The following is a 56688-nucleotide window of genomic DNA, read 5'->3' as shown; positions in this document are numbered from 1 at the left end:
CTGCGCCAATGATTGGTGGGATGATCACGGCTCCGCTGCTGTCCCTGTTCATTATTCCTGCCGCCTACAAATTAATCTGGCTGCGCAGACATAAAAAAAGCGTGTCATAACCCTGAAAGGGCGCCCCCAGTGGGCGTCCTTCTGCACTGATTCACCCTGACGTCAGGGTTTATATCGATAATATACAGAGGTGAGTATGAAAAAAGTGGTTCTAATGGCCCTGGCTCTCGGCCTGTCACTGCCTGCAATGGCGAGTGAAAAAGTCATTGATATGTACAAATCTGAAAACTGTGGCTGTTGTTCCCTGTGGGGCAAAGCGATGGAAAAAGACGGGTTCGAAGTGCGAACTCACGTCATGAATGATCAGGCGCTGTCAGCCCTGAAAGAAAAGCATGCTGTTCCTGCTGGACTACGAAGTTGTCATACCGCGGTTGTAGGTAATTTGATCATTGAAGGCCATGTGCCTGCGGCAACGATACATAAGGCCATGCAGTCTGGTTCGGGTATATACGGTCTCGCCACCCCCGGTATGCCAGCAGGAAGTCCGGGAATGGAGATGGGGGCCCGAAAAGAGGCTTACGATGTTATCGCATTCTCACCGGAGGGCAGTAAAAAAGTCTTCCAGCGAATCGAATAGTCAGCGGAACGGCTGATAACGGGACGCCGGCAGCAGGCACTCTTATGCCGGCGGCATTCGTGGTAATCGCATCCATGACATATCCTGAAGACAGAAAATGCTTCAGATATGCATAAGGAGAGTTACTGTGAAAAATGACAATGCAGTGGAACATAACAACCAGACTGCTTCTGAGCAGACATCATCCCCGGACGAGAGTCACGCATTGCATAAGGTGAGAGATCCCGTGTGCGGGATGGTCATCCTGCCTGACAAGGCGCACAGCAGCATTCGATACCAGGACCATCAGCTTTATTTCTGCTCCGCCAGCTGTGAGAGCAAATTTAAAGCCCATCCCGATCATTATTTTACCGAAGATGCCAGTGAACATCACCATCACCACGACCACCATGAAGTCAGCCCTGATAAGATAAAACAGTCTCACCGCCAGGCGGAGAAAGAGATTTCTGAAGGTGTGTGGACATGTCCGATGCATCCGGAGATACGCCGTAGTGGTCCCGGAAGCTGTCCTGTCTGTGGAATGGCACTGGAGCCGCTCGTAGCTACGGCATCCACGGGGACGAGTGATGAACTTCGCGACATGACAAGACGCTTCTGGCTGGGGTTGTTGCTGGCGTTTCCGGTTCTGATACTCGAAATGGGTTCTCATCTGTTTCCCGCTTTGAGGAATACAGTACCGCCACAGTACAACACATGGCTGCAGTTACTTCTGGCCTCTCCTGTCGTTTTGTGGTGTGGCTGGCCATTCTTCGCCCGGGCCGGAATGTCGTTACGTAACCGCTCCCTGAATATGTTTACCCTTGTTGCAATGGGGACCGGCGTAGCCTGGGTTTACAGCGTCATTGCAACCGTCTTCCCCTCCTGGTTTCCTGCATCGTTCAGAAACATGGATGGCCTGGTGGCCATTTATTTTGAAGCCGCAGCTGTTATTACGGTGCTTGTTCTGCTGGGACAGGTCCTTGAATTGCGGGCAAGGGAACAAACCTCAGGTGCCATTACTGCGCTTCTTAACCTTGCCCCCAAAACCGCCAGGCGGCTGGATCAAGACGGTCATGAAACGGATATTAATGCGGAAGATGTCCTGCCTGGCGATAAGCTCCGCATCAGACCTGGAGAGAGTATTCCGGTCGACGGTATCGTGGTCGAAGGCAAAACAACCGTTGATGAATCGATGGTGACCGGGGAATCTATGCCTGTTACCAAAACGGAGGGTGACCCTGTCATCGGGGGGACCATTAATCAGACAGGTAGTCTTATCATCCGTGCAGAGAAAGTCGGTGATGAAACGATGCTCTCACGAATTGTTCAGATGGTCGCTGATGCACAGCGTTCGCGGGCCCCCATCCAGAGAATGGCTGACAGCGTTTCAGGCTGGTTTGTTCCTCTGGTGATACTTATCGCGGTTGTTGCTTTCATGATCTGGTCTGTCTGGGGGCCCGAGCCCAGGATGGCGCACGGTCTCATTGCGGCTGTGTCGGTCCTGATTATTGCCTGTCCCTGCGCGCTGGGGCTGGCCACGCCGATGTCGATAATGGTGGGGGTGGGCAAAGGAGCCCAGGCCGGGGTGTTAATCAAGAATGCCGAAGCCCTTGAGCGTCTTGAAAAAGTGGACACGCTGGTTGTCGACAAAACAGGCACGCTCACGGAAGGTTCGCCGACGGTGACAGGGATTATCAGTCTCAATCCGGGTGGGGAAACATCTCTTTTGCGTGTAACGGCCGCAGTGGAAAAAGGCTCGCAGCATCCGCTGGGTATGGCAGTAGTTAAAGCAGCACAGGAAAAGGGGATCGCAATACCCGCAGTCACTCATTTCAATGCGCCGTCGGGTAAAGGTGTCTCAGGCGATGTCGAAGGTCAACGGGTTGTTATTGGTAATGAACTGGCTATGCAGGAAAACAGTATCGTTATTGATAATCAAAAGGCCGTTGCGGATACGTTGCGGATGGAAGGCGCTACCGTTATCTATGTGGCCACAGACGGGCACCTTGCAGGCCTGATAGCTATCTCGGATCCCGTGAAAGCAACCACGCCGGATGCGCTTAAAGCTTTGCGTCAGGCGGGGATCCGCATCGTTATGCTCACCGGGGATAACCAGCTTACCGCTGAAGCAGTCGCACGGAAACTGGGAATAGATGAGGTTGAAGCCGGGATTCTGCCGGATGGCAAAAAAGCAGTGATAACCCGACTGAAAGCGTCTGGCCATGTGGTTGCGATGGCCGGAGACGGTGTGAATGATGCCCCGGCGCTGGCAGCGGCTGACGTGGGTATAGCCATGGGAACGGGTACAGATGTGGCAATTGAAAGTGCCGGAGTCACCCTTCTCAAAGGCGACTTGATGATACTGAACAGGGCCCGTCATCTGTCAGAAATCACCATGAAAAATATCCGACAGAATCTGTTTTTTGCATTTATCTACAACGCACTTGGCGTGCCTGTGGCTGCAGGTCTGCTTTATCCTGTGTATGGAATACTGCTGTCGCCAGTTATTGCGGCGGCGGCCATGGCTCTTTCCTCCGTCAGCGTCATTGTGAATGCGTTGCGTCTGAAAAGTGTCAGGCTCGGGAAATAACACTGAGTGAAGGGGCTGTTACGAACAGAAGGAGTCCAGTATGAAAAGTACCACCTATGCGCTTATTGCTGTCGCCGCGATCGCGGCATTTGCCCTCCTGCGCGAACACTGGTCACATGTGGCAGGTTACTGGCCATATCTGTTATTGCTGGTCTGCCCGCTAATGCATCTTTTCCACGGCCACGGAGGGCATGGAGATCATCAACATCAAGGAAGTGAAAACGATAAAAAAAATTAATCCGGCAGACGGGGCCGCGTCGCGGCCCCGTTATCAGTCCAGGTATCGTTCGTAGTCTCTGGCATGCGCAAAGGCATGCTGTTCAAGTTTGTTATCAGCGGGTGCCGCTGCCCGGAACGCCAGTGAGTTAACAGGATTGTTATTGATGACCAGCTCGTAATGCAGATGAGGACCGGATGAACGTCCGCTGTTACCGGATAACGCAATAGCGTCTCCCCGGGTAACCCTGGCCCCTTTAGTAACGAGTATTTTATTGAGGTGGAGATAGCGAGTTTTAACACCGGCTTTTCCCGTTACTTCAACAAAATATCCCATGGTACTGTTGTATTCGGCCCGGGTGATTTTTCCGTCGATGACGCTGACTATTTTCGTGTTCATGGGCATGGAATAATCAATGCCATTATGGGGACTCACTTTTCCCGATACCGGGTTAAGTCTTGCAGGATTGAAAGGCGAACTGAGTCTTGCTGTGGCCGGTAACGGATAATCGAGACTGCCTTTCCCGGAAGTATCGGAAAGGTTATAGAACTTTTTATCTGATATACGATACGCCGTGTAATTAAATGAACCGGACGTAAATTTATAGGCCACGACACGTGATTTTCCCGCTTTCTTTTGCAGTACGAGTTTTAATGATTCATTTTTTTTCAAATGCCGCAGATTAAACCGGGAAGGCAAGGAGCGCTGAAGAGTAGCGATCTCGTTCGATTCCAGCCCCGAGCGGGTGGCTGAAAGGTAGGCATTTTCTTTTACGACATCGGTAGAATACATTTACTGGAATTCGCCGTTAGCATGAACACTGCGGCGTATGCTAGGGGTTTTCAGGAGGCGTGTCATCTGTCAGTTAATCGGGAGCACCGTTGATGGTCGTCATTTTTGTAACATATCTTGTTTCCCGTTTGCTCCTGAAGCTCTGGGAACTGTATGACCAGCCCGACGGTGATGATTAACGGGACTGAAACAGGTTACGGCAGAGCAATATGGGGCTCATGTCCTGCTACGTAACCCGTCAGTAAAGCCCTGCTGCGCACCTGACGCTAAGCACTAACCCGCCTGCAGTTACCTGGTCGAATACAGCCCGCGAAGCTTTCTTGCCTGCGTCTGATGTGCTTCCGCACCGGCATTATTGACCTGCTCATGCACGAGAGCGGCTTTTTCTCCGGCATTCAGTTCGTTAAAAGAAGAAGACGAGGTCTTTGAATTTGCATCACTGCCGGACAGCATTTTTTTATGTTCCTCAATCATTTTCTGATGCGCATAGGACGCGCTGTTGTTCATAAATGAATGAGCAACAATGGCCCTTTCATGTTCATTCATTTCAGAGAATGAGGGCGTGTTGTTTTTATTAACCCTGTCCGGTAAGTTTTCATGCGTCGAGGAATTCACATGACTGACGGCTGAGGCATTATTAACAAATCGATGTGCTTCATGGGCAATATCACTGGACTGAGCAAAAGCTGCCCCACAAAATAAAGCTGTAAACGCAGTGGTCGTGATTAATATATTCATGTGTAATTACCTTCTGAGGTACATAAAAGATGTCCTTATGATCATATATAAAAATAATCAACCTGTGGGGAAGATGACGTAAATGTAATACAGCTATGTACATTACACGATTGTAATGAATTTGTTTCTTAAGGTGTGCTAGATTCATTTCATTGTAGTGGATGAACCAGTAATTTAATTTAAATCGGTTCTCGAATTCTGTCAGTAACCATACTTTAAATAAGGGAATGCGCATGCTGTTGAAAACGTCTCGACGAACTTTCCTGAAGGGGTTAACCCTCTCTGGCGTAGCCGGAAGTCTTGGCGTATGGAGTTTCAATGCGCGTTCCAGTCTGAGCCTGCCAGTTGCCGCATCCCTGCAGGGTACTCAGTTTGACCTGACCATTGGTGAAACGGCCGTCAATATCACGGGCAGTGAGCGTCAGGCCAAAACAATCAATGGAGGCCTGCCGGGGCCCGTTCTTCGCTGGAAAGAAGGTGACACCATTACCCTGAAGGTCAAAAACCGTCTTAATGAACAGACGTCCATTCACTGGCACGGCATTATTCTTCCGGCCAATATGGATGGTGTTCCGGGGCTGAGTTTTATGGGCATAGAGCCTGATGATACCTACGTTTACACCTTTAAGGTTAAGCAGAACGGGACTTACTGGTACCACAGCCATTCCGGTCTGCAGGAACAGGAGGGGGTATACGGTGCCATTATCATCGATGCCAGGGAGCCAGAACCGTTTGCTTACGATCGTGAGCATGTGGTCATGTTGTCTGACTGGACCGATGAAAATCCTCACAGCCTGCTGAAAAAATTAAAAAAACAGTCGGATTACTACAATTTCAATAAACCAACCGTTGGCTCTTTTTTCCGCGACGTGAATACCAGGGGGCTGTCAGCCACCATTGCCGATCGGAAAATGTGGGCTGAAATGAAAATGAATCCGACTGACCTCGCGGATGTCAGTGGCTACACCTACACCTATCTCATGAACGGGCAGGCCCCGCTGAAAAACTGGACCGGACTGTTCCGTCCCGGTGAAAAGATACGCTTACGGTTTATCAACGGCTCGGCAATGACCTATTTCGATATCCGTATCCCCGGGCTGAAAATGACGGTCGTGGCTGCAGATGGCCAGTATGTAAACCCGGTTACCGTTGACGAATTCAGGATTGCCGTTGCCGAAACCTATGATGTCATTGTGGAGCCTCAGGGTGAGGCCTATACCATCTTCGCACAATCCATGGACAGGACCGGTTACGCTCGAGGGACACTGGCCACGAGAGAGGGGTTAAGTGCTGCCGTTCCCCCCCTCGATCCCCGTCCTCTGTTGACCATGGAAGACATGGGTATGGGGGGAATGGGACATGATATGGCAGGAATGGACCACAGCCAGATGGGAGGCATGGATAACAGCGGAGAGATGATGTCTATGGACGGTGCTGACCTTCCGGATAGCGGGACATCCTCCGCGCCCATGGATCACAGCAGCATGGCCGGTATGGATCATTCCCGGATGGCCGGAATGCCGGGTATGCAAAGTCATCCTGCGTCAGAAACGGATAACCCACTGGTTGATATGCAGGCGATGAGCGTCTCTCCGAAATTAAATGATCCGGGTATTGGTCTTCGAAATAACGGAAGAAAGGTTCTCACGTACGCGGATTTGAAAAGCCGCTTTGAGGATCCTGACGGACGTGAACCTGGCCGTACCATAGAACTGCATTTAACCGGCCACATGGAAAAGTTTGCCTGGTCATTTAACGGAATCAAGTTTTCAGATGCCGCACCGGTGCTGCTGAAATACGGTGAGCGGCTCAGGATCACGCTGATCAACGATACCATGATGACTCACCCCATTCACCTGCATGGTATGTGGAGCGATCTGGAAGATGAAAACGGTAATTTCATGGTTCGTAAACACACAATAGATGTTCCCCCTGGTACAAAACGCAGTTACAGAGTGACAGCAGATGCGCTTGGCCGCTGGGCGTATCACTGCCATTTGCTCTATCACATGGAAATGGGAATGTTTCGTGAAGTCCGGGTGGAGGAATGATGCGAATGAAGAGAAATTTGAAGGCCATACCTGTTCTGGTCGCCGGTTTGTTTACCTCACAGCTTTCTATTGCGGCGGGCTCCGTCTCTGCAGATCCCCACGCCGGGCACGACATGTCTGCCATGCAGATGCCAGCAGATGAGAATTTCACTGAGATGACGTCAATGGAGCCCATTGTAACTGAGAGCAGAACGCCAATTCCGCCTGTTACCGATGCCGACCGGAAGGCTGCATTCGGCAATTTACAGGGGCATGCGATTCACGACAGTGCGATTAATTATCTGGTTCTGCTGGATCAACTGGAATGGCAACGGTCGGATAACACCAACAATTTCAGCTGGAGTGTTAACAGCTGGATTGGAGGCGACACAGATCGGATTTGGCTAAAGAGTGAAGGTGAACGAAGCAATGGGGAAACGGAGGCGGCTGAAGCGCAGTTACTCTGGGGACATGCGGTTGGCCCATGGTGGGATTTGGTTGCGGGTGTCAGGCAGGATTTCAGACCTGCTTCTGCCCGGACCTGGGCTGCTGTCGGTTTTCAGGGGCTGGCACTCTATAATTTTGAGTCTGAAATTTCGGGTTTTGTCAGTAATGGCGGAAAAGCAGCCCTTCGTCTGGGAGGAGAATACGACGTTTTACTGACTAACCGGCTCATACTCCAGCCATCCTATGAGGTGAATTTCTACAGTCAGGATGATGAATCGCGGGGTCGCGGCAGGGGACTGACTGACACAGAGCTGGGGCTCCGGCTGCGCTATGAAATACGCCGTGAGTTTGCACCCTATATAGGCGTTTCCTGGAATCAACTTTACGGGAAAACATCCGATATGGCGAAAAGAGAAGGTGAGAAAGACCATCAGGTAGTATTCCTGGCGGGAGCCAGAATCTGGTTTTAACGCACTGATATAAAACACTCAACTAAACAGGTAAATAAAATGTCGATTTTAAATAAAGCCATTCTTACAGGTGGCCTCGTTATGGGCGTTGCTTTCTCTGCTATGGCCCATCCGGAATTAAAAAGCTCTGTGCCACAGGCTGATTCAGCCGTAGCGGCCCCGGAAAAGATTCAGCTTAATTTCTCGGAAAATCTGACCGTGAAATTCTCAGGTGCAAAATTAACGATGACGGGTATGAAAGGCATGTCATCACATTCTCCGATGCCGGTCGCGGCAAAAGTGGCGCCAGGCGCTGACCCTAAATCGATGGTCATTATTCCGCGAGAGCCTTTACCCGCTGGCACTTATCGTGTTGACTGGCGCGCGGTTTCTTCAGATACGCACCCTATTACCGGTAATTACACCTTTACAGTGAAGTAATATTATGAACGACCTGATTATGATTGTTATTCGTTTTCTTCTTTATCTGGATTTGATGGTAATATTTGGATTGCCATTTTTTCAGATATATGGAATAAGCGGTGTCAGACATGAAACCTATAACCTGACTAATTTCAGGTCGTTTATAACCTTTGCTGTTGTTACAGGCATCATTCTTACTGGCATTAATATGCTCCTGGTATCTAATGCCATGAGTGGAGTAACTGACCTCAGAGAATTATCCATCCATGTTATCGAGATGGTGATAGAAGAAACTGATGTGGGTATTAGCTGGATTGTCAGGCTCTGTGCCCTGTTTACCACACTCGGTGCTTTGTTCCTTTACACTAATAAGAGAGTATTGTCCTGCCTGCTGATGACGATGAGTGGGGGCGTGGCGCTGGCTACACTTGCCTGGGGAGGACACGCCGTTATGCATGACGGTCTGCATTACTATCTCCATTTACTGAGCGATCTGACCCATCTCGGCGCTGCAGGTGCCTGGACAGGTGCTCTGGTTGCATTTGCTATCCTGCTGATGCGCAGAAACGAGCATAATGCACAGAGCGTCATTGTGATATCTGACTCCCTGGCAAAATTTGCCACGGCAGGAACGGTGATTGTTGTAGCCCTGATCCTGAGTGCGCTGGTCAACTATCTGTATATTGCTGAGGGTAACTTAACTCCCTTATTCAACAGTTCCTGGGGGAGGATATTGCTTGCCAAGACGGCTCTGTTTGTTCTGATGCTTCTTCTGGCTGCAGCAAACCGGTTTCACCTGGGTCCCCGGCTTGAAGTTATGGTCAGGGAAGGGAATTATGATCGCAGCGTTGCCCTGATGCGAAACAGCATCCTGACAGAATTCGTTGTTGCGATTATCATTCTGGGCGCCGTAGCGTGGCTCGGAATGCTTGCTCCGTCTCAGGTCAGCTAGGGGACAGCCAAAGCTCATGCGTGAGATTTTTACTTTCATATCAGCGAGTTGACCATGCAGCGTATTTTAATCGTTGAAGACGAACAAAAAACAGGTCGTTACCTGCAGCAGGGACTGGTTGAGGAAGGCTATCAGGCCGATCTCTTTAATAATGGCCGCGATGGTCTCGGGGCCGCGTCGAAGGGACAGTATGATTTGATAATACTGGACGTGATGCTGCCTTTCCTCGACGGGTGGCAAATCATCAGCGCACTGAGGGAGTCCGGGCACGAAGAACCGGTCCTGTTTTTAACCGCAAAGGACAACGTGCGGGACAAAGTGAAAGGACTGGAGCTTGGCGCAGATGACTACCTGATTAAGCCCTTTGATTTTACGGAGCTGGTTGCACGTGTAAGAACCCTACTGCGCCGGGCACGCTCGCAGGCCGCAACAGTCTGCACCATCGCCGATATGACCGTTGATATGGTGCGCCGGACCGTGATCCGTTCGGGGAAGAAGATCCATCTCACCGGTAAAGAATACGTTCTGCTTGAGTTGCTGCTGCAACGCACCGGAGAAGTGTTACCCAGGAGTCTTATCTCGTCCCTGGTCTGGAACATGAATTTTGACAGTGATACGAATGTGATTGATGTCGCCGTGAGACGTCTGAGAAGTAAAATTGATGATGACTTTGAGCCAAAACTGATCCATACCGTTCGCGGTGCCGGATATGTCCTGGAGATCAGAGAAGAGTGAGGTTCAAAATTTCCCTGACCACACGCCTGAGCCTGATTTTTTCTGCGGTGATGCTTACGGTATGGTGGTTATCAAGTTTTATCCTGATTAGCACCCTTAATGGCTATTTCGATAATCAGGACCGCGATTTTCTGACAGGTAAACTTCAGCTCACCGAAGAGTTTCTTAAAACAGAGACGTTCAGGAACAAAACGGATATTAAGTCATTATCAGAAAAAATAAACGATGCGATGGTGGGGCACAATGGCTTATTCATTTCTATAAAAAACATGGAAAATGAAAAAATTGTTGAACTCTATGCCAAAAATTCTGTTGTTCCAGCGGTCCTGCTTAATAAGTCGGGTGATATTCTCGACTATATGATCCAGACGGAAGAAAATAACACCGTGTACCGCAGTATCTCGCGGCGGGTTGCCGTGACGCCGGAACAGGGTAAAAGCAAACATGTCATCATTACGGTTGCCACGGATACTGGGTATCACACCCTGTTTATGGACAAACTCAGTACCTGGCTGTTCTGGTTCAATATCGGTCTGGTCTTTATTTCTGTTTTTCTGGGCTGGCTGACCACACGTATTGGTCTGAAACCGCTACGGGAAATGACCAGTCTGGCTTCCTCCATGACCGTACACAGCCTGGATCAGCGTCTAAATCCCGATCTGGCTCCGCCGGAAATCTCTGAGACCATGCAGGAGTTCAATAATATGTTTGATCGCCTGGAGGGGGCATTCCGGAAACTGTCAGATTTCTCGTCTGACATCGCGCATGAGCTGCGCACACCAGTCAGTAATCTGATGATGCAGACGCAGTTTGCACTGGCTAAGGAAAGGGATGTTTCGCATTACCGCGAAATTTTATTCGCTAACCTGGAAGAACTGAAAAGGTTGTCACGAATGACCAGTGACATGCTTTTTCTGGCACGTTCAGAGCATGGTCTGCTGCGGCTGGATAAACATGATGTGGATCTGGCAGCCGAACTGAATGAATTACGTGAGTTGTTCGAGCCCCTGGCAGACGAAACAGGAAAGACAATCACGGTTGAAGGAGAGGGCGTTGTTGCCGGAGACAGCGATATGCTCCGACGTGCTTTCAGTAACCTGCTTTCCAATGCAATCAAGTATTCTCCCGATAACACCTGTACAGCGATACACCTTGAGCGTGACAGTGACTGTGTGAACGTGATGATTACGAATACGATATCCGGCCAGGTTCCCGCTAATCTGGAACGTTTGTTTGACCGGTTCTATCGCGCAGACTCATCAAGGTTCTACAACACGGAAGGCGCGGGGCTGGGATTATCAATTACAAGGTCGATCATTCATGCTCACGGCGGCGAGCTGTCAGCAGAACAGCAGGGGCGGGAAATTGTGTTCAGTGTGCGTCTGTTAATGGATTAATACCGTTATTCAGGAGAAACCCGGAAGGTGACAAAAATGTCATCGTTCAGTCACGCGATAAACAGAGGCGGTTTTTTATAATCAGCCATAAATCAGGACAGCGTGATAATTCAATCGCCCGGTTCCTAGCATGATGATCAACCAGCCCTGAGATCAAATGCTTTCTCTGTTATAAGCATTGATTGTTCGGGTATGAAAACACCGGAGACCCAACCATGAAAAAGATCCTTGTATCCTTTATTGCCATGATGGCTGTCGCTTCATCTGCCTGGGCTGCAGAGACAATGAACATGCATGACCAGGTAAATAATGCCCAGGCGCCTGCCCATCAGATGCAATCATCCGCTGAAAAAAGTGCAGTTCAGGGGGAGAGCATGAAAATGATGGATATGAGCGGTCACGATCAGGCCGCAATGTCCCATGAAATGATGCAAAACGGCAATTCTGCTGCCCATCAGGACATGGCTGAAATGCATAAAAAAATGATGAAATCCAAGCCAGCAGCTTCTAACGAAACAGCAAAATCATTTTCCGAAATGAACGAGCATGAGAAAGCCGCTGTTGTGCATGAGAAGGCGAATAATGGTCAATCTTCCGTTATTCATCAGCAGCAGGCTGAAAAGCATCGCAGCCAGATCACCCAGAATTAACCCGCAGCTCCACTTGTTAGACCCTCATTTGACGCCGAAGTCACTGGCTTACGCTCCCGTCCGGGAGCGTTTTTTTAACTCTCTCATAAATTTTCAACTGTCAAGGGAATGGCATTCATCTGACCAACGGGTGATGCTGCCAACTTACTGATTTAGTGTATGATGGTGTTTTTGAGGTGCTCCAGTGGCTTCTGTTTCTATCAGCTGTCCCTCCTGTTCAGCTACTGACGGGGTGGTGCGTAACGGCAAAAGCACTGCCGGACATCAGCGCTATCTCTGCTCTCACTGCCGTAAAACATGGCAACTGCAGTTCACTTACACCGCTTCTCAACCCGGTACGCACCAGAAAATCATTGATATGGCCATGAATGGCGTTGGATGCCGGGCAACCGCCCGCATTATGGGCGTTGGCCTCAACACGATTTTCCGCCATTTAAAAAACTCAGGCCGCAGTCGGTAACCTCGCGCATACAGCCGGGCAGTGACGTCATCGTCTGCGCGGAAATGGACGAACAGTGGGGATACGTCGGGGCTAAATCGCGCCAGCGCTGGCTGTTTTACGCGTATGACAGGCTCCGGAAGACGGTTGTTGCGCACGTATTCGGTGAACGCACTATGGCGACGCTGGGGCGTCTTATGAGCCTGCTGTCACCCTTTGACGTGGTGATATGGATGACGGATGGCTGGCCGCTGTATGAATCCCGCCTGAAGGGAAAGCTGCACGTAATCAGCAAGCGATATACGCAGCGAATTGAGCGGCATAACCTGAATCTGAGGCAGCACCTGGCACGGCTGGGACGGAAGTCGCTGTCGTTCTCAAAATCGGTGGAGCTGCATGACAAAGTCATCGGGCATTATGGAAGGTGCGAACAAGTTCCTGATATGAGATCATCATATTCATCCGGAGCGCATCCCAGAGGGACATCATGAGCCATCAACTCACCTTCGCCGATAGTGAATTCAGCACTAAGCGCCGTCAGACCCGAAAAGAGATTTTCCTCTCCCGCATGGAGCAGATTCTGCCATGGCAGAATATGACCGCTGTCATCGAGCCGTTTTATCCCAAGGCGGGCAATGGCCGACGGCCCTATCCGCTGGAGACCATGCTGCGTATTCACTGCATGCAGCATTGGTACAACCTGAGCGACGGTGCCATGGAAGATGCCCTGTACGAAATCGCCTCCATGCGCCTGTTTGCCCGATTATCCCTGGATAGCGCCCTGCCGGATCGCACCACCATCATGAATTTCCGCCACCTGCTCGAGCAGCATCAACTGGCCCGTCAATTGTTCAAGACCATCAATCGCTGGCTGGCCGAAGCAGGCGTCATGATGACCCAAGGCACTTTGGTGGATGCCACCATCATTGAGGCACCCAGCTCTACCAAGAACAAAGAGCAGCAACGCGATCCGGAGATGCATCAGACCAAGAAAGGCAATCAGTGGCACTTTGGCATGAAGGCCCACATTGGTGTCGATGCCAAGAGTGGCCTGACCCACAGCCTAGTCACCACCGCGGCCAACGAGCATGACCTCAATCAGCTGGGTAATCTGCTTCATGGAGAGGAGCAATTTGTCTCAGCCGATGCCGGCTACCAAGGAGCGCCACAGCGCGAGGAGCTGGCCGAGGTGGATGTGGACTGGCTGATCGCCGAGCGTCCCGGCAGGGTAAAAACCTTGAAGCAGCATCCGCGCAAGAACAAAACGGCCATCAACATCGAATACATGAAAGCCAGCATCCGTGCCAGGGGGGAGCACCCGTTTCGCATCATCAAGCGGCAGTTCGGCTTCGTGAAAGCCAGATACAAGGGGCTGCTGAAAAACGATAACCAACTGGCGATGTTATTCACCCTGGCCAACCTGTTTCGGGTGGACCAAATGATACGTCAGTGGGAGAGATCTCAGTAAAAACCGGAAATAACGCCAGAAATGGTGGAAAAAATAGCCTAAATAGGCTGATTCGATGTGTTTGCGGGAAAAAAATCGGCCCAGATCCGCGAAATTTTAATCAGCGAGTCAGCTTGGGAAGAAATGACCTGCTTATTCGCACCTTCCTTAGTTAGGATATAAGTCAGCGAAAATGTATAAATAATCTTAGCCGTAGGCTAGGGACTGTTATTAAAAAAAGTTAATGACAATATTGTGCCAGTTCGTCAGTTGACATGTTCACTATTTGCTCTGAAAATAGACAGGCTTACTTGTTGCTACATGCAACCAGCTAATGCTCCGGCAGTCTGAGAGGAGCGCCTTCGGGTGACTAGCAGCTAACGTTTCACCGGTCTGAGAGAAACACCTTCGGGTGACCGGAAAATCCTCGCAGCCTGAGAGAGGATACCTTCGGGTGGTAAATCCGTTTAACCTCTGGAAACGGATATCGCTGAACAGTGATTGAGGTCATTTCAACTTATCAGACAGTCAGAATGTTGTTTTTTCTGACTCCCCGACGGGAAACACTTCCCGGTCGGGCAGGTGTTTCCTTTTTTTATGGAGAAACACCATGTCTGTCATCTCTTTTGCGGTTTTCCCTGAACATCTCCTTACTCAGCTTCAGCAGTCTGCTGACGCAGCTGTCCGGAGATTGAAATCTTTCATTTATCTGCATCGCAACAGCAGCTGGTATGTCAACGGTTCGGGCAATTATGCCGTCCGTGCGCACATCACTTCTGTCAAAGACCAGGGCGTTAACGTCTTTCTTACCGTTCGTACAGGTTGCCACCGCGCCGAGTATGTTTTTCACCGCCTGCCGGTTTCCTTTCCTGAGGGAATAACAGGTCGTCGAAACGCATACCGCCATGCTTGCCGTCAGGCACAGCATCTGGCACACCTGCGCTACCGTTTTCTTTCCGGAGGGCATTCTCATGACTGAAGCACTGCACGATGTCACTTTCCGTATTCTGTCGATGTCTGAGACGCGACGGGATGTATGTCCCGCTCAGTATGGCCCCGTAAGTGGTGTTTTCATCCGGGCGAAATCCTCAGAGATAACGTCTCCTGTGGCGAACAGGTTTTTGTCGCACCGCTCGGTGATTGTGATCCGGCTGACCCCGAACTCTGTGTATGGTGTCAGTATTACGGATATTCTCCCCGGGTGGAGGCTGGCGACATACTGGATGGCGTGGCCGTTTCGGGCATAAATTCCGTAGATCCACTGTCGGTAGCTGCGTTGAAAAGCCTGCGCTTTAATCCTGAATATGTGTATCAGGAGCAATCTGATTCATATGCACTGAACTGATCGGTTGATGAACGCCGGTCAAAAAATGTTGTGGACCCTGACGGGGATATCTCTCCGTCGGAGGGAATATCCCGTTATTTACCTGAGGATATACCCATGCACACAGACGTTTATACGCTTAAAACTCCACTGGACACGCTCAGCTGGCTTTGCCTGCTTGAGAGTGAACTTCTGAGCATAAGGGCATTCCAGCGTCTCGATCTTCATACGGACCGGGATGAACCGAATGAACTGACGTTTCTGGAAGATTCCATCATTGGCACCGGCACAGCTTATGGCTGGTTTGTCTTTTTACTCGGGGAAGGCGATATTCCGCCTTTGCCTGATACGTCTAAAAATTTGCTCTTCACGCTGGACGAGCTGGGAAAAGAAATTAACCGGCCCTTCTGGGAGAAGGCCGTGGATGAAGGTATCCAGGATGCCCGGTGTGATCGGGCTATAGCGGCTCTCGAACGGATGTAACCAGCAGAAAGAACACACCCTGACGGGGATTTACTCCCGTCCGGGGGATAAATCCCCCCTTTTTTATTCGCGGAGGATTTATCGATGAAAAACCTGTTTTCTTCGCCGGCTTCCATGTCGGTTGTCTACACCATCGAGCACGTCAGCACGGTTCCGTTGCGACACTGGCATGCTTTCGTTCTGGCCGTCACAGAAACTTTCTGGCAACTGCCGGTGCGTCTGCGTCCGGGGAATACGTATCTGCCGTCGCTTAATCGCGCGGCTGACCTCTTTCCGGTTGCTGATGTCATGGCGTTTTGTGGCGACACAGGCGGCAGTGTCTGGCCGGTCAACATGACGATTGAGCGTGAGCGCAACCGCAATACGCTGAGTATCCAGGAGCTGGATTTTCAGCATCAGCCCTGCGATTTCTTTGCACGCATTGTGATGGTCCTGCTGCATAACCTGTGTCCGGGCAGCTTTCGGATACATTCTTCTGACGAAGGCCGCAGCTGGGCGTTACCGTTACGCTGGATTGAGCGACATCTCGGCCTGCCTGAGCAGCCGACGCTGACCGCGCCTCAGCCGGTACTGAAAACGCCGGTGCGTGGTGACGCGTTTGATTCCCTGCTGCTGCAGCTGCTCTGCGGTGGTGAGCGTGTGCTGAGCAACGACGACTGGAATGCGTTTACGGAGGCTGAATTTCAGCTGTATGAACTGAAGCGGGTCGCGGAAAAAACTGACGCGCTGTAAACAGTACTGACTTTAACCCCGTCGGGAGAGATCACTCCGGACGGGGCGGCTCTCCCGTTTTTAAAGGAGAGCCCCATGCTTTTTTTCGACAACAAAGACCTGACGAACGTCCTGCTGGCCGCCCGCATGCAGGGAGGTCAGCTTCACCTGGCAAAGGATGAGGGTGTTTATCTTATGCCGGCCACCGGTGCCTGGCAGGGCAACGATCCGGTGCCGCGTATTGCGTATGCCACAGGGTGTCACCCTCAGAAAAATGAGGACTGGTACGACACGGCACGCCTGCTTGCCGGCGGCGATGATTTCATTGAATCACTGTCGATAAGCGACGCGGTAGCCACCTCTGTACTGTCCGGCAGGACGGACCTGAGGATCCTGATTACCGACACACAGATACAGGTGCTCACCGCAGCGACTGACCGGGTGAAAGTCGCGCAGTACCGCCAGAAAGCCGATCAGCTTCTGGCGAGTGCAGTCTGTCACTTCAATGCCTGTGTCGGGCCTGATGAACTCTGCCGCTGGCGTGAAAACGCCGTGCGTCTGCTAAAGCAGGCGGCCTTCATCAGTTGTAAGCGGGCGAAGCCTGAAGATCATCAAACCTTTCTGAACGCCTGTGGCAGGCTGCAGGCCAGGTTATCGCAGGTGACCCCGCAGGGGGCGCTGCGAATAACCGGACGTTAACTCACCCCGGCAGGGACTTTTCCTGCCGGAAAGGTTCCTGCCTCTTTCTGAACCGAAGGAGGCCCGTATGGGACTGGATATTTTTCTCTACAGCCAGCACAGGCAGATCGTCGCAGTACCGGCACCGTATCATCCGGTGTATGAACTGAGCCGCGATTTTTCACTGATTACCTGGGTGGATAAGCATGTCGGTGAGGTGGAAAACGCGACCTGTCTGGAACTGTCACGCGAGCATATTCAGCAACTGAAAGAGAGGCTGGACTGTGCGATTGCGACATTTACAGAGGGGAATGAGGATAATCAGCTTCTTCAGCGCCGGCTGCAGTACGTTTTCACCCTGCGTGACAGGCTGGAAAGCCTGCTCAGTGATTTTGACTTTGAACATGAATACCTGTGGTTTTATGCCGCATGGTAACTGACTTCTGAATTTCCCGTCGACGGGCGTATCTCTGCGCCCGCCGGCGCAGGGGTATGCCTCTGATTAAAGGTATATCTCATGAAAAAAACGACTTCACACAAGGCGGCCCGCCGTCCGGCAAAACATACTGACCTTTATCGTCAGATCACCGACCGCATTGTTGTCGCTCTGGAAAACGGCGTCGCGCCCTGGCGTAAGCCGTGGCGCGCGGCTGCCGGCATCGGTCTGGCCGGTCTGCCCCTAAATGCCACAACCGGACGTCACTACAGCGGCGTGAATGTCCTGCTTCTCTGGATGTCAGCGGAAGAGCAGGGTTTTCGCAATAACCGCTGGATGACTTACCGGCAGGCGCAGCAGGCTGGCGGGCAGGTGCGTAAGGGTGAGAAAGCCACCCTGGCGGTGGTTTATAAGGACTGGACGAAGCAGGCGGAGGATCGCGAAGGCAACCGCCTTTATGACAGTGACGGTAAACCGCTGATGGAAACCGTGCCGATGCTTAAACCCCTGCAGCTGTTCAACGCTGAGCAGTGTGAGGGGTTGCCGGCAGAGGTTGCGGCTTCACCTGAGCAACCGCCGACGGTGGATGAGGACGGCATACTCAGCCCGGACGTGATGAACAGGGTGATCCGGATGTTTAACGCCACAGGGGTTAAACACCGGATGCTGCCTCAGAACCGGGCTTATTACCGTCCGCTGACGGATGAAATTGTGATGCCGGTGGCTGAGCAGTTTTTTACGGAGGCGGACTGCTGGTCCACGCTGCTGCATGAACTGGTACACAGTACCGGTCATGCGAAGCGACTTAACCGGGAGGGGATAACCTCCTCATCCCGCAAGTTCGGGGACCCGGTGTATGCCTTTGAGGAGCTCATCGCCGAAATGGGCAGTGCGTTTTTGTGTGCCCAACTCGGGGTATTCGGTGAGGTTCAGCACGACAGCTATGTGGACCACTGGCTGAAGGTGCTGAAATCTGACAAAAAGGCCCTGTTCCGCGCCTGCCGGCATGCCCGGGAAGCGTCGGAATATCTACTGGCACTGCCTGAAAGTCAGGCTGTGGCGGCGTAATTAACTTATCCGGTGGCGGTTATTCCGTAACTGTCGCCCTCCCGTGAGGACACCGCTCCTCACGGGGCTGTGTCCTCTTTTTTTTATGAAAGAGGAGTATTCACTATGTCCGAATGGTGTCATAACCGCCTGGAAATCACCGGTAAATCCGTCTGCATTGATGTCATGCTGCAGTGGATAAACGGAACTGACGTACCGCGTCACCGCCACGCAGTGCAGCAGAGCATACAGCTTTTTCTGGCTGGCGCGGCGGGGATACTCAAGCCGGTGCGCACAACGTCGTATCCGCCCTGTCAGGGGCTGGTCCGTGCAGGCACAGGGCTTTCCACTGCGGCCAATCAGGCGTTTGAAAGCTGGCTGGCGCTCCTGCTGAAGGATGCCATCCTCGATGCGGAAACCATCCGGGCCATTGACCGGCTGTATCACCAGTCAGGTCTGGGCGCGCTGAAATGGGAGAATATTCCCGACCCGGCACGTGAGGTTATGGCGGAGCTGATTGCCAGGCAATACACCGACTGGTTTGGTCTGGTCAGCGCCGGCGATGAGTCTGATGCCGCAACTGCCTGGGAGCGGCTCAGCCAGTATCCTGAACGCTCCCAGCCCTGCGATATGCTGGCCGTCATACCTACGCGGCTGGCAGCAGAGCTGAACGGTTCCGGAGGGCTGATGTCAGGCGTATCGACCACAACCAGCCTCTACTGCCGGCAGTACGGCATGGAGTGGCCTGCCGGGCACAATGTCAACTGGCAGCGGCATTCGCCAAACAGTCTTACGCTGCAGATGGATACGCCCTGGCTTCCGCCGTCAGGTGAGGTTGTCGGGGAAATTTCTGCGGTATTTGACTGCGAGGTGCGTCACAGCTACAGCGAGCCCGTGAGCGGGCTCAGCGGTTACGACTGCTATGACGGCGGCGAACATGTCGACGGACACAAAGGTGCGGCCGGCGCGTCTCAGCCCGGTCAGGTGCTTTATCTCGTCAGCGATGAGCCGGCGTTATCGACTCAGGAAGCAGCATCTTATCGTGAGGTCCGGGGGTAAAAGCCTGTTCCTCCGTTAACCCAGCCACGGCAATGCCGTGGCTTTTTACCCTCAGGGGACACGTCCCCTGGTCAGGGTGCGTGTTCCCTTTTTTTATGGAGAAGACACATGCCTGGCATGATTAACCACGAAAAAGCCTTTGTTAAGTTGTTCAGTCAGACGGCCCGGTATCATCACCGGTTTAAAGTGTTTGAAGACTTCATCAGCTGCAGCGTCATCGCGCTGGAAAACCGGCTTCACTTCAGTGAAGCGCAGGAGCAAAAGTATCTGCGTATAGTCGGTGGATACGAAAAGGAGGACGTCACGCGCATGGCGCAGCTGCTGGCCCACGTTGTTAACGGGCTGGGTGAAGCGCCCGGGGACTTCCTTGGCCGCGTCTTTATGCAGCTGGAGCTGGGTGACAAATACAGGGGGCAGTTTTTCACGCCCTGGGACGTGGCCAGAATGATGGCGGCCATGCAGCTGGGCGACACTGAAGCGTTGTTCCGTGACAAACCCTTCATCACCCTGAGTGAACCTGCGTGCGGTGCCGGCTGCATGGTGCTGGCATTTGCTGATGTTCTGCAAAAGGCGGGGTGGCCACCGCACCGGTATCTGTGGGTATCCGCGACAGATATCGATCCGCTTGCGGCCGGAATGGCTTACATACAGCTGTCCCTGTGCGGGATTGCCGGCGAAGTGGTGGTAGGTAATACCCTGGCGAATGAACGACGCCGGATACTCTATACCCCCGGGCACTATCTCGGCGGCTGGCCTGTTCGTCTGGATCCACGGTACTTGCAGGCGGCATAATCACATCCACACGCTCCCGCCCGGGAGCGTTTTTTATTTCTGAAGCACGGTATCTGGTTTTTTATCGTAGTGAACTCTTCCCGCTGTCAGGCTGTTTTTTTTCACATCTGCTGCTGCGGGAGAACACAGTGACCTGGAAAACAACAGCCGAACAAAACGCCATCATCGAATGGAAGGGTAATCATCTTGTGGTAAATGCGTTTGCAGGCACAGGCAAAACCTCCACGTTAGTGAACTACGCTGAAGCCAACCCGGAAAGTAAGATGCTTTACCTTGCCTATAATCGCGCTGTGCGGGATGAGGCTGAACGCAAATTCCCCTATAACGTAGAGTGTAAAACGTCGCATCAGCTGGCATGGGCCCGTTTCGGCAGGCATTTCCGTGACCGGCTGACAGCCAGTCTGCGCATTACGGATGTGGCCCGCAAGCTCAATACCCGCCACTGGCCGCTGGCGCGGCTGGCGCTAAGCGGGCTGAACATGTTCCTCTGCAGTGCAGATACTGAGCCGGGGCTGATACATCTGCCGTCTGAGGATGATCGCCACGGTCTCGATGCCGGTAAAATTCTGGGGGCAATCCAAATCCTCTGGTATGAAATGAGCCGTACTGATTCAACCTTTCCCGTCACGCACGACACCTACCTTAAACTTTTCCAGCTTTCACATCCTGATTTATCAACACGCTGGGATACCATCCTTTTCGATGAGGCGCAGGACGCTAACCCGGTGACCAGTGCGTTTGTACTGAATCAGCCCTGCCGGGTCATCCTGGTCGGCGACCGCTACCAGCAGATTTACCGCTTTCGCGGGGCGGATAACGCGCTCAATGCCCCTCAGCTGGCGCAGGCAGACAAATTGTGGCTGACGGCGAGTTTTCGTTTTGGCCCTGAGGTCGCGCGTATGGCCAACATCCTGCTGGACCGTGCCGGTGAAGATAAACAGGTAACAGGCAACGGGGGGGAAGACAGTGTGGTGACCCGAATTCCGGAGGGAACTGAGCACATTGCTGTACTGAGCCGGACGGTATCCGGTGTGATTGGGAGTGCTTTAACGGCAAGTCTCATGGAGAAAAAGGTCTTCTGGGTCGGCGGGATTGAAGGCTACAAGACCGAAGAGCTTGAGGATCTGTACTGGTTCTCCGCCGATATGCCTGAAAAGATGCAGTCCCCGCGCTTCAGCCGGGACTACCGGGATTTTGACGAGTACTGCTCGATAGCCAAAGCCACGCAGGACGTGGAGATGAACCAGGCTATTCGCCTGCTCGATGACTTTTTCCCGCTCCCTCAAAAGCTGGCCATTATGCGCCGTCAGGTCGTCACTCATGAAAAAGAGGCTCAGGTCACGGTTTCAACCGCACACCGCAGCAAGGGGCTCGAATGGCCGGTGGTGATGCTGAGTGAGGATTTTACCGACATTACCGACCCGCTTCTTTCGCAGGATGAGCGGCAGGATGAGACCAACCTGCTGTACGTGGCTGTCACCCGGGCCAGAAGAACGCTCGTGCTTAACGAGTTGATGCGCTGGCTGAGCGATGAAGGCGGGAAAAACCGCGAGACGACGTACGAAACCGTACCGTCCGGAAATGGAGAGAGTGCCGACAGCCACGAAGAAACGGGAAAAACTTCTGAGAATGAGTAACTGGTTTTTTATGGTGAAGCGCGGGGAGTGTCACAACACTGGGCAGCCCTATACCAGGAGAAAATCATGCGCGACAGAATCAGGACTCTGAGGTTTCTGTTTTCAAAAGGTGAACCGGAACCAGCACGTCATGTATCCGCTTTCACACCTGCCGGCTACCACGCTCCGCGTACGGTCGATACGCTGTGCTGTAGCCCGTTGAGAAAAACCTGCCTGCAACAAATATGGGAAAACAGCTCACTTCCGGCGGATGTTTATCACCGGTTTTATATAACGCCACTGCATGGCTTACTGGCCAGGGTACAGAATGTGCCGGCAACACAGCAGGGAAGGTGGTCGCAGTCAGACGGCTTCGGGGACCTTACGCTGCAGTTCACAACCTGTGCGGTCAGACTGGCCAAAGGATACATGTTTCCACCCGGAGCTGCGCCAGAAGAGCAGGCAGAGCAAAACGTGATGTGGAATACGGTCATTTTCTGGTCTGCACTGTTCTGGCATTTGCCGCTCCTGGCGTCTCTGGAGGGGGAGCTGCTTGATGGTAAAAGCTGGCTTCCGGGAATAACCGTTCCGGACTCGCCTTATCGATTTCGCTTCCGGGAAGCTGACAACTCCTCAGCTTTTGCAGCGCTGGCAGCCGGACAACTTATGCCAGCGGAAGCGACAGGCTGGCTGGCAGAAAATCCCGAAGCTCTGGGCAATCTTGCCGGGGCCTTATGGAACCAGCATCCGGCAATGCCGTTGATCCGAAGCCTGATGAAACAAGCAGCTGAGAAAACAGAGTCTCCTCTGATGGAGAGGAAACCTGCGGAAATTTTAGGTTCTTATGCAGGTGAAATTCCAGTAAATACAGCCCTTTCAAATGAGGGGGGCGCTACGGTTTTACCTACAGATATGTTATCTGAACAAACAGCTCTGAGCGGGGCAACTGATCCATCTTCCCCTGAGATCTTTACACTTGCCACAGGTATTGATAACCCCACTCAGCTTAGTGATTCACCAGTTAAAAGCCGTGAAGAAAACGAAGCAGAAAGTGTTTTAAGCGAAATCGAAAAAAGTACTGGCTCTGACTCTCTGCCCTCTGAAGATGATGCTGATGCTCTCCTTTCTCTTTTCGACATGTCAGGAGATGCTAAAGCTTCAGAAAATGAAGGTGAGGTACAGGCAGGCGTGTCCGTTGTGATTGCAGAGGAACAGCAATCGTCAGAACCCCTTGAAAAGATAGAAGACCCCGCAAATGAAAAGGAACCGTCTGCAAAAGGAAACTCGGACTATTCTCAGGTTGCAATTGTTAACAAATGTGATGAAAGATCAGATTCCGTACCCGTAGCAGTCTCCGGTACTGACGTAGCGGAAGGAGAACAGTTTTTTGACTGGCTCCGGGAGGGACTCAATCGGGGAGATATTAGTTTTAATGGTAAAGCAGACAAAATCCATGTTATTGCCGGCTATGTCTTTTTACCCGTCCCCGGTATCTTTTTCGACTACCTTAAGGCCACTGGTTCGACTATTCAACGGGAAAGCATTCAGGCTTCTTTTGAGCGACTTAACCTGCATAAGCGTCGTGATAACAGGAGATTTTATTTTGCTCAGCTTTACGATACACCCGACAAGTCCGGGAGGTTCAAACGGGTAAAAGGCTACCTGGTGAAAAGCAGGCGGGTATACAGAAAGACCATCCCTCAGGACAGTCAGTTCATTTTGTTCCCCTGACCACAACGTCGGTCTGACATCTGGTGCGTTACTGTTACTAAGAGAGGAATGGAAAAAATGAACGAAAATAGTGCTGACTGGCTCTGGCAGGAACTTATGGATGAGTACTTTTTCTGTAAATCGCTGCGCGAAGATACCGAGTGGAGTTATAAGAAGGTTGTTCGTGGTTTCAGGAAGCATATCGGGGAAGCCTGTCCGCCTTACGGCATAACCAGTCGCGATGTGCTTGAGTGGCGAAGGCATGTGCTCAAGAAGCAGTGCCTTTCTGCACATACCTGGAACAATAAGGTCAGCCATATGCGTGCCCTGTATAATTTTGCCATCACTTCTCAACTGACGAACTTAAGTAAAAATCCCTTCAATGGCGTATCGGTCAAACAGGACAAGAAGCGTAAAAAAACGCTAACAAAAAACCAGATGACAAAAATCTGGCTAACTATGCAGCAATTTGCTTCTGAGCCCAGAACCGAATCTAAATGCGCTCTGAGGCCAGTATGGTACTGGCTGACTGTCCTGGACACCTTGCGTTACACTGGTATGCGGCAAAATCAACTGCTCCATATACGTCTAAAAGATGTGTCTCTTGACGATGGGTGGATTGAATTAAGAGCGGAAGGCAGTAAAACGTACCGGGAATGGCGGGTTCCCGTTGTCAGTCATTTACGACCGAGACTGGAAGCATTGCTTCAGCGTGCAAGGGACTGCGGTGCCGGCAATAATGATGCGCTTTTTCACTATGAGCGGTTTGTCTCTTCGCCTGCAGAAAGGGCGTCTCTTTCGGAAAAACCATCGCTGCAACCGTTACGCTCTTTTTTTCGTAGACTGTCAAAAGAGTGCGGATTTGATGTTTCTCCCCACCGGTTCAGGCACACCCTTGCCACGACACTGATGAGCTCGCCTGAACGAAACCTGCAGCTGGTTAAGGGATTGCTGGGGCACCGCAACGTGAGTACAACAATGGAATATGTTGATATCAGTATGGATATTGTGAGCCAGGCGCTGGAAAAGGAAATGGCACTTTACACCGATAAGGCTGAAGAGATGTTTTACAATGGTTGACATTCAGTCACGTCATTGTAATTATTCACAGTGATCGAGAAAAGGGAGCCTGTGTCAGCAGGCTCCCTAATCGAGAGGGTAACTTCTTGATGTATGCTGATGTGAGGATCAACATCAACAAGTACCACTCCCGTTAAACGCCCGTCAGTTTTCTCACCTCTGACCAGCGTGCTTCGAATAGTGGTGCCCGGAGGCGGAATCGAACCACCGACACGGGGATTTTCAATCCCCTGCTCTACCGACTGAGCTATCCGGGCAACGGGGCGCATTAAACCGTATTGGCTGGGAAGCGTCAACGGCTTTTTCCCGGTTTATGGTTCAAGCGTCCATTTTTACATCAAAAACCGCGCCGGGAGCGGGTTGGCTGCCGGAATTGTGGCTTGATGCCCCTCAGAAAAAATGCCATGATTGCGCAAATTTTGTCTTCCGTTTTACGCGACAGCTTATGAGGGTTGCGGCATGACAGGCTTATCCCATCGCACCTTCCGGTGCTGCCGCACGGCGCTCACCGCCGCCCCGTTAATGCCGGCCCGGCTGCGCCCGGCGCGTTCTCCCTGTTCGATCCTTTCCTGTGTTCATTCCCAGTCTGACGTCACCATGCGGTGAAGTTACCCCCTGTACCGGCTGTTGGGCATGATTAAAAACAGAGTGCGCCTCTGGTTTTACTGATGTCTATCGACGGTGCTGATCCCAGTTTATTGCCTGTGCCCGGCGTGTTGCGACGGGGCCGCATAAACCGTTGTCGCCGATAGGGATATCACGTTGTGGGAGAGGGCGCTGCGTTGCCTTGTCCCTTGCCGTGCCAGTGTGGCACCCCCTCATCCTTAACCGTTTGAGAGTTGCAGATGAAATCATTGAAAATAGCAGCAAGCGCCGACGTGGCCTCACGTCTGGACACCCCGCGTGACGTCATCGGGCTGGCGTCCGCCGACTATACCGAGGTGGCCGCCATTGTGGTCTCGGCGCAGGATCTGCACGCCGGCCGGCTGGAGGCCGTGCAGCAGACTGGTTTTGCCATCCCGGCGTTTGTGGCGATAAGGGGCGATGAAACCGTGTCGCCGGATTACCTGCCGCAGCTGAAGGGGGTTATCTCCCTGTCGGATGCCAACCGGGCCTTCTACGGCGCACAACTGGAAGCCGCCGCCGCTGCCTATGAGGCCGCGCTGTTCCCGCCGTTTTTTGACACGCTGAAAAAGTATGTCGAGATGCAGAACTCCACCTTTGCCTGCCCCGGCCACCAGGGCGGTGAGTTCTTCCGCCGCCATCCGGCCGGCCGCCAGTTCTATGAGTTCTTCGGGGAGAATGTGTTCCGCTCCGACATGTGCAACGCGGATGTGAAACTGGGCGATCTGCTGATCCACGAAGGCAGCGCCAAAGATGCGCAGAAGCACGCGGCGAAAGTCTTCAGCGCCGACAAAACCTATTTCGTGCTGAACGGCACCTCGGCCGCCAACAAAGTGGTGTGTAACGCCCTGCTGACGCGCGGCGATCTGGTGCTGTTTGACCGCAACAACCATAAGTCCAACCACCACGGCGCGCTGATCCAGGCCGGGGCAACGCCGGTTTACCTGGAGACGGCGCGTAACCCGTTCGGCTTTATCGGTGGGATTGATGTGCACTGCTTTGATGAAGCCTACCTGCGCCGGGAAATCGCCCGCGTTGCCCCGCAGCGTGCTGATGAGGCGCGCCCGTTCCGGCTGGCGATTATCCAGCTCGGCACCTATGACGGCACCATCTACAACGCCCGCCAGGTGGTGGAGAAGATCGGCCACCTGTGTGACTACATCCTGTTTGACTCGGCGTGGGTCGGCTATGAGCAGTTTATCCCGATGATGCAGCAGTGCTCGCCGCTGCTGCTGGAACTGGGTGAAAACGATCCGGGCATCATCGTTACCCAGTCGGTGCACAAACAGCAGGCCGGCTTCTCGCAGACCTCACAGATCCATAAAAAAGATAACCACATCAAGGGCCAGAAGCGCCACGTCAGCCATAAAAAGCTCAATAATGCGTTTATGCTGCACGCCTCCACCAGCCCGTTCTACCCGCTGTTTGCCGCGCTGGACGTCAACGCGCGGATGCATGCCAACGGCAGCGGCCACCATATGTGGCTGGCGTGCGTTAAAACCGGCATTGAGGCGCGTAAAATGCTGCTCAACCGCTGCACGATGATCCAGCCCTTCGTGCCGCCGGTGGTGGACGGCAAACCCTGGCAGGATCATGACACTGACCTGATGGCGAACGATGTGCGCTTCTTTGACTTTGTGCCGGGTGACAAGTGGCACGCGTTTGAAGGCTACGCCGAGCACCAGTATTTTGTGGATCCGTGCAAATTGTTGCTGACCACGCCGGGTATTGACGCGGCGACCGGCAACTACACCGAATTCGGCATTCCGGCCACGATCCTTGCCAATTACCTGCGTGAGAATGGGATCGTGCCGGAGAAGTGCGATCTCAACTCGATCCTGTTCCTGCTCACCCCGGCGGAGAGTGACGCCAAGATGGTGCAGCTGGTGGAGGAGATCGCCCGCTTCGAGCGTTACGTGCAGGAGGATGCGCCGCTGGAAGAGGTGTTGCCGACCGTCTATCGCAAAAATGAGGCGCGTTACCGGGGCTACACCCTGCGCCGGCTCTGCCAGGAGATGCACGATCTTTACGTCAGCTTTGATGTGAAACAGTTGCAGAAAGAGATGTTCCGCCAGGCGCATTTCCCACAGGTGAGGATGAACACCCAGGACGCGCACAACGAATTCATCCGCGACAATGCAGAGCTGATTCCGATCGGCGAGGCGGAAGGCCGGGTGGCGGTGGAAGGGGCGTTGCCTTACCCGCCGGGCGTGCTCTGCGTGGTGCCGGGCGAAGTGTGGGGCGGGGCGGTGCAACGCTACTTTATGGCGCTGGAAGAGGGCATTAACCGGTTGCCGGGCTTCTCGCCGGAGTTGCAGGGCGTGTATGTGGAGAAGAAGCCGGAGGGCTGGAAGCGCATTATGGGCTACGTGCTGACGCAGCCACCGCAGGCCTGACAATAAAAAACCCGCCAGGGCGGGTTTTTTTATAGGGGGCGGTGGTTATCAGAAAACAGCGGCTCAGCCGCCGCGGCGGTAACTCTTCTGCGCGGTATTGACCTTGTAGAGGTAACGGCGCGATTCGCCCGACGGGTGCTTGGTGGTCAGCGTCGTATAGACGTCGCCCGGCGCCATGCTGTTGATGATGTTGAACGCCCGCGCCTTGTCGCTGGAGAAGACGCGCAACACGCTGCCCGCGCCGCCGTTGTAGGCGGTGATCACCGCGTAGCGGCGTGAGGTCGGGTTGCTGATGCCGCCCAGGTAGCTGTTTTGCAGAATCGACAGGTAGGCGGTGCCGGTGTCGATGTTGTTTTCCGGGTCAAACAGGTAGTTACGGCTCGGTTTGCCCCACTTGCCCTGCATCTTGAACACGTCCACCCCGGCGGAGTGCTGCACCACCTGCATCAGCCCCAGCGCGTCAGAGTTGCTCACGGCATAGGGGTTGAAGCTCGATTCGGTCTGCATAATCGCCAGGATCAGCGACGAGTCGACGCCATACTTGGCGGCGGCTTTACGCACCATCGGCAGGTATTTATGCGCACGTTTGTCGAGGTGGTTCGGCACCAGCTGGATCGTGACCGAGTAGATCACATGCAGGCCGGATTCGCGTTTTTGCAGGCGGTTCTGCAACAGGTAGTCGGCAAAGTGCGCCGCGCGCCACTCCCAGCGGATCGGCTCGCCGTTGTTGTCCAGCACCTGGCCGTAGAGCAGCGGCTCTTTGCTGATCTGGATATCGTTGGCGTCGGAGTAGAGATCCACGCCGTCCGGATCTTCCCCGATCAGCAGGGTGGTGATGATCGCCTGGCGTAAATGCGCCGCCGGATCGGTGCCGGCGATGGTCTCGATGGTGATGGTCCCGCTGTCAAAGTTGATGTGGCTGCGGGTCTGGTACTGATCCGAGTATTTGACGTAGTCCTTCGGCCCGGCAATCAGGACTTCGTTCATGCCCCAGATATTCTCGATGTTATTGGCAAACTGCCCCATCAGAATATCGAATCCGTTGGTATCTTTTACAAAGGCTTCACTGAACGCATCGCTTTTCTTGTCGCTGGAGCAAGAGACCAGCAAAGGCGCAATTATCATCAGCGCTAAAATTTTCTTCATCTTAAATGCCGTGTCGTGATGAAAGAAGCAGGGCCAATCCAGCCCTGAAAATAGGCGTTCCGGCTTACTCGCTCGGCGGCGTATAACCTTCAATATGAACGTCATGCCCTTCAAACAGGAACTTCACCATCTCCTGCTCCAGCAGCTTGCGGTCGGCCACGTTCATCATGCTGAGTTTTTTCTCGTTAATCAGCATGGTCTGCTTGGTCTGCCACTGCGCCCACGCCTCTTTGGAGATTTCGTTATAGATGCGCTTGCCCAGTTCACCGGGGTAGAGCTGGAAATCCTGCCCTTCGGCATCGCGTTGTAAAAAGGTGCAATAGATGGTTCTGCTCATGCTTATTCCTCATCTGCGGCGCGATGGCCGAATAATGATTGCTGTGTGGGGGAGTGCCGGGCCAGCTCGGCCAGCAGGCGCTCAACCGGGGCGGCCAGCCCGACCGAAGGCGGCCGCGCTAAGTTATACCAGAGACCGTCGCCGGCATCCATGCCGCCCGGTGCGGATGCGCTGCTTATGTGCACCGGTACGATATCCAGGTGGAAGTGGCTGAATGTGTGGCGAAAGGCGATAAGCTGCTCACGCGGCGCGGCCTGTAGCCCGTGTGCGCCCAGCCAGGCTTCCAGCGCGGCTTCGCTCTCATGTTGCGGGAAGCCGTACAGGCCGCCCCATAACCCGGACGGCGGGCGCTTCTCCAGCCAGATGCTGCCCTGGTGCTCAATCAGCGCCATCCAGCCGGTGCGCACCGGCAGCACTTTCTTCGGCTTCTTGCCGGGGTACTCTGCCCAGCTGTGGTGGGCATACGCCTCACAGCCGCGGTTCAGCGGGCAGAGTTCGCATTTGGGTTTTGAACGGGTGCAGATCATCGCACCCAGATCCATCATCGCCTGGTTGAACTGCTGCACGCCGTCGGCCGGGGTCACCTGTTCGCTGAGTTGCCACAGGCGGTTCTCGACTTTTTTCTCCCCCGGCCAGCCGGCGACCGCATAACAGCGCGCCAGCACCCGTTTGACGTTGCCGTCGAGGATCGGGAAGTGCTGGCCGAGCGACAGCGACAGCACCGCCCCGGCGGTGGAGCGGCCGACGCCGGGCAGGGCCGCCACCGCGTCAAAGGTGGTCGGGAATTCGCCGCCATGCAGCGCCACCACCTGCTGCGCCGCCTTGTGCAGGTTGCGCGCACGGGCGTAGTAACCCAGCCCCGTCCAGAGGTGCAGCACCTCATCCAGCGGGGCGGCGGCCAGCGCCTGTACATCCGGGAAGCGGGCCATAAAGCGTTCAAAATAGGGGATCACGGTGGCGACCTGGGTTTGTTGCAACATCACCTCAGAGAGCCATACTTTATAGGGCGTTTTTTCAAGCTGCCACGGCAGGGTTTTACGGCCGCAGCGTTGGTACCAGTCAAGCACCAGGCGCGCGAACGGTTGCGCTTCCATCATAGGCGGGGTCGGTTTCTCAGAAAAAGAGTAGCCTGCGATTCCAGCACAGACCCCCGCCGGAGTAAACCGGAACTTTCCGGCTAACCGCCCGATAAAACGCGGCGCTTGCTAAAGCAGGGTATCTTTGGATAATGCGCCTTTCCTTTATTCACAGCCAAACAGACGAAACGCACTATGATTAATGACGTCATCTCGCCGGAATTCGATGAAAACGGCCGCCCGCTGCGCCGTATCCGCAGCTTTGTCCGCCGTCAGGGCCGCCTGACCAAAGGGCAGCAACACGCGCTGGATAACTTCTGGCCGGTAATGGGCGTGGAGTACCAGACGTCGCCGGTCAGCCTGGAGACACTGTTTGGCCGCGAAGCGCCCACGGTGCTGGAGATTGGTTTCGGCATGGGGGCCTCGCTGGTGACCATGGCAGAGAGCAACCCGCACCAGAACTTCCTGGGCATTGAAGTACACTCGCCGGGTGTCGGGGCCTGCCTCGGCACCGCCCACGAGGCGGGCGTCAGCAACCTGCGTGTGATGTGCCATGATGCGGTGGAAGTGCTGGAAAATATGATCCCGGATAACTCGCTTACCATGGTGCAGCTGTTCTTCCCCGATCCGTGGCACAAAGCACGCCACAACAAACGCCGCATCGTGCAGGTGCCGTTTGCCGAGCTGGTGCTGCGTAAACTGAAGCTGGGCGGCGTGTTCCATATGGCAACCGACTGGGAAGCCTACGCAGAGCACATGCTGGAAGTGATGAACCAGATTGCCGGGTACAAAAACGTCTCCGAAAGCGGCGACTATGTCCCACGGCCGGAATCACGCCCGCTGACCAAATTTGAAGCGCGTGGCCATCGTCTTGGCCATGGCGTATGGGACCTTATGTTTGAGAGGACAAAGTAATGGCCACACAACGCAGCCGCCGTTTGCGCAAAAAGTTACACATCGACGAGTTCCAGGAGCTGGGCTTCTCGGTGAAATGGACCTTCCCGGAGAACACCGCGGTTGATGTGATCGACGCGACGCTCGACACCTTCATCAATGAAGTGATTGAGCCGAACGGCCTGGCGTTTGACGGCGGCGGTTACCTGGAGTGGGAAGGGCTGGTGTGTCTGCAGAAGATTGGCAAATGCACCGATGAGCATCGCCAGTTGGTGAAAAGCTGGCTTGAGCAGCACAACATGACCGACGTGGTGGTCAGTGAGCTGTTCGACATCTGGTGGGAATAAGCCCTGCCGCGGTAAAAAAAGCGCCTGAAGGCGCTTTTTTTATGGGCATGTTTCCCGCTCAGGAGAGGAACCAGTTCAGCCGCTCACGCAGCGCCACCACCCGGCCGACGATGATCAGGCTCGGGCTGCTGACCTCCTGCGCCAGGCCGGCAAGTTGGCGTAACTCACCGCTGACCACCCGCTGCTTCACCGAGGTGCCGTTCTCCACCAGCGCCACCGGCATCGTGCCGCTCATGCCGTGCGCCATCAACTGCTGCTGGATCGCCGGGGCCTGCGAAAGCCCCATGTAAAACACCAGCGTCTGCTGCCCGGCGGCCAGCGTGGCCCAGTCCAGCTCGCCCTCTTTTTTCAGGTGGCCGGTCACCAGCTGCACGCTCTGCGCATAGTCGCGGTGGGTGAGCGGGATGCCGCTGTAAGCCGCGCAGCCGGACGCCGCCGTAATGCCGGGCACCACCGAGAAGGGAATGCCGGTGTCGCACAGGGTTTCCAGCTCCTCGCCGCCGCGCCCGAAGATAAAGGGATCGCCCCCTTTCAGCCGCACCACGCGCTTGCCGCGCCGCGCCTGCGCCAGCAGGATCTGGTTGATCTCCTCCTGCGGCACGCAGTGGTAACCGGCGCGCTTGCCGACGAAAATGCGCTCCGCGTCGCGCCGTACCAGGTTCATCACCTCATCCGACACCAGCCGGTCATACACCACGATGTCCGCGCGCTGGATCTGCTGCAACCCCTTCAGCGTCAGCAGCCCGGCATCGCCCGGCCCGGCCCCGACCAACACCACTTCGCCGTGGTGGTCCAGCGGCTCGCTGAACAGGGTTTCAACAAGTTGCGTGCTGCGGGCGCTCTCCTTTGCGGCCACTGCGTGCGCCAGCGGCTGGTGGTCAAACAGTTTTTCCCAGAAGTGCCGCCGTTCGCCCTGGGAGTGCCAGCGCTGTTTAACCCGTTGGCGCAGGCTGCCCGCCAGTGCAGCCAGTTCACCCAGGTGCTGCGGCAACAGCGCTTCCAGCTTCTCGCGCAGCAGCCGCGCCAGCACCGGCGCACGCCCGCCGGAAGAGACCGCCACCATCAGCGGCGAGCGGTCGATGATCGACGGCATGATAAAGCTCGCCTGCTCAGGCGCATCCACCACATTGCAGAAAATGCGCTGCGCCTCGGCCGCGTCACTGACCTGCCGGTTGACGGCCATGTCATCGGTGGCGGCAATCACCAGCCATGTCTCCGCCAGCAGCGCGGCGTCAAACGGCTGACACACCAGCGTCAGCGCCTGTTGTTCTGCCCACAGGTGAAATTGCGGGGTGAACGACAGGGCGCACACGGTCAGCTCTGCCCCGGCGTCCATCAGCAGGCGCGCCTTGCGTTCGGCGATGTCGCCCCCGCCTACCAGCAGGCAGGCACGCTGACGTAACTGGCAGAAAATCGGCAGGTAATCCATAGCGTAACCCTCAGGCTATCCGGTGGTTAACGGCGGTGGCCGGTTGCGGGCGCTGGGCGCGTGGGGTGGCATACCAGTACCCCAGCCCCATAAATACTGCGCCGGAGAGCGTATTGCCGAGCGTCACCCACAGCAGGTTGTGGCCGATACCCGCCAGCGTGTAAGCCTCGCTGTGGTGGCCGAACCAGGAGAGGGCGAACAGCGTCATGTTTGCGACGGAGTGCTCATAGCCGGAGGCGATAAAGGCCAGCAAACACCACCAGATGGCGATGAACTTCGCCGCGCCCTCGGTGCGCAATGCCATCCAGATTGCCAGGCACACCAGCCAGTTGCAGAGCGCGCCTTTGAAGAACAGCACCATCGCCGGGGCGGTGGTTTTCGCCAGCGCCGCGGTGTGCAGCAAACTCGATTCTGTCGGCAGCAGGCTGCCGCCGCCCCAGTGGTAGAGCAGGGCGACAAAGACGGAGCCGAGCAGGTTCCCGAGCCAGGTTTGCGGCAGGATCGCCCACATCTCAGCGGGGCGGATGGTGCCGGCTTTCACGCCCAGCGTCAGGAACATGGTATGGCCGGTAAACAGTTCAGACCCGGCGATGATCACCAGCGTCAGCGCGATGCCGAAAGTTGCGCCCATCACCAACGGCCGCACGGCCGGGTCCAGCAGGTTGCCGAGGGTGAAAATCAAAATAATCGCCAGGCCCACGTAGGCCCCGGCCATCGCGGAACTGACCCAGAAGCTCAGCGGCGTCTCTTTGGCCAGCCGCGCAATGCGTGCGGCATTGGCGGCACATTTATTCAGGGTGTCGGTAAACATAGGGGGTATCCCAGAGGTAATAGAAAGCTAAAAAAAGGGGGCCGTGCGGCCCCCAACAATCAGGCGTTAACCTGCACGTTGCCGTCCTGGACTCTGACCGGCCAGGCGGGCACCGAGTGCGCCTCATCTTCCATGCACAGCCCGTCGCGCAGGCGGAAACGCTGTTTTTTCAGTGGGCTGGCGACCCACAATTCGCCCTGATGCTCCGCGATAATGCCGCGTGACAGCACGCTCGCCTGGGCAAACGGGTCAATATTGCTCAGGGCAAACAGCCGGTCGTCGGCGTAAGGGCGGAACAGGGCGATCTGTTGGCCGCCTACCAGCGCACAGACGCCGGTAGCGGGCAAAATGGCCTCTAACGGGCAGACGGTTGTCCACTGGCTCATGAGTTCACCTCCATTTCCTGTTCCGGCGCGGCCACCAGCCGCACCGGGATGCGCTCTTCCGGCCGCGCCGGGCGGTGCTGATCACGTTCCGGCACGACCTGCACGTTCGGGTCACGCTGCGGGCTGTTGATAAAGTGGGCGAAGCGGGAGAGCTGTTCCGGGTGGGCCAGGGTTTCCTGCCATTCGCACACCACGCGTGCCTGCAACTGGGCGATTTCCGCCTCCAGCTGTGCATTCAGGCCGAGTTTGTCATCGATGATGACGCTGCGCAGGTAGGCGATGCCGCCCTCCAGGCTTTCAAGCCACAAGGAGGTGCGCTGCAGTTTGTCGGCGGTGCGGATGTAGAACATCATGAAACGGTCGAGGTAACGGACCAGCGTCTCACGGTCGAGATCCGCCGCCAGCAGATCCGCATGGCGCGGTTTCATGCCGCCGTTGCCGCAGACATACAGGTTCCAGCCTTTTTCCGTGGCGATGATGCCCACGTCTTTGCCCTGCGCTTCAGCGCATTCACGGGTACAGCCCGAGACGCCGAACTTCATTTTGTGCGGGGTGCGGATGCCTTTATAACGGTTCTCCAGCTCAACGCCGAAGCCCACGCTGTCGCCGACGCCAAAGCGGCACCAGGTGCTGCCGACGCAGGTTTTCGCCATGCGCAGCGCCTTGGCGTAGGCGTGGCCGGTTTCGAACCCGGCGTCGATCAATGTCTGCCAGATGGCGGGCAGGTCATCTTTCTGCGCGCCAAACAGGGCGATGCGCTGGGAGCCGGTAATTTTGGTGTAGAGGTGGTATTTGCGCGCCACCTCGCCAATCGCCAGCAGCCCTTCCGGGGTGATTTCACCCCCCGGCGAGCGCGGGATCACCGAGTAGGTGCCGTCCTTCTGGATATTGCCGAGGAAGATGTCGTTGCTGTCCTGCAACGGCGTGTGTTGCGGTGCCAGCACGTACTCATTCCAGCTGGAGGCCAGCAGCGAACCCACGGTCGGCTTACAGATTTCACAGCCGTAGCCCTTGCCGTATTTCTCCCGCAGGGCGTCAAAGGAGGTGATGCCCTCCACGCGGATCAGGTGGTAAAGCTCCTGGCGCGAATAGGCAAAGTGTTCACACAGGTGATGGTTGACCTCGATCCCCTGTTTGCTCAGCTCGGCGTTCAGCACCTGCGTTACCAGCGGGATACAGCCGCCGCAGCCGGTCCCGGCTTTGGTTTCCGCTTTGATCGCGGCCACAGTGTGGCAGCCGCCCTGTACCGCGCGGATGATGTCGCCTTTTGAGACGTCGAAACAGGAGCAGATCTGCGCCGTTTCCGGCAGGGAATCGACCCCCAGCGCCGGTTTGCCGCTGCCGGCATGGGCCGGCAGGATCAGCGCGTCCGGGTGTTCCGGCAGGGTGATCTGGTTGAGCGCCAGTTGCAGCAGGTTGCCGTAATCACTGGTGTCGCCCACCAGCACTGCGCCGAGCAGCGTGCTGTTATCTGCACTCACCACCAGCCGTTTGTAGACTTCTTTGCTTTCGTCGAGATAGACATAACTGCGCGCGCCCGGCGTGCGGCCATGCGCGTCGCCGATGCCGCCGACGTCCACGCCCAGCAGCTTCAGTTTGGCGCTCATGTCTGCGCCGCCAAAGGCGTTCTCACGCCCCAGCAGGCTGTCCGCCGCCACCTGGGCCATTTTGTAGCCCGGTGCCACCAGGCCAAAAACCCGATCTTGCCAGGCGGCGCACTCGCCGATGGCGTAGACGTCCGGGTCTGAACTCTGGCAGCTGTCATTGATGGCGATGCCGCCGCGTGCGCCAATGGCGAGGCCGCACTGGCGCGCCAGTTTGTCCTGCGGGCGGATGCCGGTGGAGAAGACGATAAAGTCCACCTCCAGCGCGCTGCCGTCAGCGAACTGCATGGTTTTACGCGCCTCCCGGCCCTGATCGGTGATCAGCTGGGTGTTTTTGCCGGTATGCACCTGCACGCCCATCCGTTCGATCTTCTGGCGCAGCTGTTCGCCGCCCATGCGGTCGAGCTGTTCTGCCATCAGCACCGGCGCGAACTCCACCACGTGCGTCTCAACGCCGAGGTTTTTCAGCGCCCCGGCCGCTTCCAGCCCCAGCAGGCCGCCGCCCACCACCGCGCCGCGCTTGCTGCGCCGGGCGCAGGCTTCGATGGCGTTGAGATCCTCAATGGTGCGGTAGACGAAGCAATCCTGGGTGTCGGCGCCCTGGATCGCCGGGATCCACGGGTAGGAGCCGGTGGCCATCACCAGTTTGTCATACCAGACGGTACGGCCGCTGGTGGAGTGGATCACCTTCTCCTGGCGGTTGATGGTGATGGCGCGCTCGCCCACCAGCACCTGAATATTGTGCTTCTCGTAGAAGCCTTCGCGCACCAGTGACAGTTCTTCCGCCGTATGGTGTGAAAAGTAAGAGGAGAGATGCACCCGGTCGTAAGCGAGGCGTGGTTCCTCACAAAACACGGTGATCTCGAATTGGCCCGGTTGTGCCTTCTCCATCAGTTCTTCGATGAAGCGATGCCCGACCATACCGTTGCCGATGACAGCGAGTCTGACTTTGCTCATTTTTGCCCCACATTCTTATTTATTGCGCTCACGATAACGCGTTGGCGGCGGCACTTATTGATGCAGATCAAGTTCGCTGTTTGATAACTCTTAATGGTTATCTGGCTGATTTTCCGTTATTTTTATAAGTTGCTAAGAATATTCAACTTTAGCTGAAACGAGTCAGTGGCCGGCAAAACCACCGGAGGTTTAACAGAAAAAAATAAGAAAGATTCAGCAACGCATTCGCCGGGCGAAGACAGGTACAATACCCGGCATTAACGTAACGGCCCGCGGCATGAACGTACCGGCCGTGTGGGGTAACAGAGAGAAGTATGGCGAGGGAGACGTAACGTGCGCGGAGCACCCAAGGTGATGACAGAACTGGACAACGCCCTGCTGGAGGAGATTGTGCGCCAGGTCAGGCCGCTGATTGGGCAGGGCAAGGTCGCGGATTATATTCCGGCGCTGGCGGAAGTGCCGGCTGACCGGATGGGCATCGCGATCTGTACCGTTGACGGGCGGGAGTATTATGCCGGGGACGCCACGGAGCGCTTCTCCATCCAGTCGATCTCCAAAGTCCTGAGCCTGACGCTGGCGCTGACGCGTTATCAGGAGCATGAGATCTGGCAGCGCGTCGGCAAGGAGCCGTCGGGCCAGCCATTTAACTCGCTGGTGCAGCTGGAGCTGGAGCAGGGCAAGCCGCGCAACCCGTTCATCAACCCCGGCGCGCTGGTGGTGTGCGACATGTTGCAGACCCGCCTCAGCGCCCCGCGCCAGCGGATGCTGGAAGTGGTGCGGCAACTCGCCGGGCAGGGTGACCTGGTCTACGACACCCGCGTGGCGCGCTCGGAGTTCGAGCACAGTGACCGCAATGCGGCCATTGCCTATCTGATGAAATCCTTCGGCAACTTCGAGAATGAGGTACTTTCGGTACTTCAGACCTATTTTAATTATTGTGCCCTGCGCATGAGTTGCCGTGAACTGGCCCGCACCTTCGTCTACCTGGCGAACCAGGGGCGGCCGCTGGCGTCAGAGACGGCGCTGCTGTCACCGCGCCAGGCACGGCAGATCAACGCGTTGATGGTGACGTGCGGCATGTACAACGGGGCAGGGGAATTTGCCTACCGCGTGGGCATGCCGGGCAAATCCGGCGTCGGCGGCGGCATCATCGCCGTGGTGCCGGACGAGATGTGTATCGCCGTATGGTCGCCGGAACTCGATCCGGCAGGGAACTCTTTGGCCGGCACCGCTGCCTTAGAACAGCTGGCGCAGCGGATTGGGCGCTCAATTTTTTAATCTGCCGCCTTGGGGGCGACAGGAGAGGGAGAACGATGAAACTGAAAACCGCATTAAAAAACGGCCTGTGTGCCGCCGCGTTGCTGACTGCCGTGCAGGCGCAGGCGGCGTACCAATGTAACGTCAAACCGCAGGATGACATCGTCATCACCCCGCAAACGGTGCAGGTGGTGGGGGCCAGCGGCAACTTCACCATTTCGCCGACCGGTGATATCAACAACAACGGCAAGCTGATGGACCTGGACACGCTGCAACGCCAGAAAGCGGTGGATTATCAGGGCGCGTTGCGCCGTGACCTGCCGTGGATCGACACCGGTGCGCAGCAGCATCTGGAGAAGGCGCGCGTGGCGCTGGACAAGGTGATCGTGGAGCAGCTCGGCAGCGACAGCAACGTGCGCACCCGCCTGAGCACCCTGAACGACCAGCTCAAGCAGCAGATGAACCGCATCCTTGAGCACCGCAACGGCGGCCTGGTGTTCCACCATCAGGCGATTTCGCAGGTCGAAGAGGACGGCAAACGCATCGTGCAGCAGAGCATGGGCGGCGTCCTGCAGGACAGCCTGAACGAAATGGGCGTCAAACAGGCGGCCGGTGCCTCGGACAGCAACCCGTTGCAGGCGGTGATGGGCAACCTGGGCGGCCTGCAACAGGCGATCCAGGCGGAGTGGAGCAATCAGGAGCAGGACTTCAGCCAGTTCGGCCACGAAGTCTGTAATCGTGTCACGGCACTGGAAAACCAGCGCGCCGGGCTGCTCAGCAGCCTGAAATAGCGTGAACGCGAGGCAATAAAAAACGGGCGCTGAAGAGCGCCCGTTTTTGTTTCGTGCGGCTTACGCCTCGTCCGGCAGGAACAGCTCCAGCAGCGAGTTCAAAAACAGCTTGCCGTGCGGCGTAATCTGCCAGGCATCGGCGGTTTCAGTGATGTAACCCTGCGCCAGCGCCTCATCCAGCGGGGCGCGCACCACGCTCTCCGGCAGGCCGGTAAAGGCCCTGAACTCGGCGCGCGGGGCCGGCTCCAGCAGGCGGAAGCGGTTCATAAAGAACTCAAACGGCATGTCAGCCGCGGCCACCACATGGCGTTTGTCCAGATAACGCCCCTGCATATACCCGCGTGGGTGGCGGGTTTTGCTGGTGCGGGTCACGCTGCCGTCCGGCAGGGTAATCTTGCCGTGTGCGCCGCAGCCGATGCCGAGGTAGTCACCAAAGCGCCAGTAGTTAAGGTTGTGCCGGCACTGGTAGCCCGGCTTGGCGTAGGCCGACGTCTCATACTGCTGGTAGCCCGCCGCGGTAAGCAGTTCATCCCCTTTTTCGAAGATGTCCCACAGCGCGTCATCATCCGGCAACACCGGCGGCTTTGAGGCAAACAGCGTATTGGGTTCGATGGTGAGCTGGTACCACGACAGGTGCGGCGGGTTGAGGGCGATCGCCTGGCGCAAATCGTCCAGCGCCTCTTCCAGCGTCTGGTCCGGCAGGCCGTGCATCAGGTCGAGGTTGAAACTGCGCAGGCCCAGGCCTTCCGCCAGCCGGGCGGCGCGCCTGGCTTCGTCCGGCCCGTGGATGCGGCCGAGGCGCGTCAGTTTCTCCGGGCTGAAACTCTGCACGCCAATCGAAATACGGTTCACCCCGGCGCGCTGGTAGCCGCTGAAGCGGTCAGCCTCGACGGTGCCGGGGTTGGCTTCCATGGTGATTTCCGCATCAGCGGCCAGCGGCAGGCGGGCGCGCACGCCGTCCAGCAGCGTCTGCATCGCTTCAGCGCTCAGCAGGCTCGGCGTGCCGCCGCCGATGAAAATCGTACTGAGGGTGCGTCCTGCAACGTCAGGCACGTCCATGTCCAGATCCGCCAGCAGGTGCGCGACGTAGTCGTCATGCGGCACCTCGCCCTTCAGGGCGTGGGAGTTGAAATCGCAGTAGGGGCATTTCTGCACGCACCACGGGATATGGATATAGAGGCTGAGCGGCGGCAGGTTATGCATGTTTCATGGCATCCAGCAGTTGTGACAGCGCGCGGCCACGGTGGGAAATGGCGCGCTTCTCTTCACGCGTCAGGGTGGCGGCGGTTTTGCCCGCTTCCGGCGCGAAGAAAATAGGATCGTAGCCGAAACCGTGGGTGCCTTCGGCGGCGAAGGTGATTTCACCCGGCCAGCTGCCGTGGCAGACCAGCGGCGTCGGGTCATCGGCGTGGCGCAGATAGACCAGCACACAATGGAACTGGGCGTGGCGCTGCCCGGCAGGCACGTCACGCAGCGCCACCAGCAGCTTCTCCAGATTCTGCTGGTCGCTGGCGTCTTCACCGGCATAACGGGCGGAGTAGATGCCCGGCGCGCCGCCGAGGGCGTCCACGGCCAGCCCGGAGTCATCGGCAATCGCCGGCAGGCCGGTGATGCGCGACGCATGGCGCGCCTTGAGGATCGCGTTTTCAATAAAGGTCAGGCCGGTTTCTTCCGCTGACTCAACACCCAGATCGGTCTGGGCGACCACATCCAGGCCAAACTCGGCCAGCAGATGGGCCAGCTCGCGCACTTTGCCGGCGTTACCGGTGGCGAGAACAACTTTTTGCATGGGGTATCCTGCGTTAAATAGGGATGCCGCCGGGGCGGCATCAGGAGACAAGCAGCGCGGCCACCTCAGCCGGGATCTGCTGCGGTGCAATAATGCGGACCTGTTTGTGGCGGCCAAGCTCACCCTTTTCGATGAGAACCTGGCCTTTGGCCACCCGGAACTGTTTGGCGAGAAATTTCACCAGATGGGCATTGGCCTGCCCATCCACCGGTGGGGCGGTGATGGCGACTTTCAGTTCATCGCCATGCAACCCGACAAGCTGGTCGCGACTCGATTTTGGCTGAATATATAGCCTGAGTACCAGCCCGTCCAGTTGCGCGGTCACTGCACTCACAGCAGGAACCAGAGCTGCCCAAACAGATCCATGCCCAAGTAGTTGAGCATATAGAGGATCAGCACCACCACCATCGCGGAAAAATCGATGCCGCCCATCGCCGGGATAACGCGGCGGATCGGTGCCATCAGCGGCTCGGTCAGCTGCATCAGGACGTAGTCCATCGGGCCGCTGCCGCGGCTGACCCAGCTCATGATCGAGCGGATAATGATCATCCAGAACACCAGATAGCCGGCCGATTTAAGCACCGAGATCAGGCCAAACAGCAGATTGTAAGGGCTGAGCGAGATGCCGCCGCCCTGGATCAACAGCAGCAGCGGGTACTTGATGGTCATCAGCAGGAACGCCAGCAGCAGCGAGGCGCTGTCCACCGGGCCGAGGGACGGCACCACGCGGCGCAGCGGCCCGACCACCGGCTGGGTGATCTTCACCACAAACTGGGAAAACGGGTTATAGAAATCGGTGCGCGCCCACTGCATCCAGATGCGCAGCAGCAGCACCATCACGTAGAGGTCGACCAGGGTTTTGACCAGAAAAGTCAGCGTCAGCATAAATTACCTTGTTCCTGTGATTAAAACTGTTGTTCCATGTCCTGAGCGCGGGCGATGGCGGCTTGCATGGCGCGGGCGACGATCTCCGGCAATTTCTGCTCATTCATGACGTTAAGGGCTTCTGCGGTGGTGCCGCCTTTGGAGGTGACCCGCTCACGCAGGGTGCCCAGCGACACCTCCGGGCTGGCCTCCACCAGGGCCGCCGCCCCGCTGGCCGCTTGCTGCACCAGCAGGCGCGCCTTGTCCGCCGGGAAGCCCTGGCGTTCCATCTCCTGCTGCATCGCTTCCATAAACAGGAAGAAATAGGCCGGGGCGCTGCCGGCAGCGGCGATCACCTGATTGATGCCGTGCTCATCGTCCACCCAGCAGATCTTGCCCACGGACTCCATCAGCGCCGCGGTGAAATCCCGATCCTGTTGGCTGACATACGCCGGGGCATAGAGGCCGCTCATCCCTTTGCCGACCAGCGACGGCGTATTCGGCATGATGCGCACGATGTTGAGCTGCTCACCCAGCAGCGCGCAGAAACGTTCCACCGTGACGCCTGCGGCAATCGACAGCACCAGCTTGCCGCTGAAGTCCACCTGACTGCGCAGCGCGCCGCACACCTCGGCCATCAATTGCGGTTTCACTGCCAGCACCACCACGTCTGCGCTGGCCGCACAGGCGGCGTTGTCGCTGCTGCTGTGCACGCCATAGCGTTCCGCCAGGGCATCGCGGTGGGAGGCCGACGGGGCACAGACGCTGATCAGGCCGGCCGGGTAGCCGCCTTCCACCAGTCCGGCGACGATGGCGCCCGCCATGTTACCGGCACCAATAAAGGCAATGTTGCGATGTTGCATGGGACTCCTTGTTGGGGTTATGCCGCTTAGTCAGTTTCGCGCCGGGCATCATCCCGGCGCCGTCAGGGGTAAGATCACTGGGGCGCGCCGTAGTCCCGCGCGCCGAAAATCGCGGTGCCGATGCGCACCAGGGTGCTGCCCGCCGCAATCGCGGCAGGCATATCGTCTGTCATGCCCATCGACAGCGTGTCCGCCTGCGGGTGGCGCGCCTGCAATGCCGCCAGCGCCTCCGCCATTTCACGGAACACCGCCAGCTGGCGCGCGTAGTCGCTTTCCGGTGCCGGGATCGCCATCAGCCCGCGCAACCGCAGGTGCGGCAGCGCAGCGACGGCGTCTGCCAGCGCCGGTAACGCCGCCAGGGGAATGCCCGCTTTGCTGGCTTCGTCACTGATGTTGACCTGAATCAGCACATTGAGCGGCGGCAGCGAGGCGGGGCGCTGCTCGTTGAGCCGGGTGGCAATCTTCAGCCGGTCGACGGTGTGGCACCAGGCGAAATGCTCCGCCACCAGACGGCTTTTATTGGATTGCAGCGGCCCGATGAAGTGCCACACCAGCTCCGCCGCCAGCGGGTGGGCGGCAAAGGCGCGGATCTTGTCCACGCCTTCCTGCACGTAGTTTTCCCCGAACGCGCGCTGGCCGGCGGCCATCGCTTCTTCGAGCGCGCTCGCAGGTTTGGTTTTACTCACGGCAAGCAGCGTAATTTCTTTGGCATCCCGCCCGCATTCTGCGGCAGCGGCGGCGATACGGCGGCGAACATCCTGTAGATTGTGCTCAATCGTACTCATAGTGGCTCAGGCGTCGTGACATGGATATCAATGAATGGGTGGCCCTTAGTGTAAAGCATAATGCCTCCGATCTGCACCTCTGTACCGGACATCCGCCCATCTGGCGGCAGGAGGGCAGCCTGCGGCGTGAGGAGGCAGGCCCGCCGCTGAGTGCCGCGCAACTGGCGCAGTGGTGTGACGCGTGGCTGGACGCCGGGCAGCGGCAGGCGCTGGCGGCCCACGGCCAGCTCGACACCGCCTTCACCCTGCCGGGCGGGCCGCGCTTTCGCGCGCATTTGTTCCACCAAAGCCGGGGGCTTTCTGCCGCGCTGCGGCCGTTGCCGGTGGCCTGCCCGACGCCTGCCGCGCTCGGCGTGCCGCCGGTGCTGCTGGAGTGGGTCACGGCAGAAGATGGGCTGATCCTGGTGACCGGGGCCACCGGCAGCGGCAAATCCACCACGCTGGCGGCGCTGGTCGGCCACCTTAACCACCACCATGCGCGGCACATCATCACGCTGGAAGACCCGATCGAATTCCTGCACGTAAGCGAGCGCTGCCTGATCCAGCAGCGGGAGGTCGGGCAGCACTGCGCGAGCTTTGCCCAGGGGCTGCGTGGGGCATTGCGGGAAGACCCGGACGTGATCCTGCTTGGTGAACTGCGGGATGCTGAGTCGATCCGGCTGGCGCTGACGGCGGCGGAAACCGGCCATCTGGTACTGGCAACGCTGCATACCCGCAGCGCGGCGCAGGCGGTAGACCGGCTGGTGGATGTGTTTCCGGCTGAAGAGAAAGCCTTTGCCCGCGCCCAATTGGCGGGCAGCTTGCGGGCGGTGGTGGCACAGACGCTGTGCGCCACCGCGGGCGGCGGGCGCTCGGCGCTGTGTGAGGTGCTGGCCGTGACCCCGGCAGTGAGCAACCTGATCCGCGAAGGCAAAACCCACCAGTTACCCGGCCTGTTACAGACCGGCGCGCAGGCCGGGATGCAGACGTTCGCCCAGCACCGCAAACAGCGCGAAGCCGACGGGGTGATATTCATTGAATAACGTCACGGGCGGGTCAGGGGCTAAAGAGACGCGGGAAAAGGCAGCAGGAAAAGGTACCGGGAAAGAGGCGGCGGAAAGGCGCGGTGGGAACGCGCCGCCACCCGGCGGTCAGTGCGGCGGCAGGCACACGGCGCGCTGACCGCGGATCTCAGCCGTAGTGGTTTTCGAACCAGCTTTCGAGGATCACCACCGCGGAGGCCGAATCGACGCTGCCTTTGTCCAGCGCGCGGAAACCGCCGCTGCTGAACAGGTGGGCGCGGGCTTCCACCGTGCTTAAGCGCTCATCATGCAGCTCGACCTGCACGCCAAAGCGGCCATGCAGGCGGTTGGCGAACTTGCGCGCCCTGGCAGTCAGCGGTTGCTCGGTGCCGTCCATGTTCAGCGGCAACCCCACAATCACCAGATCGGGCTGCCACTCTTTCAGCAGCTTCTCAATTTTCTGCCAGTCGGGGGTGCCGTCCTGCGCTTTGAAGGCGGGCAGGGCGCGGGCGGTGCCGGTAATCTCCTGGCCGATGGCCGCGCCGATGCTTTTGGTGCCGAAGTCAAAGGCGATTAAGGTGCGCTGGCTCATCAGGCGTGGCCCGCCTGGGTGGCGATGCTGGCGATGTCGATGCCGAGACGGCGGCCGGCCTCACGCCAGCGGTCCGCGACCGGCACATGGAACAGGATGTCGACGCTGGCTTCCGACGTCAGCCAGGCGTTGTCCAGCAGCTCTTTCTCCAGTTGCCCTTGTTCCCAGCTGGCATACCCCAGCGCCACCAGCACCTCTTCCGGCTGTTCAGCGGTGCCCAGGGTTTCCAGGACATCTTTGGAGGTGGTTATCATGGTCTGGTCAGAAATCAGGATGCTGGAGCCGAAGCTGTCACGCGGCGTATGCAGGATGAACCCGCGATCCTCCGCCAGCGGGCCGCCGGAAAACACCGGACGGTCGAGGCGGATGGCAGGGTCACGTGCCACCGGGGCGATATTGAGTTTTTCCAGCACACCTTCAACGGTGAACTGCTCAATCGGTTTGTTAATGACCAGGCCCATCGCGCCTTCTTCATTGTGTTCACAAATATACACAACGGCACGTTTGAATTGCGGATCGTCCAAAGAGGGCATGGCAATAAGAAAGTGATGCTGTAAATTCATTATAGTTTGGAGGTTTCGCGGGGTTAAAGGGTACACGATCTGTAGTATGCGGTGTCCGGCGGAGCAAGTCACTGGCCGCATTCTGAAAAGGCGGCCAGTTTCCGGGCTTTCTGGCGGGTTAGCGGGCGGCCAGGCGCTTCTCAATGGCATCCATCAACATACCGGTGATGGAGATTGGGAAGGCGGCTTCGATTTCACGGGCGCAGGTCGGGCTGGTGACGTTAATTTCCGTCAGGCGATCGCCGATGATATCCAGGCCGACAAAGATCAGGCCCTTCTGTTTCAGGATCGGTGCCACGGTGCGGGCGATCTGCCAGTCAGACTCGCTCAGCGGGCGGGCTTCGCCACGGCCACCGGCCGCCAGGTTGCCGCGCGTCTCACCTTGCGCCGGGATACGTGCCAGGCAGTAAGGCACCGGCTCGCCGTCCACCACCAGCACGCGCTTGTCGCCTTCTTTGATGGCCGGCAGGTAGTTCTGCGCCATGCAGTAGCGGCTGCCGTGCTCAGTCAGGGTTTCGATGATCACTGAAATGTTCGGGTCATCCTGCTTCACGCGGAAAATCGAGGCGCCGCCCATGCCGTCCAGCGGCTTGAGGATCACATCCCCGTGCTCCTGGTGGAAGTTGCGCAGGTGTGCCTTGTCGCGGCTCACCAGCGTGTCCGGCGTCAGTTCCGGGAACCAGGCGGTGAACAGCTTCTCGTTACAGTCACGCAGGCTCTGCGGCTTGTTGACGATAAGCGTGCCCTTGTCTTCCGCGCGCTCAAGGATGTAGGTGGCGTAGATGAACTCGGTATCGAACGGCGGGTCTTTACGCATCAGCACGGCATCCAGCTGGTGCAGCGGGATGTCCTGCTCGCCACCGAACTGGTACCACTGCTCATAGTTCTGTTCCACGCTCAGCAGGCGGGTGCGCGCCCGCGCTTCACCGCCGCGCAGGTAGAGGTCGTTCATTTCCATGTAATGGATTTCCCAACCGCGACGCTGCGCTTCCAGCAGCATGGCGAAGCTGGTGTCTTTTTTGATGTTGATGGAGGAAATCGGGTCCATCACGATGCCGAGCTTGATCATTCTTTCTCCTTTAACCCAGGTCGCCAAAGCGCACCTGGAGTGCAGTTATCGCGGTGAGTGCGGTAGTTTCGGTACGTAAAACGCGTGGCCCCAGCAGGATGTCGGTAAAGCCTACCGTGGCGGTCATGGCGATTTCGTCTGGCGATAATCCCCCTTCCGGGCCAATCAGCAAGCGGACTTTTTTCACCGGCAGCGGCAGGGTGTTAATGCTCTGGCTGGCGCGCGGGTGCAGGTTCAGTTTCAGGCTGTCATCCTGCTCGCGGCACCACGCCTCAAGGGTCATCGCCTCACGGATCAGCGGAATACGGTTTCGGCCACACTGTTCACAGGCGGCCACGGCAATTTTTTGCCACTGCTGAATCTTTTTCGCCAGTCGCTCGCCGTCCAGTTTAACCCCGCAGCGCTCGGAAAACAGGGGGGTAATTGTGCTGACGCCCAGTTCAATCGACTTCTGGATGGTGAACTCCATCTTCTCCCCGCGTGAAATCACCTGGCCGAGATGCAGGTCAAGCGGTGACTCCACGTCTTCCACCACGCCCGCGCCCAGGCGTACCTGTACGCTTTTCTTCTCCACCTGGGTTATCTCGGCAGGAAAGACCTGGTTGCTGCCGTCAAAAAGGTGCAGCTGCTGGCCTGCGGTCATGCGCAGCACGCGGCCGACATGGTTGGCGGCCTCATCGCTCAGCGTGAGGGTGCTGCCGGAGTGCAGCGGTTCCGGATGATAAATGCGGGGAATACGCATAACGGGGTTTTACGTCCTGTGTGGCATAAAGGGGCCGCGGTGCGGCGCAACGGGCGCGCAGCGGCCTGGCCCTGCGCGCGGAATGCCTAGTGTAGGTTAGCCTTTTCGCTGCTGGCAAGCCTGCTGCACATAGGGGTTGTGGTTACCCTGTACCGCGGCGATGCGGTTGTCCCGCGTGCACTCCCAGCCGGTGACCGGGTAGAGGCGGTTCCAGGCCTCAAACAGCTGGGTCTGCTGGCTGGAGAGGCGCAGCTGGTAGCGGTCACGCATGTAGAAGTAGGTGCGGGCGATGGCACCACGGGCGCGGGCCGGTGGCTCGGCGCTCTTGTCTTTGAAGTCCACTTTCATTTCGCAGCGGCCGTACTGGCCTTCACCGCCGCGCCACTGGTTATACATGAAGTTTCCGCGGTCGCCGTTCACTTCGCCGACGGACGGTTGCAGGTTGTGCAGGTCAGTTTCAATCTGGCGGTAGACCGGGTCTTTCACGCAGTTTTTGCGCCCGCCGTCCTGCCAGCACTGGCGCTGGTGGCCGAACTGCCAGGCCGGCACCACGTGCTCCCATTCAATGCGGTTGGCGCGCAGGGCGCTTTTACGCACCTGATAGCCGCAGGAGGCGAGGTCAGGGATGCCCTTTTTGCCCTGCCAGGTGATTTTGCAGCCGCAATAGAAATCGCCGGGTGCGTCCTGGTGGATTTTAGCCGCCGCCGTTTTGGCCTGGCTGAAATTGTTGATCTCTTTGCTGACGCCGGTCTGCGGCAACAGGGCGCCGGTAAGAAGCAGGGTAACGATAATTTTGCGGGACATATTCCAAAACTGCCTGAAGGGAAAAGTGCGAGAGTAACGGATGTGTAACACGGTGGCAAATCAGCAACGCCGTTTTTACTGCGCGGTCACGCGGGCGTATCCCCGGCCGGGTGCAGGGTGCGGCCGCAGCGGCGGCAACGGTACTCCGCCTCATTGCGCAGCACGCGGTTATGGCGGCGCAACGTCAGCTCATGGTGCTGGCAACCACACTGGTAGAGGAAGGTTTTGCTCTGGACGGAGGTGACTTCAAACTGGTGGGTGCGCCGCGCCGGGACGCCAAGCACGCTCTCCATCATCCACTGCCACTGTTTGCCGTGCGGCGGCACGCGGCCAAACACACGGTGCACCAGCAGGTGCGCCAGCTCATGCGGGATCACCTCATCGATGAAGCGCTGCTCATTTTCCAGCAGCAACACCGGGTTGAGGCGGATCTCCCAGCGGTCAAGCCAGGCAGTGCCTGCCGACGTGCCGCGCTGCTGGTAGAGCAATACCGGCTCCGGGTGGTCGGTGCCGAGTTGCTGGTTGGCCTGCTGCAATTTTTCACGCAGGCAGCGCATGACGGCCTGTTGCAGGGCGATCGGGATGCGTACGGGTTTCATAACCGGCAGAATAGTCAACCCGGCCGCTTCGGGCAATAAAAAAGGGCACCCCGAGGGGTGCCCTGTCAGCAGAGGCGGTGAAAATCAGTCTTGTGCACCGATATCGCGCAGCGCTTTGCCTTTCATCAGGTTGCGTTCAATGTGCTCCAGCGAGACGTTTTTGGTCTCCGGGATCAGCGCGATGGTGATGAAGATGAACACCACGTTCAGCGCGCCGTACACCCAGAAGGTGTTGGCATTGCCGAGGGTGTCCAGCATCGTCAGGAAGGTCGCGCCGACGATCATGTTGGCAATCCAGTTGGTGGCGGTAGAGACGGTGATACCGAAATCACGCCCTTTCAGCGGCTGGATCTCTGAGCAGAGTACCCAGATCAGCGGGCCGGCGCTCATGGCAAAGCCCACGATGAAGATCAGCAGCATCGCGATAGCGAAGTATTTCGCGGCCATGGTCTCCACGCCGAGGTGCAGCATGGTGCCCAGTACGCCCATACCGATCGCCATCACCAGGAAGCCCAGCTTCAGGGTCGGCTTACGGCCCCAGCGGTCAACCAGGCCGATGGCGATGAAGGTCGCCAGTACGTTGACCAGCCCGACAATCACCGTGCCCCACATCTGCTGGGTGGTGCTGGCGAAACCGGCCAGGCCGAAGATTTTCGGCGCGTAGTACATGATGACGTTCATCCCGGTGAACTGCTGCATCACCTGCAACAGGATGCCGAGGTACACGGTGCGGCGGAAGTTCGGGTTGCTTTTGAACAGCGCCCAGCCGGACTGCTTGATTTTCAGGCTTTCACGGATCTCATCCAGCTCACGTTTCGCCTGCTCGCTGGTGTCACGCAGCTTCTCCAGCACGCGGCGCGCTTTTTCATTGCTGCCGCGGGCGGCCAGCCAGCGCGGGCTGTCCGGCAGGAAGAAGACGCCGATCAGCAGCAGCAGGGCAGGGATGGTGATCACGCCCAGCATCCAGCGCCAGGCACCGGTGTAGCTGAAGCCGGTATCAGACAGGTAGGCACCCAGGATACCGATGGTAATCATCAGCTGGTACATGGAGATCATGCTGCCGCGGATGCGCTCCGGCGCAATCTCTGACAGGTAGATCGGGGCGGTATAAGAGGCGATACCGACGGCCAGGCCCAACAGCACGCGCGCGATGATCAGCACGTCCACGTTCGGGGCCAGGGCAGACGCCAGAGAGCCAACCACAAACAGCACTGCGCCGATCATCAGACTATATTTACGGCCAATGCGGAAGTTAAGCCAGCCACTGCCGACGGCGCCGACAGCGGCACCGAACATCATGGAACTGACCACCCACTCTTGTTGATGGTTGGTTATCTGAAACTCATCGCTGATAAACGGCAGCGCCCCGGCGATAACACCGATGTCCAGGCCAAACAGCAGCCCAGCCAGTGCGGCAAGAAAACAAACAAAGAAAGTGATTTTGGCGCTGGAGCCATTCCTTTCTTTGCTTAACGTAATGTTACTCATTGGGCCTCCAAGATGGCATGTATTAATTAGGTCGCTATGTTATTTGCCCAGTCTCACGGATAAAGTGCGCCAGATCACACTTATGTAATCGGTTACACCTATTATAACCAGGTATATTGCTGATTAATCGAGCCTTCGCCCCCAAAATAACAGGGCGAAAAGCGCGCCGCAGATTATTCGTTGAAGCGCGATGAAAGAGCAATCAGATTTTGACGAAAGCTTACAAATGGAAACTATAATATCCTGTTTTATAAGCGACTTTTGCGTGTAATCGGTTTCAGTTATCAGAGAAATACGCAAAGGGCCGGTAAATCCTGAAAATGTCCTTTTTTTATTAATGGGTAAATAAGCGGGTTAAAAAGGCGGGAAGCAAAAGCCTTTGTTTTCATATAGGCCATAAACGAGAGGGCTGCCGGGGAATAAATAATAAAAAACCCCGGCAGTGGCCTGCCGGGGTCGTCATTCACATGGAAACTTACTTCAGGCCGGCAGCATCACGCAGTTGCGCGGCTTTGTCGGTTTTTTCCCACGGGAAGTGCTCGCGGCCAAAGTGGCCGTAAGCGGCGGTTTCTTTGTAGATCGGGTGCAGCAGATCCAGCATCTGAATCAGGCCGTACGGGCGCAGGTCGAAGAATTCGCGCACCAGCAGGGTCAGTTGCTCAGTCGGCACTTTCTCTGTCCCGAACGTTTCCACCATGATGGAGGTCGGTTCTGCCACGCCGATGGCGTAGGAAACCTGGATCTCACAACGGTCAGCCAGCCCGGCCGCCACGATGTTTTTCGCCACGTAACGTGCTGCATAGGCCGCAGAGCGGTCAACTTTGGACGGATCTTTACCGGAGAACGCACCGCCGCCGTGACGGGCCATGCCGCCGTAGGTATCGACGATGATTTTACGGCCGGTCAGGCCGCAGTCGCCCATCGGGCCGCCGATCACGAAACGGCCGGTCGGGTTGATGAAGAATTTGGTGGCGGAAGTCAGCCACTCAGCAGGCAGAACCGGCTTGATGATCTCTTCCATCACCGCTTCCTGCAGCTCTTTCTGGCCAATCTCTTCAGCGTGCTGGGTGGAGAGCACCACGGCATCGATGCCGACGATTTTGCCGCCGTCATACTGGAAGGTCACCTGGCTTTTTGCATCCGGGCGCAGCCACGGCAGGATGCCGCTTTTGCGCACTTCAGCCTGGCGCTGCACCAGACGGTGGGCGTAGGTGATCGGCGCCGGCATCAGCACGTCGGTCTCATTGGTGGCGTAACCAAACATCAGGCCCTGGTCGCCGGCACCCTGTTCCAGCGGGTCAGAACGGTCAACACCCTGGTTGATGTCCGGGGATTGTTTGCCGATGGCACTCAATACGGCGCAGGAGTTGGCATCAAAGCCCATGTCGGAGTGAACGTAACCAATTTCACGCACGGTGTTACGGGTGATCTCTTCGATATCCACCCAGGCGCTGGTAGTGATTTCGCCACCCACCATCACCATGCCGGTTTTGACATAGGTTTCACACGCCACACGTGCTTTTGGGTCCTGCTCCAGGATAGCGTCAAGAACCGCGTCAGAAATCTGATCGGCAATCTTGTCCGGATGTCCTTCTGAAACAGATTCGGACGTAAAGAGGTGTTTAGCCATTATCTTCTTCACCTTGAGAAACGGGTTAAGTAATTACTGTGCGGCACAGGGTATGCCGGATAAGAGGTGAGCGCAGCTCCCCCGGGTCTGAAATGCATCCCGCACTGCCCGCAGACGAGCCGATCAACAGTTCATTGGTTAACCACGATAGACGGATTAACATCTGGACGGCTATTTTAGGTCAGCTTTTGGCCGGATTGCCAGTGCTTTTTTTGCAAGGTTGTTACGGCAAAGCGCGCGCTGCTGCACAAGGCGTCGCCTGAAAGCCGCCGGCACACATTTTCATTTTGCATTTTCAGGCTGATACCGGTATAACCAGCGCGCATCGGACACCCGTCCGGCGCAATAAATTATTTCTTAGAGGCTTGGCTGCCAACCCGGCAGCGTGCGTGGAGGTGGTGAGATTAATGACCCGCTGTTTACCGGTTGTTACATTTATGCAGCTGCGGCATCGCGTGATGTCACTCGCCACGGCAACCTGCCTCTCCTCTTTGTCTTCAACATCTGAACGGTGTTATCCCCCTCTGGGTGCAACCCAGGATTCCCGGGCCGGTAAGCCTGGATCACTCCCCTGAACCTTTTGTCTGCGCTGTTATCCACGCAGGCCGAAGACGTCGTTTCTGACGCTTCAACTTCCGTCTGACCGGCACGACGCCGGAATAATTGACCTCGAACGTCGAGGTTTGAAGCAGGTGTTTTACACTTAAAGGGGTGTTAACGCCCTTACACCGCCTTCCCGGCAGCGTTTTATCCTGCGGGGAAGGGCATGGTGTGGGTTGTTCTCATCGATTATTACTGTGATAGTGGCTGGCCATGTTGTCAGTACAGAATAAGAGGCAAATGATGTCTGATGATATGTTGCTCCACCGTCCGTCCTTGTCGGGCGAACCCATTTCTTTGCGCTCCATGCAGGAGGTTGCCGTGAATGACCAGAATGCCAGCAAAATGCTGCGCACCTATAATGTCGCCTATTGGGGCAACAACTATTATGACGTCAACGAACGGGGCCACATCAGTGTCTGCCCAGACCCGGACGTGCCGGAGGCGCGCGTTGACCTGGCCGAGCTGGTTAACGAGCTGCGCGAGCAAGATGGCCAGCGCCTGCCTGCACTGTTCTGTTTTCCGCAGATCCTGCAACACCGCCTGCGCTCAATCAACGCGGCGTTCAAACGCGCGCGCGAGTCGTTTGGTTATGAGGGCGGTTACTTCCTGGTCTACCCGATTAAGGTAAACCAGCACCGCCGCGTGATTGAATCGCTGATCAACTCCGGCGAACCGCTGGGGCTGGAAGCCGGTTCCAAGGCGGAGCTGATGGCGGTGCTGGCACACGCCGGCATGACCCGTTCGGTAATTGTGTGTAACGGCTACAAAGACCGTGAATATATCCGTCTGGCGCTGATTGGCGAGAAGCTGGGCCACAAGGTCTATCTGGTCATCGAGAAGATGTCTGAGATCAACATGGTGCTGGAAGAAGCCGAGCGCCTGAACGTGGTGCCGCGCCTGGGCGTACGCGCCCGCCTGGCGTCACAAGGCTCCGGCAAGTGGCAGTCCAGCGGCGGCGAAAAATCCAAATTCGGCCTGGCAGCCATTCAGGTGCTGAAGCTGGTGGAGACCCTGCGCGAGGCCGGCCGCCTCGACAGCCTGCAACTGCTGCACTTCCACCTCGGCTCGCAGCTGGCAAACATCCGCGACATCGCCACCGGGGTGCGTGAGTCGGCGCGCTTCTATGTGGAGCTGCACAAACTCGGCGTGAACATCCAGTGCTTCGACGTCGGCGGCGGGCTGGGCGTGGACTATGAAGGCACACGCTCGCAGTCTGACTGCTCGGTCAACTATGGCCTGAATGAGTACGCCAACAACGTCATCTGGGGCATCGGCGAAGCCTGTAATGAACATAACCTGCCGCACCCGACGGTGATCACCGAATCCGGCCGTGCCGTGACCGCGCACCATACGGTGCTGGTGTCCAACGTCATCGGCGTGGAGCGCAACGAGTTTGTGGATGACCCGATGCCGCCGGCAGAGGACGCGCCGCGCGCCCTCGAGAGCCTGTGGAACACCTGGCAGGAGATGCATGACCCGGCTAACCGCCGCTCGCTGCGTGAATGGCTGCACGACAGCCAGATGGACCTGCATGACGTCCACACCCAGTATGCGCACGGGATGCTTGACCTGACCAACCGCGCCTGGGCTGAACAGCTCTACCTGAACATCTGCAACCTGATCCAGCAGCAGCTTGACCCGAGCAACCGTGCGCACCGCCCGATTATCGATGAGTTGCAGGAGCGTATGGCGGACAAATTCTACGTCAACTTCTCGCTGTTCCAGTCAATGCCGGACGCGTGGGGGATTGACCAGCTGTTCCCGGTGCTGCCGCTGGAAGGGCTGAACCAGCCGCCGGAGCGCCGCGCCGTGCTGCTCGACATCACCTGTGACTCCGACGGCACCATTGACCACTACGTGGACGGTGACGGCGTGGCCGCCACCATGCCGATGCCGCCTTACGACCCGGAAAACCCGCCGGTGCTGGGCTTCTTTATGGTCGGCGCGTACCAGGAGATCCTGGGCAACATGCACAACCTGTTCGGGGATACCGCGGCAGTGGATGTGTTTGTGTTCCCGGACGGCAATGTTGAAGTGCAGCATTCCGATGACGGCGATACCGTGGCCGACATGCTGGAATATGTGCAGCTTGACCCGAAAGTGCTGCTGGCCCGTTTCTGTGATCAGGTCAAAGAGACCGATCTGGATGACGCCCTGCAAAGCGAATTCCTGGAAGAGTTTGAGGCCGGGCTGTACGGCTACACCTACCTGGAAGACGAGTAACCTGATAACAGTCCCCTCTCTGCCGCGCGCCTGCGGGCGGGGAGGGGATTTTTTTACACCTGGACTCCGGCCGTGCCGGGGTAGTTAATAAAGAGGATGAACGATGAGCACTTTGGGACATCAACCCGATAACTCTCTGGTTTCCAATGCATTTGGTTTTCTGCGTTTCCCGGTAAACTTCCAGCCGTATGACAGCGACGCAGAATGGGTCATTACCGGCGTGCCGTTCGACATGGCGACCTCCGGCCGTTCCGGTTCCCGCCTTGGCCCGGCGGCCATCCGTCAGGTGTCAGTAAACCTGGCGTGGGAAGGCAAACGCTGGCCGTGGAGTTTTGACCTGCGCGAGCGCCTGAACGTGGTGGACTGCGGTGACCTGGTGTTTAACTTCGGCGACGCCCAGGACTTCACCGACAAGCTGCAGGCTCATGCGGAGAAACTGCTGGCGTCCGGCAAACGTATGCTGACCTTCGGCGGTGACCACTTCATCACCCTGCCGCTGCTGCGCGCCCACGCCAAACAGTTCGGCAAAATGGCGCTGCTGCATTTCGATGCGCACACCGACACCTACTCCAACGGCAGCAAATTCGACCACGGCACCATGTTCTTCCATGCGCCGAACGAAGGGCTGATTGATGCCGACCGTTCAGTACAGATCGGCATCCGTACCGAGTTCGACAAAGATCTGGGCTTCACCGTGCTCGACGCGGCGCAGGTCAACGACCGCACCGTCGACGACATCCTGGCACAGGTGAAACAGATCGTCGGCGATATGCCGGTGTACCTGAGCTTTGACATCGACTGCCTGGACCCGGCGCACGCACCGGGCACCGGTACGCCGGTGATCGGCGGCCTGACTTCCGATCGCGCGCTGAAACTGGTGCGCGGCCTGAAAGATCTCGACATCAACATCGTCGGCATGGACATCGTGGAAGTCGCCCCGGCGTACGACCAGTCCGAGATCACGGCGCTGGCTGCCGCGACGCTGGCGCTGGAGATGCTCCACGTGCAGGCGGACAAAAAAGGCGAATAACCGCTTTATGTTGCCCAAAGAAAAAGCAGCCGGATGGCTGCTTTTTTTACGTCTGTGCCGCGGTTATTTGCCGGCGGCGATGCGCTCGCGGATATGTTTGGCGCGTGCTTCAGAGGAGGGGTGGTCGCTGAGCCAGTCAAGACCGCCGCCCTGTTCCAGTTTGGCCAGCTTCTCAAAGCTGGTGGCCAGCCCGGTCGGGTCGATGCCGCGTTTTTTCAGCAGGTCAAAGGAGTAGTCATCCGCCTGGGATTCCTGCTTCTGCGAGAACTGCGCGTTCACGAACTTCTCACCGAGGTCCGCCAGCTGGGACTGGGAGAGCGCGCCGGTGACGCCACCGAGCGCGGAGGCTGCCGTGCGCGCGGCGGTGGTGCCGTACGCGACCTGCATCGCTTTACGGGTGTGGCCCAGCGCCACGTGGCCCATTTCGTGGCCGAGCACGCCTTCCACTTCGTTGTCGTTCATCAGATCCATCAGCCCGCTGTAAACGCGGATGCAGCCGTTGGCCATCGCCCAGGCGTTGACATCTTTGGTGACATACACCTTATAGTTCGCCGGCTGGCCGTTGATGTTGTCACCCAGCGCGGCGGCGATTTTCGCCAGCCGCTGGCTGTATTCGCTGTCCGCCGGGGCGATCTGTGCTTTTTTGTCCATCTCTTCGCAGGATTGCACGCTGAGGGTTTTGACCTGCTCATCACTCAGGGTGGCTGCCTGGTAGGCTTGCGCGCCGGATTGCAGCAAAGACTGGGAATTCATGTTCTGGCAACCGCTCAGCAGGGCGGCCATGCTGAACGCTAAAAGCGCGGGGCGCATTTTCATAACGTTATTTTCCTGTGACATAACAAGGGAACCGGGGCGAAGCATAACGCAACCGTAAAGAAAACGTTAAGGTAAGTAATGGGGCGAAGCCGGCATAGACCATTTTTCCGAAAAAGTGCACCAGAATTGCTGACAATCTGTGATCCCTTTCACAAATGGTTTTAACGATTGCCGTTTTAATGCCGAGTCTGACAAAATGCCTGACCTGATCGCTTTTTTAATCCGACCTGGAGTTGAACATGTCCTCTCGTAAAGAGCTTGCCAATGCTATCCGTGCGCTGAGCATGGATGGGGTGCAGAAAGCCAAATCCGGC

At 56.9% G+C, this 56688-nt stretch carries 58 protein-coding genes and 1 tRNA gene (1 of these 59 only partly in view); 34 read left to right on the top strand and 25 right to left on the bottom strand.

Annotation, left to right across the window (positions count from 1 at the left end; genetic code table 11):
- The 4 genes from silA to CYR52_RS10220 form a co-directional block, all read left to right on the top strand.
- Positions 1-110, top strand: partial view of a Cu(+)/Ag(+) efflux RND transporter permease subunit SilA gene (gene silA / locus CYR52_RS10235; protein ID WP_000574021.1) — the final stretch only. 3037 nt of this gene lie to the left of the window's left edge; the window shows 110 of its 3147 coding nt (coding positions 3038-3147); its start codon lies beyond the left edge, outside the window; it ends in the stop codon at positions 108-110.
- Between the two features lie 86 nt (positions 111-196).
- Positions 197-637, top strand: a complete 441-nt coding sequence (locus CYR52_RS10230; RefSeq protein ID WP_002436620.1) for a DUF411 domain-containing protein — start codon at positions 197-199, stop codon at positions 635-637.
- Positions 638-734: 97 nt separating this feature from the next.
- Positions 735-3206: an Ag(+)-translocating P-type ATPase SilP gene (silP, locus tag CYR52_RS10225; RefSeq protein WP_129244003.1), complete on the top strand. Its 2472-nt coding sequence runs from the start codon at positions 735-737 to the stop codon at positions 3204-3206.
- A 40-nt stretch (positions 3207-3246) separates the two neighbouring features.
- Positions 3247-3444, top strand: coding sequence for a DUF2933 domain-containing protein (locus CYR52_RS10220; protein WP_000843497.1), 198 nt, complete (start codon positions 3247-3249; stop codon positions 3442-3444).
- A 33-nt stretch (positions 3445-3477) separates the two neighbouring features.
- Here CYR52_RS10220 and CYR52_RS10215 read toward each other — a convergent pair whose 3' ends face one another.
- On the bottom strand, positions 3478-4215 hold the full coding sequence (locus CYR52_RS10215; RefSeq protein ID WP_004118669.1) for a peptidoglycan DD-metalloendopeptidase family protein: 738 nt from the start codon (positions 4213-4215) through the stop codon (positions 3478-3480).
- A 288-nt stretch (positions 4216-4503) separates the two neighbouring features.
- On the bottom strand, positions 4504-4953 hold the full coding sequence (locus CYR52_RS10210) for a copper resistance protein (protein WP_001023257.1): 450 nt from the start codon (positions 4951-4953) through the stop codon (positions 4504-4506).
- A gap of 233 nt (positions 4954-5186) precedes the next feature.
- On the opposite strand from CYR52_RS10210, the gene pcoA reads away from it, so the two are divergent.
- The 20 genes from pcoA to CYR52_RS10095 all read left to right on the top strand — a co-directional run bounded on the left by pcoA (position 5187) and on the right by CYR52_RS10095 (position 24858).
- Positions 5187-7004 (top strand): multicopper oxidase PcoA, encoded by a 1818-nt coding sequence (pcoA, locus tag CYR52_RS10205; RefSeq protein WP_000925242.1) that lies wholly within the window; start codon positions 5187-5189, stop codon positions 7002-7004.
- 5 nt (positions 7005-7009) lie between these two features.
- Complete coding sequence (gene pcoB / locus CYR52_RS10200; RefSeq protein WP_006785895.1) at positions 7010-7900, top strand: copper resistance outer membrane transporter PcoB; 891 nt, start codon at positions 7010-7012, stop codon at positions 7898-7900.
- A 39-nt stretch (positions 7901-7939) separates the two neighbouring features.
- Positions 7940-8320, top strand: coding sequence for a copper resistance system metallochaperone PcoC (gene pcoC, locus CYR52_RS10195; RefSeq protein ID WP_000025662.1), 381 nt, complete (start codon positions 7940-7942; stop codon positions 8318-8320).
- Positions 8321-8375: 55 nt separating this feature from the next.
- Positions 8376-9254: a copper resistance inner membrane protein PcoD gene (gene pcoD, locus CYR52_RS10190; RefSeq protein WP_229692861.1), complete on the top strand. Its 879-nt coding sequence runs from the start codon at positions 8376-8378 to the stop codon at positions 9252-9254.
- Between the two features lie 54 nt (positions 9255-9308).
- Entirely contained in the window at positions 9309-9989 is a 681-nt protein-coding gene (pcoR, locus tag CYR52_RS10185) for a copper response regulator transcription factor PcoR (RefSeq protein ID WP_001188930.1), read from the top strand.
- Positions 9986-11386, top strand: a complete 1401-nt coding sequence (gene pcoS, locus CYR52_RS10180) for a copper resistance membrane spanning protein PcoS (RefSeq protein ID WP_006785898.1) — start codon at positions 9986-9988, stop codon at positions 11384-11386. Before pcoR ends, pcoS begins: the two co-directional genes overlap by 4 nt.
- Positions 11387-11601: 215 nt before the next feature.
- Positions 11602-12036: a copper resistance system metallochaperone PcoE gene (gene pcoE / locus CYR52_RS10175; RefSeq protein WP_004388336.1), complete on the top strand. Its 435-nt coding sequence runs from the start codon at positions 11602-11604 to the stop codon at positions 12034-12036.
- Positions 12037-12220: 184 nt separating this feature from the next.
- A protein-coding gene (locus tag CYR52_RS10165; protein WP_223151193.1) for an IS1-like element IS1B family transposase occupies positions 12221-12966 on the top strand; the annotation gives its coding sequence in 2 pieces (ribosomal slippage) (positions 12221-12470 and positions 12470-12966; 747 coding nt in all).
- The gene (locus CYR52_RS10160; RefSeq protein WP_020899206.1) at positions 12963-13943 is read left to right on the top strand and encodes an IS5-like element ISKpn26 family transposase; all 981 of its coding nucleotides are present in this window, start codon (positions 12963-12965) and stop codon (positions 13941-13943) included. Before CYR52_RS10165 ends, CYR52_RS10160 begins: the two co-directional genes overlap by 4 nt.
- Positions 13944-14532: 589 nt before the next feature.
- A complete protein-coding gene (locus CYR52_RS22640; RefSeq protein WP_154283625.1) occupies positions 14533-14901 on the top strand; it encodes a hypothetical protein in 369 nt (122 codons plus the stop codon).
- A 462-nt stretch (positions 14902-15363) separates the two neighbouring features.
- Positions 15364-15729 carry a hypothetical protein gene (locus CYR52_RS10140; protein ID WP_006781400.1) on the top strand — a complete coding sequence of 122 codons (366 nt, stop codon included), beginning with the start codon at positions 15364-15366 and terminating at the stop codon, positions 15727-15729.
- 84 nt (positions 15730-15813) lie between these two features.
- Positions 15814-16461 carry a hypothetical protein gene (locus CYR52_RS10135; protein ID WP_006781402.1) on the top strand — a complete coding sequence of 216 codons (648 nt, stop codon included), beginning with the start codon at positions 15814-15816 and terminating at the stop codon, positions 16459-16461.
- A 75-nt stretch (positions 16462-16536) separates the two neighbouring features.
- Positions 16537-17139: a DUF3085 domain-containing protein gene (locus CYR52_RS10130; RefSeq protein WP_006781404.1), complete on the top strand. Its 603-nt coding sequence runs from the start codon at positions 16537-16539 to the stop codon at positions 17137-17139.
- Positions 17140-17206: 67 nt separating this feature from the next.
- Complete coding sequence (locus tag CYR52_RS10125; protein ID WP_006781405.1) at positions 17207-17554, top strand: hypothetical protein; 348 nt, start codon at positions 17207-17209, stop codon at positions 17552-17554.
- Between the two features lie 81 nt (positions 17555-17635).
- Positions 17636-18622 (top strand): ArdC family protein, encoded by a 987-nt coding sequence (locus CYR52_RS10120; protein WP_006781408.1) that lies wholly within the window; start codon positions 17636-17638, stop codon positions 18620-18622.
- 105 nt (positions 18623-18727) lie between these two features.
- The gene (locus CYR52_RS10115; RefSeq protein WP_006781409.1) at positions 18728-19660 is read left to right on the top strand and encodes a DUF1281 domain-containing protein; all 933 of its coding nucleotides are present in this window, start codon (positions 18728-18730) and stop codon (positions 19658-19660) included.
- Positions 19661-19768: 108 nt separating this feature from the next.
- Positions 19769-20452, top strand: coding sequence for an N-6 DNA methylase (locus tag CYR52_RS10110; RefSeq protein WP_006781411.1), 684 nt, complete (start codon positions 19769-19771; stop codon positions 20450-20452).
- A gap of 128 nt (positions 20453-20580) precedes the next feature.
- Complete coding sequence (locus tag CYR52_RS10105) at positions 20581-22089, top strand: UvrD-helicase domain-containing protein (protein ID WP_006781413.1); 1509 nt, start codon at positions 20581-20583, stop codon at positions 22087-22089.
- Positions 22090-22155: 66 nt separating this feature from the next.
- Positions 22156-23799 (top strand): conjugal transfer nickase/helicase domain-containing protein, encoded by a 1644-nt coding sequence (locus tag CYR52_RS10100; RefSeq protein ID WP_006781415.1) that lies wholly within the window; start codon positions 22156-22158, stop codon positions 23797-23799.
- Between the two features lie 57 nt (positions 23800-23856).
- Entirely contained in the window at positions 23857-24858 is a 1002-nt protein-coding gene (locus tag CYR52_RS10095) for a tyrosine-type recombinase/integrase (RefSeq protein ID WP_006781417.1), read from the top strand.
- Positions 24859-25039: 181 nt separating this feature from the next.
- Here CYR52_RS10095 and CYR52_RS10090 read toward each other — a convergent pair.
- A tRNA-Phe gene (locus CYR52_RS10090) sits at positions 25040-25115 on the bottom strand.
- Positions 25116-25703: 588 nt separating this feature from the next.
- On the opposite strand from CYR52_RS10090, the gene speF reads away from it, so the two are divergent.
- Positions 25704-27878: an ornithine decarboxylase SpeF gene (gene speF, locus CYR52_RS10085; RefSeq protein ID WP_101828533.1), complete on the top strand. Its 2175-nt coding sequence runs from the start codon at positions 25704-25706 to the stop codon at positions 27876-27878.
- Between the two features lie 63 nt (positions 27879-27941).
- On the opposite strand, the gene mltC is transcribed toward speF, so the two are convergent.
- The 3 genes from mltC to mutY form a co-directional block, all read right to left on the bottom strand.
- Positions 27942-29024 carry a membrane-bound lytic murein transglycosylase MltC gene (gene mltC, locus CYR52_RS10080; protein WP_072927327.1) on the bottom strand — a complete coding sequence of 361 codons (1083 nt, stop codon included), beginning with the start codon at positions 29022-29024 and terminating at the stop codon, positions 27942-27944.
- A gap of 64 nt (positions 29025-29088) precedes the next feature.
- Entirely contained in the window at positions 29089-29361 is a 273-nt protein-coding gene (locus tag CYR52_RS10075) for an oxidative damage protection protein (RefSeq protein ID WP_072927328.1), read from the bottom strand.
- 2 nt (positions 29362-29363) lie between these two features.
- Positions 29364-30458 carry an A/G-specific adenine glycosylase gene (gene mutY, locus CYR52_RS10070; RefSeq protein ID WP_072927330.1) on the bottom strand — a complete coding sequence of 365 codons (1095 nt, stop codon included), beginning with the start codon at positions 30456-30458 and terminating at the stop codon, positions 29364-29366.
- A gap of 174 nt (positions 30459-30632) precedes the next feature.
- Here mutY and trmB point away from each other — a divergent pair, with 174 nt between their 5' ends.
- Together trmB and CYR52_RS10060 are read left to right on the top strand one after the other, a co-directional pair.
- Complete coding sequence (trmB, locus tag CYR52_RS10065; protein WP_072927332.1) at positions 30633-31352, top strand: tRNA (guanosine(46)-N7)-methyltransferase TrmB; 720 nt, start codon at positions 30633-30635, stop codon at positions 31350-31352.
- A complete protein-coding gene (locus CYR52_RS10060) occupies positions 31352-31678 on the top strand; it encodes a YggL family protein (RefSeq protein ID WP_072927333.1) in 327 nt (108 codons plus the stop codon). Before trmB ends, CYR52_RS10060 begins: the two co-directional genes overlap by 1 nt.
- A gap of 58 nt (positions 31679-31736) precedes the next feature.
- On the opposite strand, the gene cysG is transcribed toward CYR52_RS10060, so the two are convergent.
- The 4 genes from cysG to nirB are packed head-to-tail and all read right to left on the bottom strand — an operon-like array spanning position 31737 to position 36865.
- A complete protein-coding gene (gene cysG / locus CYR52_RS10055) occupies positions 31737-33107 on the bottom strand; it encodes a siroheme synthase CysG (protein WP_101828532.1) in 1371 nt (456 codons plus the stop codon).
- 10 nt (positions 33108-33117) lie between these two features.
- The gene (gene nirC / locus CYR52_RS10050) at positions 33118-33918 is read right to left on the bottom strand and encodes a nitrite transporter NirC (protein WP_101828531.1); all 801 of its coding nucleotides are present in this window, start codon (positions 33916-33918) and stop codon (positions 33118-33120) included.
- 59 nt (positions 33919-33977) lie between these two features.
- The gene (gene nirD, locus CYR52_RS10045; RefSeq protein WP_072927338.1) at positions 33978-34304 is read right to left on the bottom strand and encodes a nitrite reductase small subunit NirD; all 327 of its coding nucleotides are present in this window, start codon (positions 34302-34304) and stop codon (positions 33978-33980) included.
- Positions 34301-36865, bottom strand: coding sequence for a nitrite reductase large subunit NirB (gene nirB, locus CYR52_RS10040; RefSeq protein ID WP_101828530.1), 2565 nt, complete (start codon positions 36863-36865; stop codon positions 34301-34303). Before nirB ends, nirD begins: the two co-directional genes overlap by 4 nt.
- Before the next feature lie 351 nt (positions 36866-37216).
- Here nirB and glsB point away from each other — a divergent pair, with 351 nt between their 5' ends.
- Positions 37217-38143: a glutaminase B gene (gene glsB, locus CYR52_RS10035; RefSeq protein ID WP_072927342.1), complete on the top strand. Its 927-nt coding sequence runs from the start codon at positions 37217-37219 to the stop codon at positions 38141-38143.
- Positions 38144-38178: 35 nt separating this feature from the next.
- A complete protein-coding gene (locus CYR52_RS10030; protein WP_072927344.1) occupies positions 38179-38913 on the top strand; it encodes a YggN family protein in 735 nt (244 codons plus the stop codon).
- A gap of 60 nt (positions 38914-38973) precedes the next feature.
- On the opposite strand, the gene hemW is transcribed toward CYR52_RS10030, so the two are convergent.
- From hemW to CYR52_RS10000, 6 genes are all read right to left on the bottom strand, one after another.
- Positions 38974-40116: a radical SAM family heme chaperone HemW gene (gene hemW, locus CYR52_RS10025; protein ID WP_072927346.1), complete on the bottom strand. Its 1143-nt coding sequence runs from the start codon at positions 40114-40116 to the stop codon at positions 38974-38976.
- Positions 40109-40702 carry an RdgB/HAM1 family non-canonical purine NTP pyrophosphatase gene (gene rdgB / locus CYR52_RS10020; protein WP_072927348.1) on the bottom strand — a complete coding sequence of 198 codons (594 nt, stop codon included), beginning with the start codon at positions 40700-40702 and terminating at the stop codon, positions 40109-40111. The genes hemW and rdgB overlap by 8 nt, the downstream gene beginning before the upstream one ends.
- Before the next feature lie 40 nt (positions 40703-40742).
- Positions 40743-41036, bottom strand: a complete 294-nt coding sequence (gene yggU / locus CYR52_RS10015; RefSeq protein WP_072927350.1) for a DUF167 family protein YggU — start codon at positions 41034-41036, stop codon at positions 40743-40745.
- Entirely contained in the window at positions 41033-41587 is a 555-nt protein-coding gene (locus CYR52_RS10010; protein WP_072927351.1) for a YggT family protein, read from the bottom strand. The genes yggU and CYR52_RS10010 overlap by 4 nt, the downstream gene beginning before the upstream one ends.
- A 20-nt stretch (positions 41588-41607) precedes the next feature.
- Positions 41608-42429 carry a pyrroline-5-carboxylate reductase gene (proC, locus tag CYR52_RS10005; RefSeq protein WP_072927353.1) on the bottom strand — a complete coding sequence of 274 codons (822 nt, stop codon included), beginning with the start codon at positions 42427-42429 and terminating at the stop codon, positions 41608-41610.
- Positions 42430-42503: 74 nt separating this feature from the next.
- Positions 42504-43214, bottom strand: a complete 711-nt coding sequence (locus CYR52_RS10000; protein ID WP_101828529.1) for a YggS family pyridoxal phosphate-dependent enzyme — start codon at positions 43212-43214, stop codon at positions 42504-42506.
- Between the two features lie 20 nt (positions 43215-43234).
- Between CYR52_RS10000 and CYR52_RS09995 the strand changes: the two genes are divergently transcribed.
- Positions 43235-44236 carry a type IV pilus twitching motility protein PilT gene (locus CYR52_RS09995; RefSeq protein WP_101828528.1) on the top strand — a complete coding sequence of 334 codons (1002 nt, stop codon included), beginning with the start codon at positions 43235-43237 and terminating at the stop codon, positions 44234-44236.
- 148 nt (positions 44237-44384) lie between these two features.
- On the opposite strand, the gene ruvX is transcribed toward CYR52_RS09995, so the two are convergent.
- The 8 genes from ruvX to metK all read right to left on the bottom strand — a co-directional run bounded on the left by ruvX (position 44385) and on the right by metK (position 51702).
- Positions 44385-44807: a Holliday junction resolvase RuvX gene (gene ruvX / locus CYR52_RS09990; RefSeq protein ID WP_072927359.1), complete on the bottom strand. Its 423-nt coding sequence runs from the start codon at positions 44805-44807 to the stop codon at positions 44385-44387.
- Positions 44807-45370: a YqgE/AlgH family protein gene (locus CYR52_RS09985; protein ID WP_072927360.1), complete on the bottom strand. Its 564-nt coding sequence runs from the start codon at positions 45368-45370 to the stop codon at positions 44807-44809. The genes ruvX and CYR52_RS09985 overlap by 1 nt, the downstream gene beginning before the upstream one ends.
- Before the next feature lie 118 nt (positions 45371-45488).
- Positions 45489-46439 carry a glutathione synthase gene (gene gshB / locus CYR52_RS09980; protein WP_072927362.1) on the bottom strand — a complete coding sequence of 317 codons (951 nt, stop codon included), beginning with the start codon at positions 46437-46439 and terminating at the stop codon, positions 45489-45491.
- Positions 46440-46449: 10 nt separating this feature from the next.
- Positions 46450-47181: a 16S rRNA (uracil(1498)-N(3))-methyltransferase gene (rsmE, locus tag CYR52_RS09975; RefSeq protein ID WP_072927364.1), complete on the bottom strand. Its 732-nt coding sequence runs from the start codon at positions 47179-47181 to the stop codon at positions 46450-46452.
- 96 nt (positions 47182-47277) lie between these two features.
- Complete coding sequence (gene endA, locus CYR52_RS09970) at positions 47278-47985, bottom strand: deoxyribonuclease I (protein WP_072927365.1); 708 nt, start codon at positions 47983-47985, stop codon at positions 47278-47280.
- Between the two features lie 86 nt (positions 47986-48071).
- On the bottom strand, positions 48072-48584 hold the full coding sequence (locus CYR52_RS09965; protein WP_072927367.1) for a SprT family zinc-dependent metalloprotease: 513 nt from the start codon (positions 48582-48584) through the stop codon (positions 48072-48074).
- Between the two features lie 84 nt (positions 48585-48668).
- Positions 48669-50072: a sugar porter family MFS transporter gene (locus tag CYR52_RS09960; RefSeq protein WP_072927369.1), complete on the bottom strand. Its 1404-nt coding sequence runs from the start codon at positions 50070-50072 to the stop codon at positions 48669-48671.
- Positions 50073-50547: 475 nt separating this feature from the next.
- A complete protein-coding gene (metK, locus tag CYR52_RS09955) occupies positions 50548-51702 on the bottom strand; it encodes a methionine adenosyltransferase (RefSeq protein WP_072927371.1) in 1155 nt (384 codons plus the stop codon).
- A gap of 407 nt (positions 51703-52109) precedes the next feature.
- Between metK and CYR52_RS23155 the strand changes: the two genes are divergently transcribed.
- From CYR52_RS23155 to speB, 3 genes are all read left to right on the top strand, one after another.
- Positions 52110-52277, top strand: coding sequence for a hypothetical protein (locus tag CYR52_RS23155; RefSeq protein ID WP_476739106.1), 168 nt, complete (start codon positions 52110-52112; stop codon positions 52275-52277).
- Positions 52278-52545: 268 nt separating this feature from the next.
- The gene (speA, locus tag CYR52_RS09950; protein WP_072927411.1) at positions 52546-54528 is read left to right on the top strand and encodes a biosynthetic arginine decarboxylase; all 1983 of its coding nucleotides are present in this window, start codon (positions 52546-52548) and stop codon (positions 54526-54528) included.
- 103 nt (positions 54529-54631) lie between these two features.
- Positions 54632-55558, top strand: coding sequence for an agmatinase (gene speB / locus CYR52_RS09945; protein ID WP_072927373.1), 927 nt, complete (start codon positions 54632-54634; stop codon positions 55556-55558).
- Between the two features lie 63 nt (positions 55559-55621).
- Here the strand turns inward: speB and loiP are convergent, their stop codons facing one another.
- Positions 55622-56374: a metalloprotease LoiP gene (loiP, locus tag CYR52_RS09940; RefSeq protein ID WP_072927375.1), complete on the bottom strand. Its 753-nt coding sequence runs from the start codon at positions 56372-56374 to the stop codon at positions 55622-55624.
- Between the two features lie 239 nt (positions 56375-56613).
- On the opposite strand from loiP, the gene CYR52_RS23090 reads away from it, so the two are divergent.
- A partial coding sequence (locus CYR52_RS23090) for a hypothetical protein (RefSeq protein ID WP_394854013.1) occupies positions 56614-56688 on the top strand: 75 nt, incomplete at its 3' end.

The organism is Chimaeribacter arupi, assembly GCF_002858805.1.
Lineage (GTDB): Bacteria > Pseudomonadota > Gammaproteobacteria > Enterobacterales > Enterobacteriaceae > Chimaeribacter > Chimaeribacter arupi.
Note: the sequence above shows the minus strand (reverse complement) of the source record. Positions and strands in the feature narration are given on the sequence as shown.

What these genes read in the sequence shown, in the direction of transcription:
- trmB (WP_072927332.1), top strand. Translation starts at nt 30,633, where the DNA reads ATGATTAATGACGTCATCTCGCCGGAATTCGATGAAAACGGCCGCCCG.
- pcoC (WP_000025662.1), top strand. Translation starts at nt 7,940, where the DNA reads ATGTCGATTTTAAATAAAGCCATTCTTACAGGTGGCCTCGTTATGGGC.
- CYR52_RS10095 (WP_006781417.1), top strand. Translation starts at nt 23,857, where the DNA reads ATGAACGAAAATAGTGCTGACTGGCTCTGGCAGGAACTTATGGATGAG.
- CYR52_RS10220 (WP_000843497.1), top strand. Translation starts at nt 3,247, where the DNA reads ATGAAAAGTACCACCTATGCGCTTATTGCTGTCGCCGCGATCGCGGCA.
- pcoR (WP_001188930.1), top strand. Translation starts at nt 9,309, where the DNA reads ATGCAGCGTATTTTAATCGTTGAAGACGAACAAAAAACAGGTCGTTAC.
- CYR52_RS10110 (WP_006781411.1), top strand. Translation starts at nt 19,769, where the DNA reads ATGCCTGGCATGATTAACCACGAAAAAGCCTTTGTTAAGTTGTTCAGT.
- ruvX (WP_072927359.1), bottom strand. Translation starts at nt 44,807, where the DNA reads ATGAGCCAGCGCACCTTAATCGCCTTTGACTTCGGCACCAAAAGCATC.
- mltC (WP_072927327.1), bottom strand. Translation starts at nt 29,024, where the DNA reads ATGAAGAAAATTTTAGCGCTGATGATAATTGCGCCTTTGCTGGTCTCT.
- mutY (WP_072927330.1), bottom strand. Translation starts at nt 30,458, where the DNA reads ATGATGGAAGCGCAACCGTTCGCGCGCCTGGTGCTTGACTGGTACCAA.
- pcoD (WP_229692861.1), top strand. Translation starts at nt 8,376, where the DNA reads ATGGTAATATTTGGATTGCCATTTTTTCAGATATATGGAATAAGCGGT.
- CYR52_RS10230 (WP_002436620.1), top strand. Translation starts at nt 197, where the DNA reads ATGAAAAAAGTGGTTCTAATGGCCCTGGCTCTCGGCCTGTCACTGCCT.
- CYR52_RS10140 (WP_006781400.1), top strand. Translation starts at nt 15,364, where the DNA reads ATGCACACAGACGTTTATACGCTTAAAACTCCACTGGACACGCTCAGC.
- CYR52_RS23155 (WP_476739106.1), top strand. Translation starts at nt 52,110, where the DNA reads ATGACCCGCTGTTTACCGGTTGTTACATTTATGCAGCTGCGGCATCGC.
- CYR52_RS09995 (WP_101828528.1), top strand. Translation starts at nt 43,235, where the DNA reads ATGGATATCAATGAATGGGTGGCCCTTAGTGTAAAGCATAATGCCTCC.
- speF (WP_101828533.1), top strand. Translation starts at nt 25,704, where the DNA reads ATGAAATCATTGAAAATAGCAGCAAGCGCCGACGTGGCCTCACGTCTG.
- pcoB (WP_006785895.1), top strand. Translation starts at nt 7,010, where the DNA reads ATGAAGAGAAATTTGAAGGCCATACCTGTTCTGGTCGCCGGTTTGTTT.
- CYR52_RS09985 (WP_072927360.1), bottom strand. Translation starts at nt 45,370, where the DNA reads ATGAATTTACAGCATCACTTTCTTATTGCCATGCCCTCTTTGGACGAT.
- silP (WP_129244003.1), top strand. Translation starts at nt 735, where the DNA reads ATGCTTCAGATATGCATAAGGAGAGTTACTGTGAAAAATGACAATGCA.
- pcoE (WP_004388336.1), top strand. Translation starts at nt 11,602, where the DNA reads ATGAAAAAGATCCTTGTATCCTTTATTGCCATGATGGCTGTCGCTTCA.
- metK (WP_072927371.1), bottom strand. Translation starts at nt 51,702, where the DNA reads ATGGCTAAACACCTCTTTACGTCCGAATCTGTTTCAGAAGGACATCCG.
- endA (WP_072927365.1), bottom strand. Translation starts at nt 47,985, where the DNA reads ATGTCCCGCAAAATTATCGTTACCCTGCTTCTTACCGGCGCCCTGTTG.
- cysG (WP_101828532.1), bottom strand. Translation starts at nt 33,107, where the DNA reads ATGGATTACCTGCCGATTTTCTGCCAGTTACGTCAGCGTGCCTGCCTG.
- CYR52_RS09965 (WP_072927367.1), bottom strand. Translation starts at nt 48,584, where the DNA reads ATGAAACCCGTACGCATCCCGATCGCCCTGCAACAGGCCGTCATGCGC.
- hemW (WP_072927346.1), bottom strand. Translation starts at nt 40,116, where the DNA reads ATGCATAACCTGCCGCCGCTCAGCCTCTATATCCATATCCCGTGGTGC.
- CYR52_RS10210 (WP_001023257.1), bottom strand. Translation starts at nt 4,953, where the DNA reads ATGAATATATTAATCACGACCACTGCGTTTACAGCTTTATTTTGTGGG.
- speB (WP_072927373.1), top strand. Translation starts at nt 54,632, where the DNA reads ATGAGCACTTTGGGACATCAACCCGATAACTCTCTGGTTTCCAATGCA.
- CYR52_RS10010 (WP_072927351.1), bottom strand. Translation starts at nt 41,587, where the DNA reads ATGCTGACGCTGACTTTTCTGGTCAAAACCCTGGTCGACCTCTACGTG.
- CYR52_RS10115 (WP_006781409.1), top strand. Translation starts at nt 18,728, where the DNA reads ATGTCCGAATGGTGTCATAACCGCCTGGAAATCACCGGTAAATCCGTC.
- speA (WP_072927411.1), top strand. Translation starts at nt 52,546, where the DNA reads ATGTCTGATGATATGTTGCTCCACCGTCCGTCCTTGTCGGGCGAACCC.
- rsmE (WP_072927364.1), bottom strand. Translation starts at nt 47,181, where the DNA reads ATGCGTATTCCCCGCATTTATCATCCGGAACCGCTGCACTCCGGCAGC.
- CYR52_RS10060 (WP_072927333.1), top strand. Translation starts at nt 31,352, where the DNA reads ATGGCCACACAACGCAGCCGCCGTTTGCGCAAAAAGTTACACATCGAC.
- CYR52_RS10160 (WP_020899206.1), top strand. Translation starts at nt 12,963, where the DNA reads ATGAGCCATCAACTCACCTTCGCCGATAGTGAATTCAGCACTAAGCGC.
- CYR52_RS09960 (WP_072927369.1), bottom strand. Translation starts at nt 50,072, where the DNA reads ATGAGTAACATTACGTTAAGCAAAGAAAGGAATGGCTCCAGCGCCAAA.
- nirC (WP_101828531.1), bottom strand. Translation starts at nt 33,918, where the DNA reads ATGTTTACCGACACCCTGAATAAATGTGCCGCCAATGCCGCACGCATT.
- CYR52_RS10125 (WP_006781405.1), top strand. Translation starts at nt 17,207, where the DNA reads ATGGGACTGGATATTTTTCTCTACAGCCAGCACAGGCAGATCGTCGCA.
- gshB (WP_072927362.1), bottom strand. Translation starts at nt 46,439, where the DNA reads ATGATCAAGCTCGGCATCGTGATGGACCCGATTTCCTCCATCAACATC.
- CYR52_RS10130 (WP_006781404.1), top strand. Translation starts at nt 16,537, where the DNA reads ATGCTTTTTTTCGACAACAAAGACCTGACGAACGTCCTGCTGGCCGCC.
- proC (WP_072927353.1), bottom strand. Translation starts at nt 42,429, where the DNA reads ATGCAACATCGCAACATTGCCTTTATTGGTGCCGGTAACATGGCGGGC.
- CYR52_RS22640 (WP_154283625.1), top strand. Translation starts at nt 14,533, where the DNA reads ATGTCTGTCATCTCTTTTGCGGTTTTCCCTGAACATCTCCTTACTCAG.
- CYR52_RS10100 (WP_006781415.1), top strand. Translation starts at nt 22,156, where the DNA reads ATGCGCGACAGAATCAGGACTCTGAGGTTTCTGTTTTCAAAAGGTGAA.
- CYR52_RS10075 (WP_072927328.1), bottom strand. Translation starts at nt 29,361, where the DNA reads ATGAGCAGAACCATCTATTGCACCTTTTTACAACGCGATGCCGAAGGG.
- rdgB (WP_072927348.1), bottom strand. Translation starts at nt 40,702, where the DNA reads ATGCAAAAAGTTGTTCTCGCCACCGGTAACGCCGGCAAAGTGCGCGAG.
- CYR52_RS10000 (WP_101828529.1), bottom strand. Translation starts at nt 43,214, where the DNA reads ATGAGTACGATTGAGCACAATCTACAGGATGTTCGCCGCCGTATCGCC.
- CYR52_RS10030 (WP_072927344.1), top strand. Translation starts at nt 38,179, where the DNA reads ATGAAACTGAAAACCGCATTAAAAAACGGCCTGTGTGCCGCCGCGTTG.
- pcoA (WP_000925242.1), top strand. Translation starts at nt 5,187, where the DNA reads ATGCTGTTGAAAACGTCTCGACGAACTTTCCTGAAGGGGTTAACCCTC.
- CYR52_RS10215 (WP_004118669.1), bottom strand. Translation starts at nt 4,215, where the DNA reads ATGTATTCTACCGATGTCGTAAAAGAAAATGCCTACCTTTCAGCCACC.
- nirB (WP_101828530.1), bottom strand. Translation starts at nt 36,865, where the DNA reads ATGAGCAAAGTCAGACTCGCTGTCATCGGCAACGGTATGGTCGGGCAT.
- nirD (WP_072927338.1), bottom strand. Translation starts at nt 34,304, where the DNA reads ATGAGCCAGTGGACAACCGTCTGCCCGTTAGAGGCCATTTTGCCCGCT.
- loiP (WP_072927375.1), bottom strand. Translation starts at nt 56,374, where the DNA reads ATGAAAATGCGCCCCGCGCTTTTAGCGTTCAGCATGGCCGCCCTGCTG.
- CYR52_RS10120 (WP_006781408.1), top strand. Translation starts at nt 17,636, where the DNA reads ATGAAAAAAACGACTTCACACAAGGCGGCCCGCCGTCCGGCAAAACAT.
- CYR52_RS10135 (WP_006781402.1), top strand. Translation starts at nt 15,814, where the DNA reads ATGAAAAACCTGTTTTCTTCGCCGGCTTCCATGTCGGTTGTCTACACC.